46 protein-coding genes, 1 tRNA gene, 2 pseudogenes and 1 riboswitch (1 of these 50 running past the window's edge) are annotated in these 57,254 nt (G+C 65.3%); of the genes and pseudogenes, 18 read left to right on the top strand and 31 right to left on the bottom strand.

Annotated features, from left to right (window positions below):
• Positions 1-637: the 3' portion of a uracil-DNA glycosylase gene (locus J7I89_RS04220; protein WP_251044923.1), read on the top strand. 107 nt of this gene lie to the left of the window's left edge; 637 of the gene's 744 nt are visible here — the last part of the coding sequence; its start codon lies beyond the left edge, outside the window; its stop codon occupies positions 635-637.
• Here the strand turns inward: J7I89_RS04220 and J7I89_RS04215 are convergent.
• Positions 609-6,674: an Ig-like domain-containing protein gene (locus J7I89_RS04215; protein WP_214967572.1), complete on the bottom strand. Its 6,066-nt coding sequence runs from the start codon at positions 6,672-6,674 to the stop codon at positions 609-611. The genes J7I89_RS04220 and J7I89_RS04215 overlap by 29 nt on opposite strands.
• 123 nt (positions 6,675-6,797) lie before the next feature.
• Here J7I89_RS04215 and J7I89_RS04210 point away from each other — a divergent pair, with 123 nt between their 5' ends.
• Positions 6,798-7,637, top strand: a complete 840-nt coding sequence (locus tag J7I89_RS04210; RefSeq protein ID WP_214967570.1) for a siderophore-interacting protein — start codon at positions 6,798-6,800, stop codon at positions 7,635-7,637.
• Between the two features lie 8 nt (positions 7,638-7,645).
• Here J7I89_RS04210 and J7I89_RS04205 read toward each other — a convergent pair whose 3' ends face one another.
• From J7I89_RS04205 to J7I89_RS04195, 3 genes are all read right to left on the bottom strand, one after another.
• A complete protein-coding gene (locus J7I89_RS04205) occupies positions 7,646-9,142 on the bottom strand; it encodes a threonine/serine exporter ThrE family protein (RefSeq protein ID WP_214967569.1) in 1,497 nt (498 codons plus the stop codon).
• A gap of 48 nt (positions 9,143-9,190) precedes the next feature.
• Positions 9,191-10,264 (bottom strand): peptidoglycan bridge formation glycyltransferase FemA/FemB family protein, encoded by a 1,074-nt coding sequence (locus tag J7I89_RS04200; RefSeq protein WP_214967567.1) that lies wholly within the window; start codon positions 10,262-10,264, stop codon positions 9,191-9,193.
• 107 nt (positions 10,265-10,371) lie between these two features.
• Positions 10,372-11,205, bottom strand: a complete 834-nt coding sequence (locus J7I89_RS04195) for a DNA/RNA non-specific endonuclease (RefSeq protein WP_214967565.1) — start codon at positions 11,203-11,205, stop codon at positions 10,372-10,374.
• A 118-nt stretch (positions 11,206-11,323) separates the two neighbouring features.
• On the opposite strand from J7I89_RS04195, the gene J7I89_RS04190 reads away from it, so the two are divergent.
• Positions 11,324-11,839, top strand: coding sequence for a TspO/MBR family protein (locus tag J7I89_RS04190; protein WP_214967564.1), 516 nt, complete (start codon positions 11,324-11,326; stop codon positions 11,837-11,839).
• Between the two features lie 30 nt (positions 11,840-11,869).
• Here J7I89_RS04190 and J7I89_RS04185 read toward each other — a convergent pair whose 3' ends face one another.
• The 5 genes from J7I89_RS04185 to J7I89_RS04165 form a co-directional block, all read right to left on the bottom strand.
• On the bottom strand, positions 11,870-13,297 hold the full coding sequence (locus J7I89_RS04185; protein ID WP_214967562.1) for an L-serine ammonia-lyase: 1,428 nt from the start codon (positions 13,295-13,297) through the stop codon (positions 11,870-11,872).
• A 183-nt stretch (positions 13,298-13,480) separates the two neighbouring features.
• Positions 13,481-13,864, bottom strand: coding sequence for a glycine cleavage system protein GcvH (gcvH, locus tag J7I89_RS04180; protein ID WP_214967560.1), 384 nt, complete (start codon positions 13,862-13,864; stop codon positions 13,481-13,483).
• A gap of 205 nt (positions 13,865-14,069) precedes the next feature.
• Positions 14,070-15,218 carry a glycine cleavage system aminomethyltransferase GcvT gene (gene gcvT, locus J7I89_RS04175; RefSeq protein WP_214967558.1) on the bottom strand — a complete coding sequence of 383 codons (1,149 nt, stop codon included), beginning with the start codon at positions 15,216-15,218 and terminating at the stop codon, positions 14,070-14,072.
• Positions 15,219-15,229: 11 nt separating this feature from the next.
• A complete protein-coding gene (gene gcvP, locus J7I89_RS04170) occupies positions 15,230-18,088 on the bottom strand; it encodes an aminomethyl-transferring glycine dehydrogenase (protein ID WP_374101993.1) in 2,859 nt (952 codons plus the stop codon).
• A 191-nt stretch (positions 18,089-18,279) separates the two neighbouring features.
• Positions 18,280-18,378, bottom strand: a riboswitch (glycine riboswitch).
• Positions 18,379-18,482: 104 nt separating this feature from the next.
• Positions 18,483-19,022 (bottom strand): TetR/AcrR family transcriptional regulator, encoded by a 540-nt coding sequence (locus J7I89_RS04165; RefSeq protein ID WP_214967553.1) that lies wholly within the window; start codon positions 19,020-19,022, stop codon positions 18,483-18,485.
• A gap of 68 nt (positions 19,023-19,090) precedes the next feature.
• Here J7I89_RS04165 and J7I89_RS04160 point away from each other — a divergent pair, with 68 nt between their 5' ends.
• Positions 19,091-20,665, top strand: coding sequence for an MFS transporter (locus J7I89_RS04160; RefSeq protein WP_214967551.1), 1,575 nt, complete (start codon positions 19,091-19,093; stop codon positions 20,663-20,665).
• 100 nt (positions 20,666-20,765) lie between these two features.
• On the opposite strand, the gene J7I89_RS04155 is transcribed toward J7I89_RS04160, so the two are convergent.
• From J7I89_RS04155 to J7I89_RS04145, 3 genes are all read right to left on the bottom strand, one after another.
• A complete protein-coding gene (locus J7I89_RS04155; RefSeq protein ID WP_214967550.1) occupies positions 20,766-21,224 on the bottom strand; it encodes an SRPBCC family protein in 459 nt (152 codons plus the stop codon).
• Positions 21,221-21,589 (bottom strand): helix-turn-helix transcriptional regulator, encoded by a 369-nt coding sequence (locus J7I89_RS04150; protein ID WP_214967548.1) that lies wholly within the window; start codon positions 21,587-21,589, stop codon positions 21,221-21,223. Before J7I89_RS04150 ends, J7I89_RS04155 begins: the two co-directional genes overlap by 4 nt.
• Positions 21,590-21,723: 134 nt before the next feature.
• The gene (locus J7I89_RS04145; protein WP_214967546.1) at positions 21,724-22,203 is read right to left on the bottom strand and encodes a Dps family protein; all 480 of its coding nucleotides are present in this window, start codon (positions 22,201-22,203) and stop codon (positions 21,724-21,726) included.
• A 208-nt stretch (positions 22,204-22,411) separates the two neighbouring features.
• On the opposite strand from J7I89_RS04145, the gene J7I89_RS04140 reads away from it, so the two are divergent.
• From J7I89_RS04140 to J7I89_RS04130, 3 genes are read left to right on the top strand one after another with little or no spacing between them, the layout of a single operon-like run.
• Positions 22,412-23,476, top strand: a complete 1,065-nt coding sequence (locus J7I89_RS04140; protein WP_214967544.1) for a nitrilase-related carbon-nitrogen hydrolase — start codon at positions 22,412-22,414, stop codon at positions 23,474-23,476.
• On the top strand, positions 23,473-24,498 hold the full coding sequence (locus J7I89_RS04135; protein WP_214967542.1) for an agmatine/peptidylarginine deiminase: 1,026 nt from the start codon (positions 23,473-23,475) through the stop codon (positions 24,496-24,498). Before J7I89_RS04140 ends, J7I89_RS04135 begins: the two co-directional genes overlap by 4 nt.
• 29 nt (positions 24,499-24,527) lie before the next feature.
• The gene (locus J7I89_RS04130) at positions 24,528-26,069 is read left to right on the top strand and encodes an APC family permease (RefSeq protein WP_214967540.1); all 1,542 of its coding nucleotides are present in this window, start codon (positions 24,528-24,530) and stop codon (positions 26,067-26,069) included.
• A 135-nt stretch (positions 26,070-26,204) separates the two neighbouring features.
• Here the strand turns inward: J7I89_RS04130 and J7I89_RS04125 are convergent, their stop codons facing one another.
• The 3 genes from J7I89_RS04125 to J7I89_RS04115 all read right to left on the bottom strand — a co-directional run bounded on the left by J7I89_RS04125 (position 26,205) and on the right by J7I89_RS04115 (position 27,743).
• The gene (locus J7I89_RS04125) at positions 26,205-26,753 is read right to left on the bottom strand and encodes a hypothetical protein (RefSeq protein WP_214967538.1); all 549 of its coding nucleotides are present in this window, start codon (positions 26,751-26,753) and stop codon (positions 26,205-26,207) included.
• Between the two features lie 340 nt (positions 26,754-27,093).
• Complete coding sequence (locus J7I89_RS04120; RefSeq protein WP_214967537.1) at positions 27,094-27,396, bottom strand: DUF4193 domain-containing protein; 303 nt, start codon at positions 27,394-27,396, stop codon at positions 27,094-27,096.
• A gap of 122 nt (positions 27,397-27,518) precedes the next feature.
• The gene (locus J7I89_RS04115) at positions 27,519-27,743 is read right to left on the bottom strand and encodes a hypothetical protein (protein WP_251044907.1); all 225 of its coding nucleotides are present in this window, start codon (positions 27,741-27,743) and stop codon (positions 27,519-27,521) included.
• Positions 27,744-27,920: 177 nt separating this feature from the next.
• Between J7I89_RS04115 and J7I89_RS04110 the strand changes: the two genes are divergently transcribed.
• Complete coding sequence (locus J7I89_RS04110; RefSeq protein WP_214967535.1) at positions 27,921-28,268, top strand: hypothetical protein; 348 nt, start codon at positions 27,921-27,923, stop codon at positions 28,266-28,268.
• Positions 28,269-28,293: 25 nt separating this feature from the next.
• Here J7I89_RS04110 and J7I89_RS04105 read toward each other — a convergent pair.
• A tRNA-Thr gene (locus J7I89_RS04105) sits at positions 28,294-28,370 on the bottom strand.
• Between the two features lie 138 nt (positions 28,371-28,508).
• A complete protein-coding gene (locus J7I89_RS04100; protein WP_214967533.1) occupies positions 28,509-29,399 on the bottom strand; it encodes a DsbA family protein in 891 nt (296 codons plus the stop codon).
• Between the two features lie 213 nt (positions 29,400-29,612).
• On the opposite strand from J7I89_RS04100, the gene J7I89_RS04095 reads away from it, so the two are divergent.
• The 4 genes from J7I89_RS04095 to J7I89_RS04080 all read left to right on the top strand — a co-directional run bounded on the left by J7I89_RS04095 (position 29,613) and on the right by J7I89_RS04080 (position 34,831).
• The gene (locus J7I89_RS04095; RefSeq protein WP_214967531.1) at positions 29,613-31,082 is read left to right on the top strand and encodes a trehalose-6-phosphate synthase; all 1,470 of its coding nucleotides are present in this window, start codon (positions 29,613-29,615) and stop codon (positions 31,080-31,082) included.
• A complete protein-coding gene (gene otsB / locus J7I89_RS04090; protein WP_214967530.1) occupies positions 31,072-31,899 on the top strand; it encodes a trehalose-phosphatase in 828 nt (275 codons plus the stop codon). Before J7I89_RS04095 ends, otsB begins: the two co-directional genes overlap by 11 nt.
• A 249-nt stretch (positions 31,900-32,148) precedes the next feature.
• Positions 32,149-33,231, top strand: coding sequence for an ABC transporter ATP-binding protein (locus J7I89_RS04085; RefSeq protein ID WP_214967528.1), 1,083 nt, complete (start codon positions 32,149-32,151; stop codon positions 33,229-33,231).
• Between the two features lie 181 nt (positions 33,232-33,412).
• A complete protein-coding gene (locus J7I89_RS04080) occupies positions 33,413-34,831 on the top strand; it encodes a DUF4032 domain-containing protein (protein WP_214967526.1) in 1,419 nt (472 codons plus the stop codon).
• Between the two features lie 10 nt (positions 34,832-34,841).
• Here J7I89_RS04080 and J7I89_RS04075 read toward each other — a convergent pair whose 3' ends face one another.
• Positions 34,842-35,513 (bottom strand): GntR family transcriptional regulator, encoded by a 672-nt coding sequence (locus J7I89_RS04075; protein WP_251044906.1) that lies wholly within the window; start codon positions 35,511-35,513, stop codon positions 34,842-34,844.
• Positions 35,514-35,577: 64 nt separating this feature from the next.
• Positions 35,578-36,582 carry an amidohydrolase family protein gene (locus J7I89_RS04070; RefSeq protein WP_308159801.1) on the bottom strand — a complete coding sequence of 335 codons (1,005 nt, stop codon included), beginning with the start codon at positions 36,580-36,582 and terminating at the stop codon, positions 35,578-35,580.
• Positions 36,583-36,675: 93 nt separating this feature from the next.
• Here J7I89_RS04070 and istA point away from each other — a divergent pair.
• Both istA and istB read left to right on the top strand, forming a co-directional pair.
• Positions 36,676-38,339, top strand: a pseudogene (istA, locus tag J7I89_RS04065) (IS21 family transposase).
• Positions 38,336-39,166, top strand: a complete 831-nt coding sequence (gene istB, locus J7I89_RS04060; RefSeq protein WP_214967522.1) for an IS21-like element helper ATPase IstB — start codon at positions 38,336-38,338, stop codon at positions 39,164-39,166. The pseudogene istA and the gene istB overlap by 4 nt, the downstream one beginning before the upstream one ends.
• Before the next feature lie 287 nt (positions 39,167-39,453).
• Here istB and J7I89_RS04055 read toward each other — a convergent pair.
• From J7I89_RS04055 to chvE, 9 genes and pseudogenes are all read right to left on the bottom strand, one after another.
• Positions 39,454-40,096, bottom strand: a pseudogene (locus J7I89_RS04055) (transposase); the annotation flags it as partial.
• A gap of 375 nt (positions 40,097-40,471) precedes the next feature.
• Positions 40,472-40,690, bottom strand: a complete 219-nt coding sequence (locus tag J7I89_RS04050) for a hypothetical protein (RefSeq protein ID WP_214967520.1) — start codon at positions 40,688-40,690, stop codon at positions 40,472-40,474.
• Between the two features lie 38 nt (positions 40,691-40,728).
• Positions 40,729-40,986 carry a hypothetical protein gene (locus J7I89_RS04045; RefSeq protein ID WP_214967518.1) on the bottom strand — a complete coding sequence of 86 codons (258 nt, stop codon included), beginning with the start codon at positions 40,984-40,986 and terminating at the stop codon, positions 40,729-40,731.
• Between the two features lie 199 nt (positions 40,987-41,185).
• The gene (locus J7I89_RS04040; RefSeq protein WP_251044905.1) at positions 41,186-41,401 is read right to left on the bottom strand and encodes a hypothetical protein; all 216 of its coding nucleotides are present in this window, start codon (positions 41,399-41,401) and stop codon (positions 41,186-41,188) included.
• A gap of 165 nt (positions 41,402-41,566) precedes the next feature.
• Positions 41,567-42,514: an aldose 1-epimerase family protein gene (locus tag J7I89_RS04035; protein WP_214967517.1), complete on the bottom strand. Its 948-nt coding sequence runs from the start codon at positions 42,512-42,514 to the stop codon at positions 41,567-41,569.
• A 172-nt stretch (positions 42,515-42,686) separates the two neighbouring features.
• On the bottom strand, positions 42,687-43,901 hold the full coding sequence (locus J7I89_RS04030) for an ROK family transcriptional regulator (protein ID WP_214967515.1): 1,215 nt from the start codon (positions 43,899-43,901) through the stop codon (positions 42,687-42,689).
• 33 nt (positions 43,902-43,934) lie between these two features.
• Positions 43,935-45,137, bottom strand: coding sequence for a multiple monosaccharide ABC transporter permease (mmsB, locus tag J7I89_RS04025; protein ID WP_214967513.1), 1,203 nt, complete (start codon positions 45,135-45,137; stop codon positions 43,935-43,937).
• A gap of 2 nt (positions 45,138-45,139) precedes the next feature.
• Positions 45,140-46,648 (bottom strand): multiple monosaccharide ABC transporter ATP-binding protein, encoded by a 1,509-nt coding sequence (gene mmsA, locus J7I89_RS04020; protein ID WP_251044918.1) that lies wholly within the window; start codon positions 46,646-46,648, stop codon positions 45,140-45,142.
• 111 nt (positions 46,649-46,759) lie between these two features.
• Entirely contained in the window at positions 46,760-47,860 is a 1,101-nt protein-coding gene (chvE, locus tag J7I89_RS04015; protein ID WP_214967709.1) for a multiple monosaccharide ABC transporter substrate-binding protein, read from the bottom strand.
• 308 nt (positions 47,861-48,168) lie between these two features.
• Between chvE and xylA the strand changes: the two genes are divergently transcribed.
• On the top strand, positions 48,169-49,356 hold the full coding sequence (gene xylA, locus J7I89_RS04010) for a xylose isomerase (protein ID WP_214967508.1): 1,188 nt from the start codon (positions 48,169-48,171) through the stop codon (positions 49,354-49,356).
• A 79-nt stretch (positions 49,357-49,435) separates the two neighbouring features.
• Positions 49,436-50,887, top strand: coding sequence for a xylulokinase (xylB, locus tag J7I89_RS04005; RefSeq protein WP_214967507.1), 1,452 nt, complete (start codon positions 49,436-49,438; stop codon positions 50,885-50,887).
• Positions 50,888-51,270: 383 nt separating this feature from the next.
• On the opposite strand, the gene J7I89_RS04000 is transcribed toward xylB, so the two are convergent.
• Both J7I89_RS04000 and J7I89_RS03995 read right to left on the bottom strand, forming a co-directional pair.
• The gene (locus J7I89_RS04000; RefSeq protein ID WP_214967505.1) at positions 51,271-51,435 is read right to left on the bottom strand and encodes a hypothetical protein; all 165 of its coding nucleotides are present in this window, start codon (positions 51,433-51,435) and stop codon (positions 51,271-51,273) included.
• A gap of 247 nt (positions 51,436-51,682) precedes the next feature.
• Positions 51,683-53,053: an FAD-binding oxidoreductase gene (locus J7I89_RS03995; RefSeq protein ID WP_214967503.1), complete on the bottom strand. Its 1,371-nt coding sequence runs from the start codon at positions 53,051-53,053 to the stop codon at positions 51,683-51,685.
• Positions 53,054-53,275: 222 nt separating this feature from the next.
• Here J7I89_RS03995 and J7I89_RS03990 point away from each other — a divergent pair, with 222 nt between their 5' ends.
• Together J7I89_RS03990 and J7I89_RS03985 are read left to right on the top strand one after the other, a co-directional pair.
• A complete protein-coding gene (locus J7I89_RS03990) occupies positions 53,276-55,024 on the top strand; it encodes a glycoside hydrolase family 13 protein (protein ID WP_214967501.1) in 1,749 nt (582 codons plus the stop codon).
• A 4-nt stretch (positions 55,025-55,028) separates the two neighbouring features.
• The gene (locus tag J7I89_RS03985) at positions 55,029-56,042 is read left to right on the top strand and encodes a LacI family DNA-binding transcriptional regulator (protein ID WP_214967499.1); all 1,014 of its coding nucleotides are present in this window, start codon (positions 55,029-55,031) and stop codon (positions 56,040-56,042) included.
• Here the strand turns inward: J7I89_RS03985 and J7I89_RS03980 are convergent.
• Positions 56,039-56,533 (bottom strand): hypothetical protein, encoded by a 495-nt coding sequence (locus J7I89_RS03980; RefSeq protein ID WP_214967496.1) that lies wholly within the window; start codon positions 56,531-56,533, stop codon positions 56,039-56,041. The two genes, J7I89_RS03985 and J7I89_RS03980, sit on opposite strands and share 4 nt — an antisense overlap.
• Positions 56,534-57,254 lie beyond the last annotated feature (721 nt).

The raw sequence follows: 57,254 nt of genomic DNA, 5'->3' as shown, positions 1-57,254 counted from the left end.
GGCGGAGGGGCACAGGGTGCTGCCGTCGCCGTCGAACGTCCTCCGCGCGTTCCGCCAGCCGCTGGCGGACGTGCGGGTACTGATCGTCGGCCAGGATCCGTACCCCACACCGGGACATGCCGTCGGGCTGGCTTTTTCGGTGGACGGCCGCACGCATCCCATCCCGCGCAGCCTGGCCAACATTTACAAGGAGCTAGAGGCCGACCTCGGGCTCCCGGCGCGCGTCCACGGCGACCTGGGCGCGTGGGCCGGGCAGGGCGTCCTGCTGCTCAACAGGGTCCTGAGCGTCCGCGAGGGCGCCGCCGGCTCCCACCGCGGAAAGGGCTGGGAAACCATCACGACGGCGGCGGTTGCCGCCGTCGCAGGCCGCCGCTCCGCCGAGGGCGGAAGGCTCCCCCTCGTCGCCGTCCTGTGGGGCAAGGACGCGGAGGGAATGCGGCCGCTGCTGGGCGACACGCCCGTCGTGGCCAGCGTCCACCCAAGCCCGTTGTCGGCGTCCCGCGGTTTCTTCGGCTCCCGGCCGTTCAGCCGCGCCAACGCCCTGCTGACGGAGCAGGGCGCCGGCGCGGTGGACTGGGAGCTTCCGGCCCTGTCACGGGCAGGGCGGCCTACTGGCAGGTCAGCGGCTGGGCACTGAGTGACTGGCCGGCTATGCGTACGTACCTGGCCGCGGCATACCCGCTCTTGACGGCCCACTGGTTTGCCGAAGAGCCCCGGAATGTGTACGTCGCGTTGGTGCCCGCACAGTTGATCGGCCGCACCTCGCCGTTGGCCATCCACTCGCCGCCGTCCGCGAGGCAGTTCACCTGGTTGTCAGCGCCGCTGGCCTGGTAGCTGGTCCAGGCGCACAGGCCACCGAACTCACCGTTGACCGTGAAGCTGACGTTTTGGTAGGTCCGGCCGCCGGCCTGCAGCACGTCGCTCCGGTTGCCGTCGCTGTCCACCGTGGTGATGAATACCTGGACGTTCTGATCGGGTTTGTCGCCGGCGAAGATTTCACCGCCGCCGGCGGGAAGCACGCCGGAAGGCCCGGTCCTGCCGTCGTCGGGATACCGGCTGCTCCATTCGAACCTCGCCACCGGCCTGCCGTTCGCCGCCGGCGGGGCCACGGTGGTTCTCACCTGGGTGTTGCCGTAGTGAAAGCCGTCCGTGATGGCCTGGAACGGTTTCCCGAAGGGAGCCACCGGATTGGCGTCTGTGAAGGGACCCGGGTAGGACTGTCCGTCGACCACGTTCGTGGCACGGACGCCGATCGTATAGGTGCCGTTGTTGGCCAGGCCGGTAATCACCTTGTTGGCCGGCACGGCCGCCACCTGGCCGCCGTTCACCCGATATTCATACACGGTTTCTCCGGCCGCCGCCCCGCCCATGGCGGAAGGCGCGCTGAACGTCAGCTGGGCGCTGTTGTCCAGCGGATCCGCCCGGAGGCCGTTGACCTGGCCGGGGGCCCCCACGGCCCTGCGCGGGTCCGACGCGGCGCTGGCGGCCGAATATCCGGCCTTGTTCCGCGCGGCAACGGTGAAGGTGTAGCCGGCGTCCGAATTGCCCACGGTGAAGAGCGCGCTGGTCCGGCCGCCTGGCACAACCTGCGAGGCGTCGGGCGAACCGGGATGGGAGGACACCACGGTGTACTCGGTTACGGCGTCACCGTTGCCGTCCGGCGCCGCCCAGCTGACCTGGATGACCGAGCTGTTGGCCCCCGACGTCGCGAGCGTGGTGCTCGGCTTGCCGGGGACGGCGGGCACCCCGGCCGGGATCTCCGCGGCCGAGAAGGGGCTCCACTCCGAGGGCGTGGGCGCCTTGTTCTTGGCCCTGATCTGGACCCGGTACGACGTGCCGTTCGCCAGCCCGGTCCACGTGTAGCTCAGCCCGGGCCCGGCCGACCGCACGGCGGAGCCCCCCGGAGGAGCCGGCGAAAGCTGAAGCTCGTAGTCAGTGATCGCCGATCCGGTGGTTTTGGCAGCCGGCCAGCTGACGGCCAGCTGCTTGTCCCCGAAGGACAGCGACGGCGCCTGGGGCACCTCCGGGCGCTGGTCCGGGCGGGCCGGAGCGGAACGTTCCGAGGCCGGGGATTCACCGATACCGTTCACCGCAACCACGCTGAACGTGTATTCGACATCGTTGGTGAGTGATCCGATGGTGCACGTGTTGGCGGGGCACAGCTGCGAAACTCCGTTGGTCCCCGTGACCCGGTAGCCGGTGATGGCCGAGCCGTTGGCGGCAGGCGGCGTCCAGTTCAGCACCACGGTGCTGTCCCGCACCTCGGTGGCCACGGGAGTGCCGGGTTTGTCCGGTTTCGCCTTGACCGTCAGCCTGATCCGCCCGTCCGCCTCACGCCGGGCGTCCCCTGTCTTGTCCTGGATCCGGTACCGCACCACCATGGTGCCCACGAACGATTCCGCGGGACGGACGTCCACTGCGTCCCCGGACACGGCTGCGGTGCCGTCGCCGGTTTCCACCACGGCACTGACAACCGTCAGGGGTGTGTCGGCGAACGGGTTGACGTCATTGGCGAGCACCTGGACTCGCCGGTTTTCGCCGGCCCTGGCCTCCGCCACTTCGTCGTCGTTGGCCACGGGCAGCGGACGAAGCGAAGGCGTCAGGCTCACTTCCACGGTCCCCTGTGCCGAGAGTCCGCGCGGGTCCGTGACGGTCAGCGGCAGGGTGCCTCCCGGCTCCGGCGCATCCGCTGTGGCCCTGATCTTCAGGGTGGTCCCGTCCACGCTGGCGCTGATGCCGGGAGGAAGCTGGCTGCCCAGCGTCACCTTGAGCTTGCCGCTGTCAGCCTGGTCCGGGTCCGATATGAGCGTGTCCAGCTGCACCTCCGTTTCCTCGCCCTTGACCACGCTGGCGCGGGTGGAGGAAATGGCCGGCGGGTGGTTCCGGTTCGGATCGGGCAGCACGTTGATGCTGATGGTCAGCACGGACGTGAGCGTATCCGGCGCTTCAACGGGGCCGTCGGCCACTTCGAAGGTCAGGGACGCCGGCCCCGCGTAATCGTCGGCGGACGTGAAGACCAGGGAGGCGGCATCCTTGACCAGCGGCTTGCCGTTGGCCGCCACCGCCGACACGCGCGAATCAACGGTGAGCCGCGGGCTGCGGCCTTGACGGACCACCACGGCATCGTTCAGGTCGACAGCCAGTTCCCCGCCGCTGACCACTTCCAAGGGGGCCGGGCTCTTCAGCGCCGGGCGCTGCTCCGACGTCCCGGGCACGTGGATGAACGCCGTGGAGGCCAGGCCGTCCAGGTCCGTGGCCGTGTAGGGAATGATGCGGGGGCCGGGCAGCAGGGTGACATTGACAGTGCCGTCGCCGCGGACCGCCGCGTCGGTGGTTCCGGCGCCCAGGATGACCTTCAGGTCGGAGGTCACGCCGTCGGGGTCCTCGTCGTTCTTGAGCACGGGAACGTCCACGGCGGACTTCCCCAGCGTTTCCGCGAAGGACACCCGGTCGTCCCGGGTGATCGGCGCCTTCCGGGGGGCGGAGGGCGTGACGTCGACTTTCAGGGTGCCCGTCGCCTGGCCTCCCCTTCCGTCGGAAATCCGGTAACGGATGACGACGGCGCCAGCGGAGTCCGGCGTCGTAAACCGCACCTTTCCGTCCTCTATCGACGCGTTCAGCGCGGCATCCGCTTCGACTCCACCGCGCACGAGGGCCAGGGGGTCGCCGTCCGGGTCCGCATCGTTGTGCAGCACGTCCACGGCCACGTGTCTGTTGGGCTGGGCGGTGACCGCGTCATCGCCCGCCACCGGCTGCTGGTTGGCCGCGGTTGCGGCGCCGATGCCCACCGCCACGGTGGCTGTGCTGCGGACGCCGAACGTGTCCTGCACGACGTAGCTGAAGGCATCCTGCCCGGCGGCCTTCGCCGACGCAGTGTACTCCAGGTAAGTGGCGCCGACGGTGACGGTCCCCTGGGCCGGGGCCTTGTCCAGGCCGACCAGCGATACGGAATCGCCGTCGGGGTCTATGCCGTCCAGCGGAACCTGGATGCGGGTGGCGCGCCCGGCGATGGTGCGGGCGGTCAGGTTCTTCGGTTCAGGCCGGGAATTCTGGTCGGCGCCGCCGCCCTTGATGCGGATGGTGACCTGCGCGGAGGATTCCTGGCCGTCCGGACCCTGGACGACGTAGATGGCGTGCACCGTCTTCGCCGTCGGGCCGGCCTTGAACCGCAGGACGTCGCCGGAAACGCCCAGCAGCCCGTCGGCGGTTTCAACTGTCTGGGCAAGCTGCGGCTTCAGCGCCAGTGTTGCCCCGTCCGGGTGGCTGTCATTGGCCAGCACATTCACGGTGGCGACGTCGTTGGCGCGCACCGTGATTTCGTCCGGCACCGCACGGGGCGGCCGCAGCCGTGCCGGTGCAGGCACCGGCTGAACGGTTACTTCGCCGACCGAACTCTCAAGGCCGTTCGACACCGTGTACGTGAACGTTGCCGGTGCGGCCAAACCGTGCGCATCGCTGATCTTGAGCACGCTGTGGTCAAGGACGGCCACGGACAGGGGTGATCCGGAAGGAACGCTGACGGATTGAATGACGAGCACGCCGCCGGCGGGGTCGATGTCGTTGGCCAGCGCATCCACCAGGGTGTGGCCGCCCTGCGGGAGCCGCGCGACATCCCGGACGGCCACCGGGGCGCCGCTGGTTCCGCCGTTGGTGACATCGATCCTGACAAGCCCCAACTGGCTCGCAGGCCCGTTGGTCACCTGGTAGGTCACGTAATAAGTGCCGGCAGCCGGAGCATTGAAAACGAAGGTGCCGGAGTCAAAATGGGGGGACACCCTGGCGGCCGGAGGACCCTCCACCCGGGCCAGCCGCAGCGTGGCGCCGGCGGGGTCGAAATCGTTCTCCAGTGGAGAAACCACCGCGTCCCGGCCCGCTACAACGCTCAGGTGATCGGGGTTTGCCATCGGCGGCAGGCTCCCGCGGGGACGCATCTCGACGGTGATCTTGCCCTCGCTCTCGGTCCGGCCGTCAGACACCCGGAGGGTGACCTCCTTGCGGCCCAGGGTGGTGCCGACGTCCTGGAACTGCAGCAGGCCGTCCGGGCGCACCTGGACCTGGTCATTGCCGTTGTCGGCCGTTGCGGCTTTCAGGAAGAGGTCGTCGCCGTCCGGGTCGGTCCAGTCCGTCAGCACATTCTGGCTGAAGGACTTTCCCTGTTCGAGGAGGATGACGGTTTTTCGTTTTTGGGTGGGCGGACCGTTCTCCGAGTCGGCCCGCACGGCCACCCTGATCCTGGCCTGCGCGGTCTTGCCCCGGCCGTCGTCCACCTGGTATTCGAAGTCGGACGTTCCCGATGCTTTCTCGGGCACGCTGATCTGCAGGGCGGAGCCGTTGTAGATGGGTTGCGCCGTGCCGTTGCCCGGCCCCGAGCCGAGGACGTTGAGGGTCAGCAGGTCGCCGTCCGGGTCCGAGTCGTTGTCCAGCGGAGTCAGCAGCGTGGTCTTGCCCGGCCTGACGCCGAAGACGTCATCCTGGGCGTTGGGCGGCCGGTTGGCCTTGGTGCGGTCCGGGAGCTGATTGAGCGGGTTCTGGTCGGCGGCGTCTTCCTTCTCCTCCTCCGACCTGTTCGGCGGCGTCTGGAGATCCTGCCAGTTGTTGACAAGCTGCATCGCCTGCTGGACGAGCCACACGTTGCCGCCGTTGGTGTCGTTGAGCACCACAACACTGCGGTTGACCCGGAAGACCAGATCGGACTTGTTGTTGGCGTTCGGGACATCCGTCAGCTTGTCGTGGACGTCGTCGGCGCAGTCCCGAAGGTACAGGTTGCTCTTGTTCCAGGCCGCATGCACGCAGCCGTCCAGCTGCACGGGACTGACCGGATTTCCGTTCCCGCCTGAGGGCTTTGTGGCGGCCCCGGAGCCGTCCAGCGGCTGTTCGATCAGGCCCTCCGGCGTGGCCACGGCGACGAAGCTGCCGGCAGGGCCGGGCTGCTGCAGCCGAGACCCCTCGGCGTCGGGCAGGTCAACCGTCCGGCCCCCGGGCAGGTAAAGCCGGCCCGAATCGGTGTCCAGCAGCACGGCATCTGCTCCCACCGTGGTGAGCTGAAGATTCTTCACGGCAGAGAAATCGCCGTAGGACGCCGTGGCCCTGTCCCCGGCGGTTCCGTCGTCCTCGACGGTCAGCCGGCTGACCTCATGTGCCGCGGGGTTGGCGATGTAGGCGGCCCCGTCCGCTCCGATTACGGCCCGGAGGTTCGCCGCCCCGGAAACCACCGGCTCCGAGGTCTGCCGGTCAAAGCCCCGGACGGTGTCGGTCGAAGCCAGCCAGGCCTCCCCCGTGCCCGGATCGCTGAAGACGTAGGCACCCTGCCCGGAAGCGGCGGTGACGCCCCCGGGCAGCATGACCGGTTCGCCGAGCCGCATGGCTGCCGGGTCCACGGCCGTCAGGGACGAGCCGGCGTCCACCAGTATTTCGCCGTCGTGCTGGAGGATTTCGAAGCCTGCCGCCGCCGGCGTCACGCCACCGTCCAGGGTCTTGGACGGATAGTTGAGCCGGGCGGTCATCCCGACGCTCTTGTTCGTCACCCAGACGCCGCCGTCGTTGAGGTCCACATCGGCTGACTTGACGCCCGGATAGAGAAATGCCGCCGCCGCCAGCAGGGCGGTCACCGCTGAGAAGCCCGTCCCCTGAAGCAACCGCCTGTGGGCGGCGAAGAAGTTCCGTGGCGTTGGCATGACAGTCCCCCGGGTGAGATGCGATGAAGTCCACCCCAATTAGACCAACAAGTGCAGTAATCTAGCGAACCCGCCGGGTAGCAGGACTCCAGCCGGCACCGGACTTAGCCTAGGCTTACCTACATGACTTCTGTTCCCGCCGCTACATCCGCCACGCGGAAATCCCGTCCCCAGATCAACCTGACCGTCCTGCGCCGGGAGCAGCTTTCGGCCCACATGGTGCGCATTGTCGCCGGCGGCGAAGGCTTCGCGGAGTACGTCAACAACGACTTTGTGGACAGGTACGTCAAGATCGCCTTCCCCCAGCCGGGTGTGGACTACCCCGAGCCGCTGGATCTGTGGGCCGTCCGCGAATCGATGCCGCGGGAGCTGTGGCCGCATACCCGGACCTATACGGTGCGCTGGGTGGACTTGGCGGCCGGCGAACTGGCCATCGACTTCGTCATCCACGGGGACGAAGGCCTGGCCGGGCCATGGGCGGCCGCGGCCCGGCCCGGCGATGCCCTCATCTTCACGGGACCGGGCGGAGGCTACAACCCTGATCCTGCTGCCGACTGGTACCTTCTGGCCGGCGACGAAGCCGCCCTGCCGGCGATCGCCGCCGTCATCGAGTCCCTGCCGGCCGGCGCCCGGGGCCTGGCGTTCCTGGAAGTGGACACCGACGCCGATATCCAGCCGATCGCCGCGCCGGCAGCCTTGCAGCTGGTCTGGCTGAAACGCGACGGCGCCCCCGCAGGCGGCAGCGACCTGCTGGTCAACGCCGTCCGAGACGCCGCGTGGCCCGACGGCAGGGTTGATGTCTTTGCCCACGGAGAGCGCGGCTACATGAAGGGCCTGCGCGAGGTGCTGTTCCGCCAGCGCGGCCTCGAGCGCAGCCAGGTGTCGCTGTCCGGCTACTGGGCCATGGGCCGCGTCGAGGATGACTTCCAGGCCGAGAAGAAGCTGCCGATCGGTAAAATCTAGGCCACGATCTAGCGGCGGCGGGCCCGCCGTCGTTCATTGCTCGCAAGGCTCCGGGTGAGCGGCCGCGCGAGCGTGTCGCCGAGCACGATCCCGCCGGCCACGCCGAACACAATGGCCCCGGCGCTCAGCATCCCGCCGGCGCCCAGCAGAATCTCGGATTCCTCAATGGTCAGGACATACATCGAGCGGAAAATGGTGAGGCCGGGCAGCAGAATCAGGCCGGCAGGCACCGCGACCACCAGCTGCGGGGCGCCCATCTTCAACGCCACCACGCGGGCGAGCAGGCCGATCACCACAGCGGCCAGCGCCGGCGAGAAGTTCGGGCCGATGCCGAGCATCTCCGCGCCGATCAGGACCAGGTGGCCGATCACGCCCACGGCCGCCGTCGGAAGCAGCAGCTTCCAGTCCGTCTGTTCTGTGATGCCGATCGCCACCACGGCGATGGCAACCAGAATGACCTGCGCCCACAGCGGGTACGCGGGCGGGAAGGTCTCCGTGACGTCGATCGGCTCCATGCCGGTCCTGTCCCCCACCACAAACGCGACGGCAATCCCGGCGACGACTGCCCCGAACGTCAGCAGAGTGGACAGGAACCTGCCGGCCGCCGTGACGGGGAAGCCGTTGATCGCGTCCTGGACCGAGGACACGAGCCGCCCGGTGGGAAGCAGCAGCAGGATGCCGCCCACCACCACAATGGCGGGGGCTAGCCGGACCCCCACAGGACTGCCGAACCTCCACATGAGCAGCGCGATGACCGTGACGACGAAGGAGCAGGCCGCCGTGATGAAGAAGTCAGGCGTCCGCCACCGGCCCAGCTTCCGGGCCAGCAGGCTGATCAGCAGGTTGGAGGCGAACGCGACCGCCGACGCGCCCAGGCCGCCGCCGATCACGCCCACGAACACCGCCGAAAACACGGCGAACGCGACGGTCACCATCCAGCGCGGGAACGGCTTGGGGCTGCGGACGATCTCGTCCAGGCGCCGGACGGCCTCGTCCCGGCCCACGCCTCCGGCCACGATATCGGTGACCAGCTGGTGGACCTGGGCCAGCCCGGCATAATTGTTCGTCCAGGAACGGACAACGCGCAGGAGCGCGATGGGCGTCTGGTCCTTGGGCGCGTAGTTGATGCCCACGGACTGGTTGGTGATATCCACCTCGATGTTCTTCAGGCCGAAGGCAGCGGTGACGGCGATGATGCTGGTCTCCACTTCCAGGGCACCGGCGCCGTACCGGAACATGGATTCGGCGAGGTGCAGCACGAAGTCCATGGTCTTGCGTGCCGAGGTGTCTATGCCGCTGACCTGGATCATCGGGTTGGCGTAGGGGCTCCCGGCGAGCCGGTCCACGATGCTCAGTGGCGCCGTTGGCGGGTTTTCCCCCTGGACCAGCCGGCGCAGCATGCGCTTGGCCGCCGCGTTCTGGTGCACCTGTGAAGGTGTCAGAGGCTCAGTCTTGGGCAGCCCGTCCGTCTGCGGTCTCTTGACGCCGCGGGGTTGTTTGGTCATTCGGGCCTCCCTCCGTGCCGTGCCTGTGGTTTTACTAGAGCCTGCGGCCTAGTAGAACTGCTGTCCCGTCCGCCGGGTGTACACCTGCCGGGCAACGCGCTCGCCCGCTGCCATCCACGCCTTGTATTTCAGCGGGCTGATGACCTGGTCGTAACACCCAACGAAGTCGGTGACCGTCTTGCTGAAGCTGGTCTTGAAAAGCCCCAGTCCGTGGAACGGGTTGGATGTGTCCTTGAGTTTGTCGCTGGGCGGGGTTCCGCAGAAATCGTATTCGGTGCAGCCGAGTTCCTTGAGCTGGTTGATCGCCGTCCACTGCACCAGGTGCGAGTCGCCGTACTGGCTGCGTTTCTGGAGGGATCCGCCGTCCTTGTACGTGCCCTTGTGCCCATAGTTGATCACGAACGCCCCCACTGACGGTACGCCGTTTTCGTAGACGAACAGAAGCCGGCCCTGGCCGCGCTTGACGAAATTCGTCCAGAACTGGCGGTAGTACTCATACTCACGGACCCGGACCTGGGATTTTGCCTCCACGGTGTTGGTCATAAGCGCATACATGGCCCTGAAGTTTTCCTCGGTGGGATCCACGTTGTGCACGTCGACACCCTCGCGGATGGCGCGCCGGACCGCATTCCTGCCCCGCGAATGCAGGTTCCGGAGCAGCTGGTTCTCGTCCGGGGAAATGTCCAGGAGAGCCGTGGAGTCGTTGGGCTGCAGGTTGTGGGTCTTGACCAGCCCGGCCTTTTCGATGACTTCCCGGGCCGAGTCGCTGTGCACGATGTCAGGCTCGATCTTGATGGCGAACACGCCCAGCCGGGCCCTCTTGACGAAGTCTGCGTTGGCCGCAGCGATGCCCGGAATGTCTTCGATGGCGGCGACATCGGGCCCCTTGATGAGGTACCACAGCTTGCCCAGCACCGGAAAGCTCTTTTCCAGCACCAGGTTGTAGCTCGTGTAGTCAGCCGTTTCATAGACGAGGTGGAGTGTCTTCCACCCGAAGTGCTGTTTGACGTCGGCGAACGCCTCAGACTGAAGCAGGTTTCCGCCGTTCGGGTTCGCGGTGACGTGGGAGTCCCAGTTGGCGACCTCCTCGGCGGAGGCAAAGCGGGCAGTGAATTCTCGCAAGTGTGCCGTGTCCAATCTTCGCGTACGTTTCTTCAGCAGGTGCCCGGAGAGGCAGCCTCAAGTCTATCTGCCCTGCCTTGCCGGTGGCTGGACGCATGCCACGCTGCTCACAGGCGTATCTGGCTGAGGTCGGTGAGGATCACCGCCTTGCCTTCCCCGCCGGGCCCTGTGCCGCCTGGGGTTGTACCGGCGGAAATGCGGTCGGCCTCCGCCAGCGTGGTGAGCGGTATTCCGGTCAGCCCCGCTATCTGCGGCACCGGGACCTGGAAGGCGCGGAACGGACCAAGGGGCGGCGGCTCGTCCGCCAGCAGCCGCTCCCGGATGGCCTGCGCCAGTTCCTCCTTCCCCAGCTGCGGAGACTGGTCCAGCAGGAAACCCGCGGCAGCCAGCGTTCCCTCCATGGTCCAGGCCGCTATTTTCCAGAACTTCCGCGGTATCTGGACTCCCCGGTACGGCACGTCGTCGTCGGCCAGGACGGGCCCGGTGAAGACGCTGATCCGCGCATCGTGCTCACCGGCATGGTTCAGCACATGGTCTTCCAGCCCGAGCCACAGTTCCTTGCCCTGGTTGAAGTCCGATGCCTGCGGGGCGGCGTTGGGATAGGCGAACGTGTCCTGGTTGGCGGTCCGTGCCGTGGCGTCATCACCCCATACGGGGTCAAGGCGCCGGACCAGGTGGCCGCGGTCCAGGCCGTTGTGGCGGTAGACCTCGGGCCCGGCCTGCACGCTCCGGGGCACCCTGGAGTCGAAGTGCCAGACTCCAATCCGGTCAAGCGGCACCAGCTCACGGCCGTTGATGTTGACGCCCACCAGGGCGGCCAGCCTGCGCGCAGGCACCAGCCGGACGGAGAAGTGGGTGTAGTCGAGGAGGACGGTGGGGCGGTCCGGACAGGGCAGCTCAACGGCCACCCGCAGGAAGCCGGGATCGTATCCTCTGCCCATGGGTCCATGGTCGCACCGGCGTCGGACAGTTCACAGGGCGGGCCCGATCTGTCCGCCTCCGGGCGTGCCACCAGCGCTGCGGCTTGACTCTCCGTCCTCCCGTGGCAACTGTTGAACCATGGAACCCAACGACCACGGCCGCGGCGGACCGGCCGTCCAGGCGGCAGCCCTCCTTGGGTTCCTGGCCGCCTCTGCCGTGGTCGCTTACCTGGGTTCCCAGGTCACCGTGGGCAACGTCAACGGCTGGTATGCAACGGCGGACACGGCTCCCTGGTCCCCGCCCAACTGGGTGTTCGGTGCGGTGTGGACAGCGCTGTACACGGGGATGGCCGTGGCCGCCTGGCTCGTGTGGCGGAGCGACGCCCCCGGACGCAGGACGGCGCTCGCCGTGTACTGCGTGCAGCTGGCCCTGAATCTGGCCTGGACGCCGGTGTTCTTCGGGCTGTATCCGGCGCTGGGGTCGGCTGCCCTCTGGCTGGCGCTCGCCATCATCGTGGCCCTTGCCCTGGCAGTCGCCGCCACGGTGCTCTGCTTTGGGCCGATCAGCCGGACAGCCGGGCTGTTGATGCTGCCCTATCTGTCCTGGGTGGTCTTTGCCGTGAGCCTGAACGTGTGGGCGGCCGCACACAACTAGGCTGCGGCCGGCTCGGTCACCGCTGCGTAATCAGCACTCCACGACGTTGACGGCGAGGCCGCCCATGGCGGTTTCCTTGTATTTGGAGCTCATGTCCTTGCCCGTCTCGCGCATGGTCACGATGACCTCGTCAAGGGAGACCCGGTGCGAGCCGTCGCCCCAGAGGGCCATCTTGGCGGCGTTGATGGCCTTCGCGGCGGCGATGGCGTTGCGTTCGATGCAGGGCACCTGGACCAGCCCGCCGATCGGATCGCAGGTCAGGCCCAGGTTGTGCTCCATCGCGATTTCCGCGGCGTTCTCCACCTGCGCCGGCGTGCCGCCCATCACCTCGGCCAGGCCGGCGGCCGCCATCGACGACGCCGAGCCCACCTCGCCCTGGCACCCGACCTCGGCGCCGGAGATGGAGGCCTGTTCCTTGTAGAGGACCCCGATGGCGCCGGCGGTGAGCAGGAACTTCACCACGACGTCCTCGCGGTCCTGCTGGGTCGCCTTGTCCATGCCGGGAGCGAAGTGCAGCGCGTAGTAGAGCACGGCCGGGATGATGCCCGCGGCGCCGTTCGTGGGGGCCGTGACCACCCTGCCGCCGGAGGCGTTCTCCTCGTTCACGGCCAGGGCGATCAGGTTCACCCATTCCTGCCAGTACTTCGGGTCCCGGTAGTCGGGACCATGGTCCCGGCTCTCCTTCAGCAGCCGTTCGTGCCAGTCCGGCGCACGACGGCGGACCTTCAGCCCGCCGGGCAGCAGGCCTTCACGCTTGAGGCTGGTTTCCACGCAGCCCTCCATCACCGAGTAGATGTGCAGCAGGCCCTCGCGGATCTCCTCCTCGGACCGGGAGGCACGTTCGTTGACGAGCATGACTTCGCCGATGGACAGGCCCTTGGACTGGCAGCGTCCCAGGAGTTCGGCTGCAGTGCGGAACGGCAGGGGCAGTTCCTTCTTGGACTCGTCAAGTTCCTTCAGCGCCGCGTCCTCCTCGCCCTCGCGGACGATGAAGCCGCCGCCCACCGAGAAGAAGGTGGCGCTGTGCAGCACGTCGCCGTCGGCGTCGGAGACGGTGAAGGTCATGCCGTTGGTGTGCCGCGGCAGGACGGTCAGCGGGCGCAGGACCATGTCCTTCACGCCGTAGGGCAAGGGAACACCGTTCCCATCGCCAGCACCGGCGAGCTGCAGCGTTCCGGTCTCGGCGATGGCCGCAAGCCGCTCCTCCACCTCGTCAGGCAGGATCAACTCGGGGTGGAAGCCCTCCAGGCCGAGCATGATGGCCGTCATGGTGCCGTGGCCGTGCCCGGTCGCCGCCAGCGAGCCGTACAGGTCCACCCGCAGCGACGCCACCCGGTCCAGATCGCCGGATGCCTTGAGTTCCTCGGCGAACACCGCGGCAGCCCGCATCGGACCTACCGTGTGTGAACTGGATGGGCCTATTCCGATGGAGAAGAGGTCAAAGACTCCAACAGCCATTGTCGGTTCCTAACTAGGTCTAACTGTGGCCCGGCAGATGGTCCTGCCGGAGGACTGCTTGGCCGCGGGTCGCGGCTGGCAATCGGTCAGTACGACGGCGTGCGGCAGCTTGTGGCGGCCGTCCGCCGTCGTACTGTTTTAATCCACGCTACGCGGTTTTTGCCGCGGCGGGGCCGGCAGAACTTACAGCTCGCCGCCGTTCTTGGAGGCGTAGTCCTGCGCGGAGAGCAGCGGGCCATCGGACTCAGCAGCCACCTTGAACAGCCAGCCGGCGCCGTAAGGATCGCTGTTGATCAGCGCCGGATCCTCGACGACGTCGGGGTTGATTTCCGTGACCTCGCCGGTCACCGGGGAGTACAGGTCCGAAACGGACTTGGTGGACTCCACCTCGCCGCACGTCTCCCCCGCGGTCACGGCCGAGCCGACCTCGGGCAGGTCAACATACACGATGTCGCCGAGGGCGTCCGTGGCAACGGCCGAGATGCCGATGGACACAATGTTCCCGGCTTCCCGGGCAACCCACTCGTGCTCGTCGGAGTACTGCAGTTCAGAGGCAACTTTTGCCATGTGTTTTTCCTAAGTCTCGATGCGGTCGTTGGTGCTAAATCTGTTGTGGCTGGCTTACGCGGCGGGGGTTCGCCATCCTCCGCGTGCTCGCTCGTACACCCCACCGTCCCCCTAACCTCGCAAGCTCGGTCAGGGAAAACCGGGGCCAGCCGGCCCCGGAGCCGGGTACCGCTGAAGCACCCGGCCCGCTGAGGTACTGGCTGGACTACTTGACGCGCTTGTAGAAAGGCAGTGCGACGACTTCGAACGGCTCCGTCTTGCCGCGCAGGTCGATGTCCAGCGCGGTGCCGGGTTCGGTGTATTCGACGTCGACATAAGCCATGGCAACCGGGTAACCCAAGGTGGGGCTGGGCTGGCCGGAGGTGACTTCGCCTACGACGTTGCCGTCCTTGAGGACCGGGTAGTGCCCGCGGCCGGCGCGGCGGCCGAGTCCCTTGAGGCCCACGAGCTTGCGGCCCGACGTGGAGCCGGCGCCTGCTTCCTTCTTGGCGGCCAGGGCGGCCTTGCCCACGAAGTCGCCTTCCTTGGACAGCGCGACGACGGGACCCAGACCGGCGGCGAACGGGTCGCCTTCGAGCGACAGTTCGTTGCCGTAGAGCGGCATGCCGGCTTCGAGGCGGAGCGAATCGCGGGAGGCCAGGCCAGCGGGCGTCAGCTCCCCGTCGTCCGCGATGGCGACGATTGCCTGCCAGAGGGCGGCGGCGTCGTCGTTGTTCACGAAGATCTCGAAGCCGTCCTCGCCGGTGTAGCCGGTCCGGGCGAGCAGCAGTTCCTGGCCGGCGCCCGCCACGAGGAACGGGACCTCGACGGCGGCGTAGTACTTCAGGCCGGTAACGAGCTCGTGCCGGGCCGCGGGAACGAGCCGGAGGAGGATCTCCTCGGCCTTCGGTCCCTGGACGGCGATCAGCGATGTGCCGGCGGATACGTCGTCGACGACAACTTCGAAGCCGGCCGAACGCAGGGCAAGAGCCGCGGCCACCACTTTGGCGTTACCGGCGTTCGGCACCACCAGGAACCGGTTGTGACCCTCCGCGTCTGCCGGCCGGCGGTACACGATGAGGTCGTCGATGATGCCGCCGTCCTCGTTGCAGATCAGCGAGTACTTGGCCTTGCCGACGGCCATCGCCGAAAGCTTGCCCACCAGGGCGTAGTCCAGGAAAGCTGCCGCGTCGGGGCCGGTCACCCAGACTTCGCCCATGTGGGAGAGGTCGAAGATGCCTGCAGCCTTCCGGACCGCGTGGTGTTCGGCCAGTTCGGAGCTGTACTTGAGCGGCATTTGCCAGCCGCCGAAGTCGGTGAAGGACGCACCCAGCTTCTTGTGCTCTTCGTAGAGGGCCGTGTGGTTCTCAGACATGGGGCGGATCCTCAGCTTTCGAAGGCTTCGATGGGCGGGCAGGAGCAGATCAGGTTCCGGTCACCGGCGGCGCCGTCGATCCGTCCCACGGGCGGGAAGTACTTGTCCTGCTTCAGGGAGTGGACGGGGAAGACTGCCTGCTCCCGCGGGTATTCGCGGGCCCAGTCCGAGCTGATGACGGCCGCCGCGGTGTGCGGTGCGTTGCGCAGCGGGCTGTTTTCAACGGTGAAGTCACCGTTTGCCACCTGGTCGATTTCGGCCCGGATGGCGATCATGGCCTTGATGAAGCGGTCGATTTCGCCCAGGTCCTCGGATTCGGTGGGCTCCACCATCAGGGTGCCGGCCACCGGGAACGCCAGCGTGGGCGCGTGGAAGCCGTAGTCGATCAGGCGCTTGGCCACGTCCTCGGCCGTGACGCCGGTCTTGGCCGTGAGGGCGCGCAGGTCCAGGATGCACTCGTGCGCCACGAGTCCGCCTTCGCCGGTGTAGAGCACCGGGAAGAAGTCGTTCAGGCTGGCGGCGGCGTAGTTGGCAGCGAGCAGCGCGGACTTGGTGGCGTCGGTCAGGCCCGCACCACCCATGAGCTTCACGTAGGCCCAGGAGATCGGCAGGACCCCGGCGGAGCCGTAGCGCGAAGCGGAGATCGGCACGTCGTTGCCTTCGGTCCACGTTGCCGCGTTGCCCGGCATGAACGGGGCCAGGTGGGCCTTGGCCGCGACCGGGCCGACGCCCGGGCCGCCGCCGCCGTGCGGGATGCAGAAGGTCTTGTGCAGGTTCAGGTGGGAGACGTCGCCGCCGAACTTCCCGGGCTGGGCGAGTCCGACGAGGGCGTTGAGGTTGGCGCCGTCGATGTAGACCTGGCCGCCGGCGGCGTGGATGGCGTCGCAGACTTCGCGGACGTCGGCGTCGTACACGCCGTGGGTGGACGGGTAGGTGATCATGATCGCGGACAGCGCGTCCTTGTGCAGCTCGATCTTGGCGTTCAGGTCGGCGTGGTTGATCGTGCCGTCGGCGGCGGTGGCCACCACCACCACCTTCATGCCGGCCAGGACGGCGGAGGCAGCGTTGGTGCCGTGGGCCGAGGCCGGGATCAGGCAGACGTTGCGCTGCGCGTCGCCGCGCGAGCGGTGGTAGCCGCGGATGGCCAGCAGGCCGGCAAGCTCGCCCTGGGAGCCGGCGTTCGGCTGGATGGAGACCTGGTCGTAGCCGGTGATCTCGGTCAGCTGTGCCTCGAGGTCGGCGATCAGTTCCCGCCAGCCCTCGGTCTGCGAATCCGGCGCGAACGGGTGGATGGAGGCGAACTCCGGCCAGGAGATGGCTTCCATCTCGGCCGTGGCGTTCAGCTTCATGGTGCAGGAGCCCAGCGGGATCATGGTGCGGTCCAGGGCGAGGTCGCGGTCCGAGAGCTTGCGCACGTAGCGCAGCAGCTGGGTTTCGGAGCGGTGCGTGTTGAACACCGGGTGCTGCAGATACGCGGAAGAACGTTCGACGGCAGTGTCCAGGGAGAAGGCGTCCGTCGCGTCAACGGCCTTGGCACCGAAGGCGCCGAGGACGTCCGCGACGATTGCCGCCGTCGTCGTTTCATCGGTGGAGATGCCCACGGTGTCGGCGTCGATGCTGCGCAGGTTGATCCCCCGGGCCTCGGCCGCGGCGATGATGTCTGCAGCCTTGCCCGGAACGGACACGGTCACGGTGTCGAAGAAGCTGGTGTGCAGGACGCCAAGCCCTGCAGCCTTCAGTGAGGCGGCAATGGTCTTGGCGTGGCCGTGGGCGGTTTCGGCAATCGCCTTCAGGCCTTCGGGGCCGTGGTAAACGGCATACATGGATGCGACGATGGCCAGCAGCGCCTGGGCGGTGCAGATGTTGGACGTGGCCTTTTCACGGCGGATGTGCTGCTCGCGGGTCTGCAGCGCGAGGCGGTAGGCGGGAACGCCGGCCGAGTCCTTGGAGACACCCACGAGACGGCCCGGCATGGACCGCTCAAGGCCCTTTTGGACGGCCATGTAAGCGGCGTGGGGGCCGCCGTAGAAGAGCGGAACGCCAAGGCGCTGCGCGGATCCGACGGCGATGTCGGCGCCCTGTTCGCCCGGAGGCGTGATGAGGGTCAGCGACAGGAGGTCCGCGGCCACGGTTACGAGCGCACCGCGTTCCTTGGCGGCGGCGATGACCTCGGAGTGGTCGAACACGCGCCCTGAGGCGCCGGGCTGCTGCAGGACCACGCCGTTGATGACGCCGTCGGGCAGGCCCTGAGACAGGTCCGCAACCTCGACCTCGAAGCCGAGCGCTCCGGCGCGGCCCTTGACGATCGCGATGGTCTGCGGCAGGCAGTCGGCGTCCAGGACGGTCTTGCCGTCGTGGGCTTCCTTGTTCTTGTTGGCCCTGCGCATCATCAGCACGGCCTCGGCCACGGCGGTCGCTTCGTCCAGCAGCGACGCGTTGGCAATGGGCAGGCCCACGAGGTCCTGCACCATGGTCTGGAAGTTCAGCAGTGCCTCGAGCCGGCCCTGCGAGATTTCCGGCTGGTAGGGGGTGTAAGCCGTGTACCAGGCCGGGGCTTCGAGGATGTTTCGGCGGATCACCGGCGGCGTCACGGTGTCGTAGTAGCCCTGGCCGATCATCTGCACGGCCGTCTTGTTCTTCGCGGCGATCCTGCGCAGCTCGGCGAGGGCTTCTACTTCGCTCAATGCCGGGGCGAGCTGCAGCGGCGAATCCTGCCGGATGTCTTTGGGAACTGCCGTGTCAACCAGCGCATCAACGGTGTCATAGCCGACAGCCTTGAGCATGGCGTCGACGTCGGCTTCGCGGCGCGCGCCGATATGGCGGTCGACGAAGGAAGTGGAGGCTGAATTGACAGTCAAAAGGAACTCCATAACTCAGGCGGCGCAGGGTACGCCACATCGATTCGGGTTCCTCCCCGCACTGTATTGGGGACCTGAGAGTTTCCGCGCAGCCGCGATTTCGCACAGCCCCGCTTGCACCGTCGGTGAGCACAGCATGCCCTGGACACTCCGGGTAGTTACGGAACATTCCAGATGGGCAGCCTGCTGCTTTCCAGAGTTGCCTTGCCGCGGCGGTACATGGGCCTGAGAGATTCCTGGGGAGGTTTTGCTCCTACGGCGCCTGCTTGTACCTACTTGCAGAACTCTCCCGCCGCAGATCAAAGGCATATTCAATTAGCGATGACAACAGTCACAGGGGCTATTCTCCTACGTCCGGAAGGCCGCCGCAAACTGTCTCGCAGGGTGCCGACCGGCGTGGTGGGCGCTAGCCGCGGAGCCGTTCCAGCGCGGCCAGCAGGCTCTCGACGTCGGCGGCCGTCTCCGCGGGAGTTGCCGCCGGCCCGATCGACAGCATGGCATTGAAGTACAGGCCGTCCCCCATGTAGAGCACGGCCTTCGCAAGGCCCGGACCCACGTCTTTGGCGATCTCGTCGAGCCACCGCTGCTGGATGTGGGCGAAACGGCGCCGGGTCTCCTCATGGGCCACTTCGGCGAGGCGGGTGGCTGCCACGATGACGCGGTCCAGCGGAGTGTCCGCCCACACCGACGACTTGATGAAGTAGGCCGCGGCACCTTCCTGCGCCTTGGCCATGGCCTGGGCGTCCGCCTCCGCGTATTCGTCCAGCCGGTCCAGCAGGACGCCGATCAGGGCTTCCTTGTTCGGGAAGTGGTACAGCAGCCCGCCCTTGGAGACGCCGGCGCGCCCGGCCACGGCGTCCAGGGTGGCGGCACGCTCCCCTACCTCAATCAGGAGGGATTCAAACGCATCAAGGACGGCGCCGCGGGCAACTGGTTTTCTGGCCATGGCTCCCATCATGCCTGCTCGGGCCCTCGATTTTATAACTGTACCGTCTGGACGGTATAGTTACGTTCATGACCACTGCTCCAGCCCTCCAGCAGTCCCAGTACACCTCCGGGGATACCAGGCAGCCCACACCCGCCAACGGCGGCGTGCGCGACTGGATGGCCCTTGGACTGCTCATGTTCCCGGTCCTCCTGGTGGCCGTGGACAACACGGCGCTGACCTTTGCCTTGCCGGCCATCGCCCGCAGCCTGGACCCGTCGGGAGTGCAGCTGCTGTGGATCGTGGATGCCTACGCCCTGGTGCTGGCAGGCCTCCTGGTGGCCATGGGCAGCCTGGGCGACAGGATCGGTCGCCGCCGGCTGCTCCTCATCGGCACCACTGGCTTTGCCGCGGTGTCGGCCGCCACCGCGTTTGCTCCGAGCGCCGAATGGCTGATCGCTGGGCGCTCTGCACTCGGCCTGTTCGGCGCGATGCTCATGCCATCCACGCTGTCCCTGATCCGCAACATTTTTCCGGATCCGGGCAGGCGGCGGCTGGCCGTTGCGGTGTGGGCGGCCGGCTTCTCCGGCGGCGCTGCGCTCGGCCCGATTTTCGGCGGCTGGCTCGTGGAACAGTTCTGGTGGGGCGCGGTGCTGCTCGTGGCGGTGCCCATCATGCTGCCGCTGCTTGTCCTCGGCCCCTCCTTCATTCCGGAGTCCAGGGACCCCAGCCCCGGCCGGGTGGACCTGCCGAGCATTGTCCTGTCGCTGCTGACCATGGTGCCGGCGGTCTACGGCATCAAGGAACTGGCCACGGAGGGCCCGGGGATGCGGCCGCTGGCCGTCATCGCGTTCGGCGCTGCCATGGGGCTCCTCTTCGTCCGGCGCCAGCACCGGCTGGCATCGCCACTTCTGGACATGTCCCTGTTCAAGAACCGCGTGTTCAGCACGGCAATCACGGCAAACGTGCTCGCACTGTTCTCCTTCAACGGCTTCATCCTGTTCCTCGCACAGCACCTGCAGCTGCTCGAAGGGATGTCACCGTCGGCGTCGGGGACCGCGATGCTCCCCGCCCTGACCGCCACGGTGCTGGCGGGCCTTCTTGTGGTGCCGCTCGTGCGGAAGGTCCGGCCCGGCTTCGTGGTGGCCGGCGGACTGTCGTTAAGCGCGGCCGGCTACAGCATCGTGGCCTTCGGCAATCATTCGGCCGGACCGGCCCTGCTGCTGGGAGCCCTGCTCGTCCTTGCCCTAGGGGTGGGAGCCGCCGAAACCATCTCCAACGACATGATCCTGGGCGCCGTCCCGCCGGAGAAGTCCGGGGCGGCCGCTGCGATTTCCGAGACCGGCTATGAAATGGGATCCCTCCTGGGAACCGCTGTCCTGGGATCGATCCTGACGGCGTCGTACCAGCGGCACCTGTTGCTGCCCGACGCCGTTACGCACGCATCCCCGGCCGATTCCGCGGATCGGGCCCGGGAAACGCTCGCTGGCGCAATGGAGCTGGCGGGAACGCTGCCCGCGCCGCTGTCCGAGTCCCTGGCGGCAGCGGCCCGCGCGGCGTTCGACTCCGGCGTCCACATCACGGCGGCCATCGCGCTGGTGCTCATGGCCGGAGCGGCAGCCCTTGCCGCCGTCGTGCTGCGCAAAGTGCCGAAGGCCAAGTAGGCGTGCCGAAGGCCAAGTAGGGGTGCCGACGGCGGGAGACCGGCCGACGGCGGCCCGTCACCGCGGCTGCGGTGGCGGACCGCTGCAGCCAACTGGGTTCTCAGCTGCCTTCAACGAAGGCCTGCAGGGCGTCGAGCAGCCCCTCGGTCCCCTCCTTGCGTCCGGCCACCTGATCTTCCTCGGTGAAGTAGGCGCCCTGTTCCGTCAGTGTCAGCAGGGTTCCGTCGCCGTCGGCCTGGAGCTCCACCGTGCTGAGCGAAACAGACGTCCGCTTGCCGTCCAGCAGCATCTCGTAGGTGTAAACAATCCGTTCGTTCTCAGCGATGTCGTAGTAGCTGGCGTGCATCGTGGAAACGAAGCCGCCCTCTGGACCTCCGACGTCCGTTTCGCTGCCGCCTTCCCTGAAGTCCAGGCTTGATTCGCCCTGGCTCCATTCCGGCGGCCCGGCAAACCACTTCTTCTTGCTGGCAGGGTCCGAGAACGCTTCAAAAACGCGCGACGGCGGGGCATTGAGTTTGCGGGTCAAGGTAAAGCTGGCATGGGTGATAGGGGTGATCATGACGTACTCCTCGTGCTGTTTGTGGGTGGATCGTCTGAATCAAGGAACGACTCCAGCCGGTCGAGCCGGCGCTCTGCTGCGGTCCGGCGGGCACCGAGCCAACCTTCCGCGAAGCGGACAGTGGCCGGTTCGATGCTGCAGCTGCGTACCCTGCCGATCTTTTCTGTGCGCACCAGGCCGCTGCCCTCCAGGACCTGAAGGTGCTGCACAATTCCGGGCAGGCTCATGGCAAAGGGTCTGGCCAGCTCCGAGACCGACGCCGGCCCCTCGCACAAGCGGACCAGGATCGCCCTCCGCGTGGGGTCGGCGAGCGCCTGGAACACGGAGTCGAGGTCCGCGTCTGCCGTTGATGAATTGTTAAGCACGTACTTAAGTATTCTCCGAACGAGAGAGATGTCAAGGAATCAAGCGGACATGCGGACGGCCCCGGAGATACTCCGGGGCCGTCCGCATCTCGGCCGGCAGCGCTGCCTGCCGCCCGCCGTAGTTGGCTGCCTGGCTACTTGCTGTCAGGCTGCGTGACGCTCGCCGAGGCCTTCATGTTCTCGGCGCCGACCATCCAGGCGTACTGCTCGAGCTTCTCGATGAAGGCATGAAGCAGGTCCGCCGTGGTGGGGTCCTCCTCGTCCACCTCGTCATGAACCTTGCGCATCGTTCCGACGGCGGCTTCCAGCGCGGCCACGATGCGGTCGATCGCGTCCTTCGTATTGATGAGCCCCTGCGGGAACTCGGCAAGGCTCGTGGACTTCGCCACAGTCTCGCTCCGGCCGTCGGGCAGGGCGTGCAACGCCCGCATGCGCTCCGCCGTGTCATCCGCGAAGGCCCTTGCGGCGTCGACGATCTCGTCCAACTGGAGGTGGAGGTCCCTGAAGTTGGTTCCCACGATGTTCCAGTGCGCCTGCTTGCCCTGGATGTGCAGCTCGATCAGATCGGCCAGCACGGCCTGCATGTTGTTGGTCAGTGTCGGTGAAGCCTTCATGAATCCTCCTCGATTGGTCCAGTGGTTTCGACGCTACCGCAGGGGCACCACGCGCGGGGAGGACGCGTTGCAAATTTCACCATCAGCTTACTTAGTATCCGGACATAAATGAACGGTATTCACATAATCCTTGCCACGCGCCTCCTCGCCGTGCATACTAAATGAACGTCATTCATTTAGTGACGGTCGTCTCACTGGAGTAGTCATCATGATTGAAATCACCTGCCTCGATTCGCCCGCCTCGCCCGCCCGGACAACGCCGTCCACGCGCCCGGCCCTGCGGGTCGGCGTTGTGCAGCACCGCTGGCACAGCAACGCCGACGCCCTGCGCGCCGAACTCAACGACGGCATCGACCGTGCGGCCCGGCTCGGCGCCGCCGCGGTCTTCCTGCCGGAGCTCACCCTGTCCCGTTATCCGGCGGACCAGGTTCCGGACAATGACCTGAACAGGTCCGGACAAACCCGGCCGCGTCCCTCGGACAATGCCGAAGACTTGCTGACCGGCCCCACCTTCCGTTTCGCCGCCGAGGCTGCCCGCCGGAACGGCATCAGCGTCCATGCTTCGCTCTACCAGCGGGCCGGGAACCCGGACGGCACGGACGACGGCCTTGGCCTGAACACATCCATTCTGGTCTCCCCGGGCGGCGAGCTTCTGGCCCGGACGCACAAGCTCCACATCCCCGTGACTGCCGGCTACTACGAGGACCGGTTCTTCCGGCAAGGCCCGGCCGCCGAGGACGCCTACGAGGTCCACTCCCCCGTTGAACTCGGCGGCGCGCGGCTCGGCATGCCCACCTGCTGGGACGAGTGGTTCCCGGAGCTGGCCAGGATGTACTCGCTGGGCGGCGCCGAACTGCTCGTGTATCCGACGGCGATCGGTTCCGAGCCGCTCTTCCCGGACTTCGATACGCAGCCCCTGTGGCAGCAGGTCATCGTGGGCAACGGCATCGCAAACGGGCTGTTCATGGTGGTCCCCAACCGCTGGGGCCACGAGGGTGGCCTGAACTTCTACGGGTCCTCCTTCATCTCCGATCCCTACGGCCGGATTTTGGCCCAGGCGCCGCGCGATGAATCGGCAGTCCTCGTCGCAGACCTTGACCTGGACCAGCGGCGTGACTGGCTCACGCTGTTCCCCTTCCTGACCACCCGCCGTCCCGACACCTACGCCCGGCTCACTGAACCGGTCCGCCACGATGCACCGTTCGGGACTTCGCTCCCCAGCCGCTCGCTAACCTCAATCACCGGCAGCGAACCTGCGGAGGTGACGGCATGAGCAACTGGCGCATGCCCGCCGAGACGGCACGCCAGGAACGGCTCTGGATGGCGTTCCCCGCCGGCGGCTACACACTGGGCGACACAGCGGAAGAGGCCCACGCGGCGCGTTCGGTCTGGGCCACCGTCGCCAATGCCGCCGTCGAATTTGAGCCGGTCACCGTGGTGGTGGACCCGGCCGACGTCGGGACCGCCGCGCGCTACCTGGATCCGGCCGTTGAGGTGCTCACCGCCGAACTGAACGACGCCTGGATGCGCGACATCGGCCCCACTTTTGTGCTCGACGGCAGCGGCCGGCTGGGCGCCGTGGACTGGGTCTTCAACGGCTGGGGCGCGCAGGACTGGGCCCGGTGGGACAAGGACGCCCTCATCGCCGCCGAAGTGGCCGGCAGGTCGGGCGCCCGCCACCTCGTATCCAGACTGGTCAACGAAGGCGGCGGGATCCAGGTGGACGGCGAGGGAACCGTGCTGGTCACCGAAACCGTGCAGCTGGATCCGGGCCGTAACCCCGGCCTCGGCAAGGCCGAGATCGAAGCCGAGCTGGCCAGGACCATCGGCGCCACGCACGTGATCTGGGTTCCCCGCGGCCTGACGCGTGATTCGGAGCGGTTCGGCACACGAGGCCACGTGGACATCGTGGCCGCCATCCCGTCGCCCGGCACCCTGCTGGTCCATTCGCAACAGAATCCGGCCCATCCCGACTTCGCGGTCAGCCGCGAAATCATCAGTTTCCTGTCCTCCACCAGGGACGCCGCCGGGCGGGAGTGGAACATCATCGAAGTTCCGGCCCCGGAAACGCTCACGGATCCGGAAGGCTTCGTGGACTACAGCTACATCAACCATGTGGCGGTCAACGGCGGGGTCATCGCCTGCACCTTCGCCGACCCCAACGACGAGAAGGCCCTCCGCATCCTCGCGGACGCCTATCCCGGACGCCGCGTCGTGGGAATCGACGCCCGCGAGCTCTTCGCCCGCGGCGGCGGCATCCACTGCATCACCCAGCAGCAGCCCGCTGCCTCCTAGAACCAGCTGTATCCCAGAAAGGGTCAGTCATGAGCCAAACCACCCGCGCCGCCGCACCGGCCGGCGCCAGCACCTCGCACGGCATTACCGGAAAGGGACTGAAGGGCGGGCAGCTGGGCCTCCTCGCCGTCGTCGTCCTGGGCATTTCGACCATCGCGCCGGCCTACACGCTGACCAGCGCCCTAGGCCCCACCGTCAACGAGGCCGGGCTTCAGCTGCCGGTCATTTTCCTCATCGGCTTCATCCCCATGATCCTGGTATCCCTGGCCTACCGCGAGCTGAACGCGGACTCCCCGGACAGCGGCACCACGTTCACCTGGGTCACCAAGGCCTTCGGTCCGTGGGTCGGTTGGATGGGCGGCTGGGGGCTCCTGGCGGCCAACATCATTGTGCTGTCCAACCTCGCCGGCGTGGCCGTGGACTTCTTCTACCTTTTCCTCGCGCAGCTGACCGGGTCCCCCGAGCTGGCGGACCTAGCGGCGAACAAGCCGCTGAATGTTCTCACGTGCTTCGTCTTCGTCGCCCTGGCCGTGTGGGTCAGCTACCGGGGGCTGCACACCACCAAACTGGTGCAGTACGGGCTGGTGGGCTTCCAGCTGCTGGTCCTGGGCCTCTTCGTTGGCCTGGCCTTCGCCAACTGGTCCACGTCAGAGACCGCCATCCCGTTCAGCTGGGAGTGGTTCAACGTCACCAAGATCGAGACCTTCGGCCAGATCGCGGCCGGGATCTCGCTGTCCATCTTCGTCTACTGGGGCTGGGACGTGTGCCTGACCGTCAACGAGGAAACCGCCAACGGCAAGAAAACCGCAGGGCTGGCAGGGACGCTGACCGCCGTCGTCGTCCTCGGCATTTATCTGCTGGTGACCATCGCCACCATGATGTTCGCCGGCGTGGGCACCGAGGGCGTCGGGCTGAACAACGAGGAGAACCATGCGAACATCTTCACCGCGCTGGCCTCCCCTATCATGGGCCCGTTTGCCATCCTGATGTCCCTGGCCGTCCTGTCCAGCTCGGCAGCGTCGCTGCAGTCCACGTTCACCTCGCCGTCCCGCAGCCTTCTGGCCATGGCGCACTACGGTGCCCTGCCGAAGCCCTTCAGCCACATGAGCAAGAAGTTTGCGACGCCGGGCTTCGCCACCATCGTAGCGGGCGTCCTCTCAGCGGGGTTCTACGCGGTCATGCACGTGGTCAGCGAAAACGTCCTCAATGACACCATCCTCGCCCTCGGCCTGATGATCTGCTTCTACTACGGGCTGACGGCGTTCGCCTGCGCCTGGTACTTCCGCAACAGCGTCTTCAGCAACGCCCGCAATTTCACGCTGCGCCTGCTGTGCCCGTTGCTCGGCGGCGTCGGCCTGTTCGTCGTCTTCCTGCAGACCGCCGTGGACAGCTGGGCCCCGGAGTTCGGCAGCGGTTCGGAGATCTTCGGCGTGGGCCTCGTGTTCGTGCTCGGCATCGGCATCCTCGCCCTGGGAATCGTCTTCATGCTGGTCATGGCACGGCTGCGGCCCGGCTTCTTCCGCGGGGACACCATCCGCAAGGACACTCCGGCGCTGGTGGTTCCGGAATAGCAGCCGGTCCAGCAAGGCAGCGGTTCAGAAACCAGCACAGCGATGCCCCGCTTCCCGGTCTGCCGGGGGCGGGGCATTCGCTGTGCTAATCAGTGCGCCGGTCCAGGGACGCCTTTGTCTCGCGATGCCGGCATGTCACCAGTGGTGGGCAACGTCGATGACCAGACGGGAGCCTGAGCCCGGTCCGTCCAGGGTGAATACCTGGAACGGAAGCCGCGCGCGGACACCGAGCCCCAGGCTGGTGTAGCCCTCAAAGCTCCCTGCCCAGGCAACCTGCCGGAAGGTCTGGTAACCGGAAACGTTGGTCACCTCGGACCGGTTGGCCGGAATGAAGGTGGCCTTGCCGGTGGCATTGTCATACGCCGGTGAGTTGGCGGTGACCTGCAGGAACGCGCCGCCCCTCATTTTGATGGGCAGGCCGGAGCCGTCCTGGACCACCTTGGAGACGTAGCGGACGTTGTAGCCCTGGGCTTTTCCCTTGAGATCGATTACCAGCCGGTCGAAGCAGTAGTGCTGCCCCGTCCGTACATTGGATACGGATGCGGTGCTCATGGTCTGGTTGGACTCCGCCAACGAGCCCCAGACGAGTCCACAGTAAGAGGCTGCGGAGGCGGACCCCGGAGCCAGAAGGCCTAGTCCGACAGCCATAAGGATAGCTGTCAGCCAAGCATGAATCTTTTTCATTTTGGCCACCCCCTCGAGTGATTGGATAGCTCAAGCGTAGGAGCGCAGAACCCCCGAAACGAGGGATGTATCCGGTTCGGGGCGCAACCGTTAATCTCGCCCTAAGCCGATCACAGGACCGTGATTCCCGGGCTCTCTTTGGGGGCATCGAGAGTCGTTTGTGGCCATTCCTCCATTTGGCCGTTATCCCTCATAACGGCCGTTATCCGGCCGGAGACGCAACAGCCTTCTGGGTACCTAAAAAGGGCACAAAAAAGCGAGGCGCCAGCTATCCCTGATAGGACCGCCGGCGTCTCGCGGTAGCTTGCTGTAAAAGAAGGGTGCGCGCCTGGTGGCAGTATTAGCCTTCGCAGTCGCGGCAGTACTTCATGCCGTTCTTTTCGAGTGCCACCTGGGACCGGTGACGGACCAGGAAGCAGGAGGAGCAGGTGAATTCATCGGACTGCTCGGGAACAACAATGACCGTCAGTTCCTCGCCGGAAAGATCAGCGCCCGGAAGGTCGATGCCCTCGGCGGTGTCGTTCTCGTCGACGTCGATAACTGCGGTCTGTGCGCCGCCGCCACGGGACGCCTGGAGGGCCTCCAGGGATTCGGAAGGAGACTCTTCTTCTGTCTTGCGTGGGGCGTCGTAATCGGTAGCCATAGCGTGGTTCACTTTCGTTGCTGCGCAGCGCCATTTCAGGCACCTCAGTGAAGCAGTTTAGGTCATTAAGCAGCAGGTTGAGGAATAGTGTGTGCAACGAGACATTTGCCGGCGTGTCCGGGCTATTCCGCTCCCCCGCCGGCGGCGGTGTCGTGAGCCTTTCGCGCGTGGTCTCCCGCGACTGCAATCCCGCTCAGGGCAGGCAGCCAGGCCCAGCGTGTGACCTCCGAAAGGGCGTCTGTGGCCTGTTCCTCGGTGGCCGGAAGACGGGCGAGGAACAAGGCGTCTGCGACGCTGCCGCGCAGCCTCGCCAGCAGTGCTTTGGCCGGGGTCAATGTCGTGGTCATGGAGCAAAGGTAGGCGCCCCGTGTTGTGGCCACGTTTCGGCGGCGTCTCCGCCCGGTAAAACCGGCCGGGCTGGCGGGCCGCCGTCGCCGGTTCTAGCCTAGAATCTGCCGGTCACGTACATGGAACCGTCCACCGAACCGGATCAACCACCACTTCAAACAGTGCGGAGGCACCTGATGGCCACGAAGCTGAACCGCAAGGCATTGGAACACGCGCGCGACCTCGTCAAGAAAGGGAAGGTCGAGCGGGATGTCCGTGATGACTGGAGCGAGCACGCCCCCTCGACGGAGGACGAAAACTCGTTCATCGACAAGCACGGGTTTGCCGAGTTTTCGAAGTGGCACCTCGGGATCGACCGCGAGCAGTCAGACGGCACCAAGGGAAGCGTGAGCTTCCCGTTCGGCGACTTCAAGAAAGTGCACCGCTGCGCCGTCATTTCCTTGGAGAGCCGGGCAGCGCAGCACGATCACGAGGACATCCGCAAGGCGGCCAAGGATTTGCTGGAGGAGATTGACGCGGACTAGCGCTGCAGGCAGGTCCCGGCCGCTGTGGAGCCCCCTGTCGGATTCGAACCGACGACCCCCGCTTTACAAGAGCGGTGCTCTGGCCAACTGAGCTAAGGAGGCGCGCCCGTTAGGGCTGGCGCCGCGAAGGCGCTAGATAAGGTTAGCCCAAGGACGGCCTGCTGGTAAAAACGGCGATGGCCCGGTTCCCGGAAGAATCCGGGACCCGGGCCATCAGCCCAATCGGCAGGCCGCCGGCGGTTAGGCCTTGGCCTTGATTGCCGCCTCGACGAAGGCCGGGAATTCGGTCTGCGCGCTGTCGCCCTTGCCCCACTGCTTGCCGTCCACCATGACGGTCGGTGTACCGGTCACGCCAATGATGGACGCTTCCTGCGTGGCGTACTTTACCCACGGACGGTAGGTCTTCTCGTCGATGCACGTGTCGATGCTCTTGGCGCCGACTTCCGTGGCCATCTTCTTCAGCTCGTCGTCGGACAGGCCCGCGCCGCCTTCAGCCGGCTGTTTGTCAAACAGTGCGTTCACGAAATCCGCGTACTTCTCCGGGGACTCATTCACGACACACGCCGCGGCGTTGGCTGCACGGGAGGAGTAGTTGGTGGTGGAGCGGCTGTCCAGGAAGCCCAGGGGCCGGTATTCCACGGTGATCTTGCCCTCGTTGCGGAGCGTCGTCAGGGTCTCGTTGTACTGGGCTTCGAAGTTCTTGCACACGGGACAGATGAAGTCGACGTACAGCACCACCTTCACCGGTTTGCCGGCTTCGGCATCCGCGCCAGGAGCCTTCACCGTGGCGGGAGGAGTTGCAGGCGCCTCCGGAAGGTCGGCGATGTTCACCGTGGCGGGATCGGACTTTGCTACCTCTGAGCCCTTCAGCAGGGTGACGCCGCCATGGACGTTGGCGCTGGCAGGAGTCGGGCCCTGGTCCGCCACGGGAGCGTTGTTCTTGAGGCTGGTGCTGACCACGAGTGCCACGACGGCGAGGATGGCAACCACTGCAACGACGATGCCCCAGCCGATCAGCAGCTTGTTCCGCTTGTCCTTCTTCAGCTGCTCCTCGCGGATCTGGCGGGCTTTCTCGCGGGCCTCTGCCGTGCGTTCTGCTTTGGACTTGCGGGGTTCGTTTGCGGGGCTCATTAGTTCCTCGTGTCGATCGGACAGGTGCGGACCACCCAGGGGCAACTCTCCCATTTTAGGGGGAAGCCCCAGAGCTTGCGCTTTCAAGTATTCCTTCAGCGTGCCCAACGGACGAATAGCACGGAAGATTCCAGCCCGTTAGGGTTGATTGAGAGTCACAAGCAACCCCAGGGGGCCGCAATGCAACGACCTGACCACGATTATTCCGACACTATGACGGAAAACGGGGCGGCGTCGGGCGAACACTCCGACGCTGCGAAATACGATTTCATGGTGGTGTCCAACCGCCTGCCCGTGGACCGCTGCGCAGCGGGCGAACCGGGCGACGACGGGTCCGGCTGGCGCCGGTCACCCGGCGGCCTGGTGACCGCCCTTGCGCCGATGATGACCAAGACCGACGGCGCCTGGGTCGGCTGGCACGGCGCTCCGGACGAGACGGTCGAGCCGTTCAGCCACGGCAGCATGGACCTTGTCCCCGTGCAGCTCAGCACGGATGACGTTGAGCTGTATTACGAAGGATTCTCCAACGCCACCCTGTGGCCGCTGTACCACGACGTCATTGCGCCGCCGGAGTTTCACCGGACCTGGTGGGAGGCCTACCGCAGTGTCAACAGGAGGTTCGCCGACGCCGTCGTCCGCCACGCCGACCACGGCGCCACGGTCTGGGTCCAGGACTACCAGCTCCAGCTGGTGCCCCGGATGCTGCGGGAAGCGCGTCCGGACCTGCGGATCGGTTTCTTCAACCACATCCCCTTCCCCCCGCCGGAGATCTTCGCCCAGCTCCCGTGGCGCCACGCCATCATCGACGGACTGCTGGGTGCAGACCTGGTGGGATTCCAGCGCAGCAGCGACGCCGGCAACTTCATGCGCTCGGCCAGGCGTTTCCTCGGCGCCAGCGTCAAGCAGCAGCAGGTCCACGTCAAGGGCGCCAACGGCGACATCACGCATATCGCCCGCGCCCAGGCCTTCCCCATCTCCATCGACGTCCAGCAGATCAGCGAACTGGCCCGGAAACCGGAGATCATTGAACGGGCACGCCAGATCCGGCAGGACCTCGGCAATCCCAAGACCATCCTGCTGGGCGTGGACCGGCTCGACTACACCAAGGGAATCCGCCACCGCCTCAAGGCCTACGAAGAGCTCCTCAACGAGGGCAAACTCAAGGTCGGCGACGCCACCCTGATCCAGGTCGCCAGCCCCAGCCGCGAGCGCGTCGAACAGTACCGCCTGCTGCGCGAGGAAGTGGAAGGCACGGTAGGCCACATCAACGGCACGTACGACACCATTCAGAACACCGCGGTCCGCTACCTTCACCACAGCTACCCCATCGAAGAAATGGTGGCGCTGTACCTGGCCGCGGACGTCATGCTGGTCACCGCCCTCCGCGACGGGATGAACCTCGTGGCAAAGGAATACGTCACCGCCAGGACCAACAACGACGGCGCCCTGGTCCTCAGCGAATTCGCCGGTGCGGCGGATCAGCTCAAGCAGGCGCTGCTGATGAATCCGCACGACATCGACGGCCTCAAGGACACTGTCATGCGGGCCGTCAGAATGTCCGCCAAGGAGTCGGCACGCCGCATGCGCTCCATGCGCAAGCAGATCCTGGACCACGACGTCGACTACTGGTCCGCCGAGTTCCTGCACGCCCTCAACGAAAAGGTGGTCCGCGATGACTCATGAGGCAAACCGCTCCGGCACGGGCGAAACCTGGCTTTCGCTTCCACCCGAACTGTTGGACGCCGTGCGGCGCATCGCTGGCACCGAACATCTGCTGGTCGCCATGGACTTCGACGGCACCATCTCACCCCTCGTGGACCACGCCGGGGACGCGCGCCCTCTTCCGCGTTCCGCGGCAGCTTTTGCCGAGCTCGCGACCCTTCCGAGGACGACGACGGCACTCATCTCCGGCAGGGCGCTCGACAGCCTTCGCGCGGTCGCCTCGCCCCCGGAAGAGACGCTGCTGATCGGCAGCCACGGGGCCGAAGCCTGGCTGGGCCCCGGCTCGGCCCCGCTCACGCTCGACGTCGATCAGCGGGAACTCCTGGCCGAGGTCCGCAGCGTCCTGGCAGAGATCGCCGACCTCGCCCCGGGCACGGTCCTGGAAGACAAGCCCGCGGGCGTCGTCCTCCACACGCGGCTTGCGCAGGACGACGTGGCAGAGGACGCCGTCTCCGCGGCGCGGGCCGCGCTGCAGGACCGCAAGGGGGTCTTCCTCAAGAACGGCAAGAGAGTCCTTGAAACCTCCGTGGTCCACGCGTCCAAGGGGGAGGGCGTTGACTTCCTCCGGCAGGCCACGGGGGCCACGGGCGTCCTCTTCGCCGGCGACGACACCACTGACGAGGACGCCCTGGCCCGCCTGGGCCGGCACGACGTCGGGGTCAAAGTGGGGCTCGACTTCACTCAGGCGGAGTTCCGCGTGGAGGCACCCGTGCACGTCGCCGAACTGCTGGAGGCCCTGCTGCGGGAACGCCGGAAGGCCGTGGAACCGGCGTCCTGATACGCCGCGCCGCCGCCCCTGCCGGGCGGGCCTGTGGGGGATCTCATATGTGACTCCCGTAACATTTGCACCGATTCAAGATAAATCTGACATACTCTAGGTGTGATGTGGCGCACAGGAACCGTGCGGCGTCACTCGATACTCCTCGGCTTCGGCCGGGGAGTACATAAAGCAGTACATAACTGAATTACATGAACCATTCATAACGGATCGTCCGGCACGTACCTGCCGGTGAAGGGATTGATAACTGTGGCAACAGTTACTTTTGATAACGCTACGCGTCTGTACCCGGGCACAGAAAAGCCCGCTGTTGACAAGCTCAACATCGAAATCGCCGACGGCGAATTCTTGGTCCTCGTAGGACCCTCCGGTTGCGGTAAGTCCACTTCCCTGCGCATGCTCGCAGGCCTGGAAGATGTGAACGCCGGCCGTATCCTCATTGGCGACCGCGATGTCACCGACGTTCCGCCGAAGGACCGCGACATCGCCATGGTTTTCCAGAACTACGCCCTGTACCCCCACATGACCGTGGCGGACAACATGGGCTTCGCCCTGAAGATCGCAGGCGTCAGCAAGGAAGAGCGCGCCGAGCGAGTCCGTGAAGCTGCCAAGCTCCTGGACCTCGAGCCGTACCTGGACCGCAAGCCGAAGGCACTCTCCGGCGGTCAGCGCCAGCGTGTTGCCATGGGCCGTGCAATCGTGCGTAACCCGCAGGTCTTCCTCATGGATGAGCCGCTCTCCAACCTGGACGCCAAGCTCCGTGTCCAGACCCGCACGCAGATTGCCTCCCTGACGCGCCGTCTGGGTGTCACCACCGTGTACGTGACCCACGACCAGGTCGAAGCAATGACCATGGGTGACCGCGTTGCAGTGCTCAAGGACGGCCTCCTGATGCAGGTGGACACCCCCCGCAACCTGTACGACCGCCCGAAGAACGTCTTCGTTGCCGGCTTCATCGGCTCCCCCGCCATGAACCTGCTCGAACTTCCGGTCGTCGACGGCGGCGTCCAGTTCGGCGGCACCGTCTACCCGGTGCCGCGCAACGTCCTCGAAGAGGCCCACGGTAAGACCGTCACCCTTGGCTCACGCCCCGAGGACCTGGAAACAGCTCCCCAGGGAGAGGGCCTGCAGGTTGAGGTCGACGTCGTCGAAGAGCTGGGCGCCGACGCCTACGTCTACGGCCACACCACGCTTGACGGCAAGACCCACGACATCGTGGCACGCGTCGACGGCCGCCGTCCCCCGATGAAGGGCGAGTCCATCTGGGTCCGTCCGCAGTCCGGCCACGTACACCTGTTCGACAGCAAGACCGGCTTGCGCCTGGGCGACTAGTCCCCACCGGCTCCCTACCCTCGCTCCGCTTCGGCCAGGGAACCCTGCCGGCGTGGGCCCACCCACCGGCTCCGCAACCGACGGCGGCCCTTCTCAACCGGAAGGGCCGCCGCCGGCCGTTAAGCACCGGCTGCCTGCCTCCTTTTAGGCACGCCGCCCCAACGTACGGAAGAATTGACCCATGACCGAGGAATACAGCGCCCAGTGGCATGACGAACCCACCGATTACGGGCAGATCGGCAAACTGCCGCGGTTCGAACCCGCCAGCGCCAATGACGAAAAAGCGTCCTCGGTCGCCAGTTCCCTGAACATCACGGCCGCCGCCGCCGATCCGGAACTGCTCGATCTTCCGTGGCACATCGCGCTCGAAGACTGGCCAGCGGAGAACCTCGCCGCGCTCCCCCGCGGCATCTCGAGGCACATCGTCCGCTTCGCACACCTCGGCGGGTCCGTCATCGCCATCAAGGAAACGTCCGAACACGTGGCCCGCCACGAGTACCACATGCTCCGCAAGCTGGCCCGGCTGGACGTTCCCTGCGTAGAGCCCGTGGCCGTCATCACCGGGCGCACCACGCCCGACGGCCGGCCGCTGAACCCGGTGCTGGTCACGCGCCACCTGAAGTTCTCCATGCCGTACCGTGCACTCTTCTCCCAGATGCTGCGCAAGGACACCCTGACCAGGCTCATCGACGCCCAGGCGCTGCTGATGGTGCGGCTGCACCTGATCGGCTTCTACTGGGGCGACGTCTCGCTGTCCAACACGCTGTTCCGCCGCGATGCCGGCGCCTTCGCCGCCTACCTCGTGGATGCCGAAACCGGCGAACTCTATCCCGACCTCTCCACCGGCCAGCGCGAATACGACCTCGAGATTGCCCGCGTCAACATCGCCGGCGAGCTCATGGACCTCCTGGACGGCGGCCTGATCGAGGAGAAGGTGGACCCGGTGGCCACCAGCGAACTCATCATGGAAAGCTACCGCCGCCTCTGGACGGAACTGACCGAGAAGGAATCGTTCGAGCTCGGCGAACGCTGGCGCGTGGGTGCCCGTATCCGGCGCCTCAACGAGCTGGGCTTCGACGTCGAGGAATACGCCATCAAGACCACCCAGAACGGCACCACCATCCAGCTCCAGCCGAAGGTCGTGGACGCGGGCCACCACATGCGGCGCCTGCTGCGACTGACCGGCCTGGATGCCCAGGAGAACCAGGCCCGCCGCCTGCTCAATGACATGGACTCGTTCCGCGCGGACAACAATCCCGAGATGGACGAGGAGTACAGCGCGCACCTCTGGGTGAGCCAGATCTTCGAACCGATCGTCCGCTCGATCCCCCGCGACCTGTCCGGCAAGCTCGAACCCGCCGAGGCGGTGCACGAGGTGCTCGAACACCGCTGGTACATGTCCGAAAAACAGGAACGCCACATCCCGCTGGCGGAAGCCGTCCAGTCCTACATCGATTCCATCCTGCGCCACCGCCGCGACGAGGCCGCCATCATGCTGAACCCGGACACCGGGCTGCTGAAGATCCTGGAAGTGGAAACCGAGGAATCACGGTACGGCGCCGACGAATCCATCGACGAGTACCCCGACTCCGACGACTGAGGCACCGCCCTCAGGGCTCCAGCGACGCCGCCAGTCCGGCGAGCACCGGCTCGCGGCCGAGTTCGATGTGTGAGTAGGCGAGCGAATAGGCCAGATCGGCCTTTCCGCCGAGGATGGCCTTGCACAGTTCCATGTGCTCGTCGCGCTGGAGCTCGTTGCTGCGGTTATGGGCCAGGCCGAAGATCCAGCGCATGCGGCCGAACAGCGGTTTGACTGAGTCAATGAGCAGCCGGTTGCCCGAGAGCTGGACGATCTCGGCATGGAATTCCGCACTGAGGCGAACCACGTCGTCGGTACGGTCGTCGTCGATCGCCTGCCGGGTTTCGTCCAGGAGTTCCTGCAGGCGGCCGCCCGGCTGGCCCGCGGAAACGCGGATGGCGGCCATGCGGGCCGCGAAGGTTTCCAGGCACAGCCGGACGTCGAAGAGTTCATTGACGTCGGTGAGGGTCAGCTGCCGTACGACGGCACCCCTCCGGGGGAACGTCTCCACGAACCCGTCCTGCTCGAGGCGCTGGATGGCCTCCCGCACGGGGATCCTCGAAACGTTGTAAACCTCGGACAGCTCACGTTCGCGCAGCCGCATGCCCTGCGCGTATTTTCCGGCCACGATCCCCTCGAGGACCAGCTGGTAGACCTGTTCGGCGCGGGCTTCGTCATCGCGGCCGTTCAGCGTCTCAGGCATCGGCTTGGCCACTCTCCCATTCCCATCTGTGCAGTCGCCCCAGGAGCCGGGCGGGCCTTGCCGCTCAGCGTTCCTCCCGAGCATACACGGGCGGAAACAGCTCACCGGAAGTCCGGCGGGACGCGTCCCGCAGCGAGTAGGCGGAGCGCATTTTGTCAAAGAGTTCCTGGCCCCTGCTGCGCCAGAAGCCGAGGTTCACGCCGTCGATCTTCCCGTCCTGCATGATGGTCCTCCCGGCCACCACTGACAGCACCGCCTGGCGGGCCGTGCCGTTCAGCAGGAGGGTGCGGAAGGGATCATCACGGACGCCGTCCCGGACATCGTCGAGCGAAAAAGCCACCATGTCCGCCTGCGCGCCGGGCTCAAGCCGTCCCAGGTCCGGACGCCGCAGCGCCCGGGCTCCTCCCAGCGTGGCGGCATCGAAGTATCCGGCAACGTCCCCGGCGCCGGTGTCCCCGGCCAGGATCTTGGCCAGTTGCACTCCGGCGTCGATGCCGCGGATCAGGTCCGGCGGAAAGGAATCCGTGCCCAGGGCGATGTTGACGCCGGCGGCCTTGTAGGCCGCGAATGAGTCCAGCGTGCTGCCGTAGCGCATGGAGGTCAGCGGGCAGTGGACGATGCTGGCTCCGGAGTCCGCCAGCCGGGCGAGGTCGCCGCGGTCCTCGCCATGGACTGCAGGGTTCCGGTCCGTGTACGTGGCGTGCGGAATGAGGAGCCGCCCGTTGAGCAGGCCCACCTGGTCGATGAGCTCCAACGGGGTGACGCCGTGCCCGTCCATGATGAGCCGACGCTCCAACAGGCCCTGCAGGGAATGCAGCCGGACCAGGACATTCCGCTCCACCGAGACTTGTGCGGTGGCTTTGAGCAGCTCCAGCCCAAGGGTCTCGATCCGGCAGGGAAGGAGGACACCTTCCACCAAGGGGTCGGCAAGCCCGCGGACGTGGTCCAGGAACGCCACGGCGCCGGCGAATCCGGCGGCTCCCTTGCCGTCGTCGAACAGGCCTGAGCGTTCGCCGTTGAGTATGGCAGTTTGAGTTGGTACCGCTTTCGCAGTCTGTTTGGGACCCACCTGACGGCTCGCCGGAAGATGAATCGCAGTTTGAGCTGAGCCCACCCCACCGTTGATTTCATCAAAGTGTTTTTCCGACGATGGAAGGCAGTGATGGGGTTGCGAGTGGAGTTATTCGCACGGATACGTCGGGACGCCCGGGTCAAAGGATGGTCGATCCGCTCGCTTGCCAGGGAGCACCGTGTCTCACGCAGGACGGTTCGGCAGGCCCTGGCAGCGGCTGAACCCCCTGCACGGAGGGTTTCCGCCCGCTCTTCCCCGAAGTTGGATCGGTACAGGTCTCTGATCGATCAGATGCTTACGGTTGATCTTGATGCTCCGCGGAAGCAGCGTCACACTGCCCAACGTGTCTTTGACCGATTGGTTGACGAACACCAGGCGGTGATCTCATATTCGACGGTGCGCCAGTATGTGAAGGCCCGCCGGGTGGAGATCGCATTCGAGGCCGGGAGAGCGCCCTTGGAGGTCTTTGTCCCCCAGGAACACGCCCCCGGCGCGGAGGCCGAGGTTGATTTCGGTGATGTCTGGACCGACATCGACGGGGTCCGGACCCGCTGCTACATGTTCGCCCTCCGGCTATCCCACTCCGGGAAGTCCGTACACCGAGTCTTTCCCAGCTGCGGGCAGGAGGCATTCCTGGAAGGCCATATCGAGGCTTTTGAGGCACTCGGTGTGTCCCGGTGAAGCATATCCGTTATGACAACCTCACCAGTGCGGTCACGAAAGTCATCTATGGCGCCGGCCGCCAGAGGGTGGAGAACGAGCGGTGGGTCCTGTTCGGCTCGCACTATGGTTTCGATGCCTTCTATTGCGAACCGGGAATCAAAGGCGCCCACGAGAAGGGCGGAGTGGAAGGGGAAGTGGGCCGATTCCGCCGGAACTTCCTGACCCCGGTGCCGGCGGTAGCGTCCCTGCTGGAGCTCAACGAGAAGCTCCGGGTCTGGGACGAGGCCGAAGACCGGCGCCGGATCTCTCAACGCATCCGCACCATTGGCCAGGACTTCGCCGTCGAACAGCCCTTGCTGTCTCGCTTGCCGGCCGAGGACTTCGATCCCGGCCTGATCCTCACACCCAGGGTGGACAGATCATCCCTGGTTACCATCCGGTCCACGAAGTATTCCGTCCCGGTACGGTTCATCAACCGCAAAGTCCGGGTCTCCCTGCGCGCTACCGAGGTGCGGATCTTCGATGGCAGGACCCTGATCGCCTCACACCCTAGGAGCGTGGCCAGAGGCGGGCAATGCGTGCAGCTCGACCACTATCTGGAAGTGCTCAGGATAAAACCCGGCGCCTTGCCCGGGTCCACCGCCCTTGCCCAGGCCCGGGAATCGGGTGAGTTCACACCCGCCCACGACGCCTTCTGGGCCGCAGCGAGAAGGACAGACGGCGACGCCGACGCCACCCGGCAACTCATCGACGTGCTCCTGCTGCACCGGACGATGGATGCCCGGGACGTTATCGACGGGATCGGCGCGGCCCTGGGGATCGGTGCCGTCAGCGCTGATGTCGTTGCGGTCGAAGCCAGGCGGGTCGCCGCCGAAAGGTCCGCCCCGGGGTGGGTCCGGCCCGATTGCCATCCCGGCGCAAAAGCCGATGTCCTCGAGCACCGCGTTCTCAGTCTCACCGACCCCGCAGCCGTCATCGCCGGCCTCCCGCCGGACAAACGCCCCCTGCCCTCGGTGGCCGGCTACGACGAGTTGCTTAAACACCGTGCCAAGTCATCACCCACCGCGCCAGTCAAGGAGCAGGTTTCATGAGTCCCACCGCACCCGTTGTTGTATCCCAGACCCTTCGACGCCGACGCGGTCTGACCGAACAAGCCGCCGTGGCGGCCGTTGATCAGGCCTGCCGGCGGCTGCGCCTGCCCACCATCAGGGCCGTCCTGGACGAAGCCCTGGCCGTGGCAGGGAAAGAACAACTCTCCTACCAGGGATTCCTCGCCGAAATACTGCTCGCAGAGTGTGATGACCGGGACCGGCGGTCCTCGCTCCGACGCGTGAAATCAGCGAACTTCCCTCGGGACAAATGGCTCGGCGACTTCGACTACGACGCGAACCCGAACATCAACCAAGCAACCATCAACACCCTCGCCACCGGAGACTGGATCCGCAAAGGCCAGCCCCTCTGCCTCATCGGGGACTCCGGAACCGGCAAATCCCACCTGCTCATCGGCCTCGGAACAGCTGCCGCGGAGAAAGGCTTCCGGGTCCGCTATATTCTCGCCACCCGCCTCGTGAACGAACTCGTCGAAGCAGAGGACGAGAAAGTCCTTGCAAAGACCATCGCCCGCTACGGCCGGGTCGACCTGCTGTGCATCGATGAGCTCGGCTACATGGAACTGGACAAACGGGGCGCTGAACTCCTCTTCCAGGTCCTCACCGAACGGGAAGAAAAAGCTTCGGTCGCGATCGCCACCAACGAATCATTCTCCGGCTGGACGAAGACCTTCACCGACCCCCGCCTCTGCGCAGCGATCGTGGACAGGCTCACCTTCAAAGGCACCATCATCGAAACCGGTACCGACTCCTACTACCAACAACACACCGACGGCATCGCCCTGTCCGGAGCAGGCACTAACAAATAGCCAGCCAAAGGCGAAGGAAGCGCTTACCTGTCGGCGAGCTTTTGTAGGACCTTGACGGGGGGCTTGGGCGTGGGGCGACGCAGATCTACTTACACGCCGATCTGGAACTAAAGGAGAAGGCGCTGGCCAGAACCAAACCGCCCAACGGGCGAGCAGGCCGATACCAGCCCCCCGACAGCCTCATCGCCTGGCTCGAAGCGCTCTGATTATGCCGACCTCGCCAGCACGAGACCCCTGCACCGCAAAGGATCCCGCGGCCACATCGGCATAATCCGAAGGTCGGCATAATGGATGATGCACGTCTGCACCGTTGTGAGCGGCCAGACATTCGTCACGACTTCGGGCAGGCCCTTGAGCCCGTCGCAGACCAGGAAGAACGTGTCTTTGACGCCGCGGTTCTTGATGTCGGTGAGCACGCTCATCCAGAACTTCGCGCCCTCCCCACCGGTCCCGGCCCAGAGTCCGAGGATGTCCTTCTCGCCCTCCAGGGTGACACCGATCGCGGCGTAAATCGGGCGGTTGGCGACCTGCCCGTCCCGGACCTTGACGACAATGGCGTCGATGAAGATCGCCGCGTAGACCTCATCCAGGGGCCGGTTCTGCCACGCCGCCATCTCCTCGAGCACCCGGTCGGTGATCCGCGAGACCGTCTCCGTGGAGACGGAGGCACCATAGATCTCGGCGAAGTGCGCGCTGATTTCCCCGGTCGTCAGGCCCTTCGCATAGAGCGAGAGGACCATCTCATCAACCCCTGAGCGCGGTCTCGATCACGGTCTTGGTCAGCTGCTTGAGCAGACCGTCAGGACCGGTCAGGGACAGGCCCTGCTCCTTGGCCATTCGGACCAGTTCGCGGGCAGCGTCGGCCTCGGTTATTTCTGTCTTCTTTTCAGCGGTTTTCGTACTCGGCACAGCCTCAAGTGTTGCGGCCATATCGGGCTCCTCCCCGCCAGGCTTACCGCCCGGCGTGTCGAGCCGGATACACCGTTATTTCCACAGTCCCGAATCCTCGGCTGCGGTGCTCCCAGAACGGACCCGCACCCGCCCCACTGTGGGGCGAAGGGTGGACGTGCTGTGGGGTGTTCACCGGCTCCGTCAGTGCGGCGCTGCAGGTTTCATCCCGGATGTAGGTGAATTGGTGGCGGTCCAGTTGGGCGTAGGTGACGCCGGTGAGGGACTCTCCGTTTTGCCAGGTTGTTCACGGGTCGATGAATGCGGTTTCTACTCCGGCGGGGTTGCAAAAGTCGGCCTTTGCGTCGGCGGTGAATTCGGCGCGTTGTCGCACCGCGGATATATTCCGGTTCGTTTCTATGGTTCCGAGCGTCTTTTTTCGTGGATCGTTCCGCAGGGGACGCAAGGGTCTACCTCGAGGGTGTAATTGGCGGTGTCGTGTTGGGTGACGAGTATTCCGTGCCTGCGTTCCAGGGCAGCGGGTATCAGTTGGTTGACGGCGTCGGCGAGCTGGTCGTCTCTGCTGTGGGTCTCGCTGACGGCGATGTCGAGGCGGGACGGTGCGGTTTCGTGCATGGGGGTGTCCTGTCTGGGGCGGGCTTCGCAACTGCGGGTCAGATCTGCGGGGACCGTGTTGACGTGTTGGTGCGGAAGGCGAGGATGCCGCCTTGGTTGGTGAACATGGACCGGCCCTTTCCGCCGAATTGGATCAGCCAGAGCGTCTTGCCGTCGTGGGTGACGCCGTCGGCGAGTCCGCGGGCGATTTCCTGGCTGTCCTTGCTGAGCTTGATCTCGTCGCGGGTCCGGATCCTTGTCCAGTCGCGGACGTATTCGTCGGTTGTCACGGTCCTCTTCTCCGTTAGGTAGCGCATGGTGCGGGGTTCCTTTTTGCGCAGCGGCGTTGCGGCAGCAGGGCAGGCCCAGTCCACGACACGAGTACGGAAATGCCAACTCAAGTGAGACGGCTGGCCCCGGATCCGTCTCAATTCACCTGGCAAAACCCCAGGTCGGCGTTGCCAACTTAACTGAGACCGGACAGCGAGGCCTGGGTCTGACGGCCCATCGATGGCGCTACTTGAGTCGGCTGGCTTGATCGAGTTCTTGAATCTGCCCGAATGGCACGGCAGGGGTGAGCGACACGGTGAAGCGGGCATAGTCCTGTCGGGTGACCAGGATGCCGTAGGGAAGGTCTTGGAGTTCCTGTTGGGCCGCTGCCACGGCATGGTCGAGCTGGGCGTCCCTGTCTACGCGGCTATTAACGAAGAGGTCAGCGATGATTTTTTGCACAGTGTCTCCTTGTTTGGCAGTGGATTAGTGGACGCGGAGTCTGCCGCCAGCGGCTACGGCACACGTCTGGGTCTTTCCTCTGGCGGGGACGTTCCCTGCCGGGTCGTGTGGAGTCGATCTATCCTCCCGTCAGCCGCCAGATCTCTGCCCCTTCGAGGCGCGCCTTCATCCGGGCTGTCCGTATCCCCTGCGGACCGGTGGTAGATCGCAGCGGCTCAGGGCGGAGATTGACCAGCTTGCTTCATGCGACTCCGCCGGGCCCATCCGGATCAGGTCAACGCCGCTGTTAAAAGCATTCGGTGGGCATGACATTGGTTCGACGGCCAGGCCGATCCGGCTGGGGTCGTGGGGTTTGTCGGCCGTGTGCACCTGTAACCATGGCCATTGGCTGTCCCACGAGAGTTCGACTCCGGAGCCGGAGGGATCGAACAGTTGCACCCTGGCGCGATCGTCCTCATCCCGGGAGATCCCGGTATAGGCGTGGTCGAGCTGTATGTCCCCTAGCTCCCGCTCGCACCGAAAATCATACGGTTGTCCTTCCACCGGTACTACCTCTCCCGGAATCATCCGTTCGCTGCTCACCAGCATGACCTCGGCGGCGGGGATGCGCACCGACCACTCGTCAAGCGGCGCATCTCCTGCCACTAGATAAGGGTGCGGACAGACACCGTAGGGGGCCGTGCCGGTACCCTGGTTTGTTGATCGCACCGTACCGTGAAGTCCTCCTTCATCAACCCTGTAATGGACTTCGATATAGAGGTTGAAGGGGTAGGCATCACTATGTTTGACCTCGTAGCCCATGGATAAGGAATCCTCCGTCACCTCAAGGGTTTTCCAGTTCTTATTGAAAACCAGGCCGTGCAGGGCGGCGCCGTTGGCGAGATCATTTAGGGGCAGGCGCAGCTGGCGTCCCTCAGCGCTGTACTTTCCCTCGACAACCCTGTTGGGCCAGGGAGCACAGATTACTCCACGAAAGTCGGGGATCTCACCGTTCTCGCCGAATGGCACGACGAGGTTCCTCCCTCGATGCCGCAACTGCCGGAGAGCCCCTCCCCGGGTCGTGACGAGGGCCTCGTACTGGCCCCATCGGATTTCGAAGTCCGTATCGGACACATCTCTCCCAATGACAAATTAGTAGTGTAAAAGTGCCAGTGTTTCCGGCAGGCCTTGCCCCGTTACCCGCGCGGCCATGCGTCGGTATCACTGCCGATGAGTTCTCGCCTTCGTGACAGGATGCTCGATCGGCAACCATTGACCTGTTGACCCTGGCTTCTCGAGGGAAGGTTTAGGCAGTCCCGGCGGGGTCAGCGAGAAGCTGGGCAAATGCCAGCTCGGCGGCGCCAACCAGTAGCAGTTCGGACCCGAGGACCGCCCTTTTGATCTTGACGTCCGCTCCGAGTCCCCCAATCGTCTCTTCGGCCACGGCCGAGATAAGGCGCTTGGGGTCCAGGGAGAAGATAGATCCCAGAAACCCGCCGAGCACGATCATTTGGGGGTTGAAAATGTTGACAAAATTCGTCAGCGCCACCGCAAGGAGGTCGATCTGCCGTTCAACTTCCTCTTGTAGCTCCCGGGACGGACGCTCGGCAATGGCCCGTTCAAGCTCGTCCTGGTCCGCCCGGGCACGGCCGAGCGGGGCGAGGAGCCGTTCGAGGCGGACTTCGGCATCCAAACACCCGGATCTTCCGCAATGGCACTTTTCCCCGTTGGTTCGCACCAGGGTGTGTCCAAGTTCGCCGGCAAATCCTGCAGAACCCCGCAAAGGCCTGCCTCCGGAAATGACGCCACCGCCGATGCCGCTGGCGCTTCCGTTCAGATACACCACGTCCGATACCCCCACGGCGGCCCCGTAAATACTTTCGGCGAGCGAACCCAGAGTGGCATCATTCCCGGCACGCACCGGACGGGCCAGGGCTTGCTCAAGGGAGGCCGCTAGTGGCTCGTCGGCCCACTGGAGGTGCGGTGCCAGGAGTATCTGTCCGTCGGACGATCTGACGAGTCCAGGAACGGCAAGCCCAACGCCTGTAATCCGGTCCATGGCGTCCAGGTCGGCCTGCATTCCTTCTACAATCGCCCGGCTAATGTTCACTGTGTCCGTCACGGAAGGCTGTGTAGCGGCCTCATACCGGATCCTGCGATGAACGTGACCGCCGAGGCCGACCAGCCCGACGGTCACGGCATCTACATCTGGATTGATGGCCAGGGCCGCGACCTTTTCGTTGGGATGAACGAGGGGGCTTGGCCGTCCGACGCGCCCTATGGCGGGCGGTTCTGTTTCATAGGCAAGTCCCAGGTCGTCGAGCTCGGCGACCAGAGCGCTAATGGTTGAGCGGTTCAACCCCGTCTGCTTCGTCAGGTGGGCACGCGACAGCGGTCCTCCTCGGTGGAGCAGGCCCAAAATCAACGACAGGTTGTTGCGCCGGATCGTGTCCGTGCCCTGGAGCGGCTTCGCGCTGGTTCTTTGCGCACCGTCCAGCTTGGTCAGGTGTGAAGCCGTCACCCTATGCCTCTCGAAATTAGTTGTAGTCGCTGCTCATCTTCCTCCGGAGCGGCGCTTGTTGAAAATATCGAAAGCGACGGCCAGGAGAAGCACGAGACCTTTGATGGCCATTTGCCAGGCGGCATCGACGGAGAGAATCGATAGGCCCATATTGAGCACGCCCATAACGAGGCCTCCGATGACCGCCCCGATGATCGTGCCTATTCCGCCCTGGACCGCCGCACCTCCAATGAATACGGCTGCGATGGCATCCAACTCATAGTTCTGCCCGGCAGAGGCGACAGCGCCGCCCGCTCTGGCCGTGCTGACAACACCTGCCAGTCCCGAGAGTACTCCGATGTTGACGAAGATCAGGAAGTTGACCCATTTTGTCTTGACCCCTGACATCTCGGCGGCAAAAAGGTTACCGCCCATTGCGTAGATGTGGCGGCCGAACACTGTGCGGTTCAAGACGAACGTGTACACCAGGATGAGGGCTGCCAGAATGATCAGGATGATCGGCGTGCCGTTGTAGCCGGCGAGCAGCCACGCCAGTGCCATGATGCCGATGACGGCGCCCGCCGCCTTAATGCTGAATGACGTGACGGGCTCTCTGGGCAGGTCAAGGCGTTTGAGCGTCTTCCGGGTACGGATAAGCTGGAGCACGAGAGCCGCAGAGGCGACAATCCCGATCAGGAGCGTGAGACTGTCCTTCTTTGCGACCTCGCCAAAGACTGGAGGCAGCCAGCCGGCGCCGATGGCGGTAAACGGCGCGGGCAGTCCGGCGATGGTTCCCCCGGTCAGCAGGACAAGGGTTAGCCCACGGAAAAGCAGCATTCCCGCCAGGGTGACAATAAATGCCGGTATCTCCACGAAGGCTATCCAGAACCCCTGCCACGCGCCGATCACTGCCCCCAGAAGCAGACCGAGAATCACCGCAGCCCACCAGGGTAGCCCCCAGTTGTTCATGGCAATGGCGGTCACGGCCCCGACCATTGCCACCACTGAGCCAACTGATAGATCGATGTGTCCGGCGACGATAACGATCACCATTCCGATGGCCAGGATCAGAACGTAGGCATTTTGTTGAATGAGATTGTTCACGTTGCCCGGCATGAGGAGCCGGCCGTTGGTGAGGAACTGGAACAAGGCGACGATGATGACCAGCGCGGCCAGGAGTCCGTACTGGCGTAGGTTGATCGCGGCTTTTCGGGGGGCGGCCTTGGGCGTGGGCCTGAGGGTGGTGTCGGTACTCATGGTTAGTCCTTTCCAGCAGTCATGTAGTGCATCAACACTTCCTGGTCCGCTTCTTCGCGTGGAACTTCGCCGGTGATGCGGCCTTCAGAGATCGCGTATATCCGGTCCGAAAGTCCCAATAGTTCCGGGAGTTCCGAGGAGATGACGATGACAGCTTTTCCTTGTGCTGCGAGTTCGTTGATGATGCCGTAGATTTCGTATTTCGCACCGACGTCGATGCCACGGGTGGGCTCATCGAGAATGAGGATGTCGGGCCCGGAGAAGATCCATTTGCTTAGGACAACTTTTTGCTGGTTCCCGCCGGACAGTTTCCCGGTTATGGTGTCGACGCCGGGGGCTTTGATATTCATGCGTTCCCGGTATGACTCGGCGACCTTGTATTCCCGGTGGCGATCGATGACCCCCCACCGTGCCAACTTGGACAAGGCGGCAGCTGAGACGTTCACGGTGATGTTTCCGATCAGATTCAAGCCGTACCGCTTTCGATCCTCTGTGGCGTAGGCGAGGCCGTTGGCTATTGCCGCTTCCACGGTGCGGACGTCTATGGGCTTCCCGTGCTTGAAAACCGTTCCGGAAATGTTTCTTCCGTACAGCCGCCCAAAGATACTCATCGCCAGCTCCGTTCGGCCGGCCCCCATCAGCCCGGCGAAGCCGACGATTTCTCCTGCCCGGACGTAAAAGGATGCGTCGTCCACGACACGTCGCGTGTGATCGATGGGGTGGTAAACGGTCCAGTTTTCGACCCGGAATATCTCTTCGCCGATTTCGGCCTTCCTCGGAGGGAACATGCTGGTCAGTTCCCGGCCCACCATTGACCGGATGATGCGGCCTTCGGTGGCATCAGGGCCGTGCATGTCGATCGTCTCGATCGACTTTCCGTCCCGGATGACGGTGACCCGGTCAGCAATGCTGAGTATTTCTTTGAGCTTGTGGGAAATGATGATGCTGGTCACTCCCTGTTCACGCAGGTGTTCCAGGAGGTTGAGCAGATGTTCGGAGTCTTCGTCATTCAAGGCCGCGGTCGGTTCGTCGAGGATGAGCAGTTTCACTCTCTTGGACAGTGCTTTGGCGATCTCCACAAGCTGCTGTTTCCCGACCCCCAGTTGAAGCACCGGGGTGGCAGGGCTTTCCCTAAGCCCTACGCGGGCAAGGAGAGCGGACGCTTCCAGGTTCGTTCTGTTCCAGTCCACGATGCCGATTCGCGCGCGTTCATTGCCCAGGAAGATGTTCTCGGCGATTGACAGGTAGGGGCTGAGCGCCAGTTCCTGATGGATGATCACGATTCCCCTGGCCTCGCTGTCATTGATCGATTTGAAGCTGGCCTCTTCCGCTTCAAACTCGATGACGCCGCCGTAGGTTCCGTGTCCGTAGACGCCGGATAGAACCTTCATCAACGTCGACTTGCCCGCGCCGTTTTCTCCACAGATCGCATGGACTTCACCCCGGGCAACCTCGAGCGAAACCCCGTCCAGCGCCCTTACCCCACTGAAGTCTTTGGTGATGTCCAGCATCCTCAGGATGGGCACATTCACGGTTACTCCCCTTCGTTGTGGTCTCAATATTCCGGATGCCAGGGTGCCCTGACCGAGACACGGCCGGGGCACCCTGGAATGGTTTTTAGGTCAGAGACCCACGTCGGACGATTTGAGGAAGCCTGAATCAATAAGCTTCGACTTGACCGTGTCCTTGGTAACCACCTCGGGTACCAGCAGGTAGGAGGGAACGATTTTCTTACCGTTGTCGTAGGACTTCGTGTCGTTCACCTCGGGCTTCTGCCCGTCGGCGATTGACTTCACCATTTTGAAGACCTGCTCGCCCAGGGCGCGGGTGTCCTTCCATACGGTCATCGACTGCTCACCTGCAAGGGTGGCCTTCACATTGGCTTTATCAGCGTCCTGGCCGGTGATAATCGGGTAATCCGCACCCGGTTTGTAACCTGCCGATTTCAGGGATGCCTCAATTCCAATGGCAAGGCTGTCGTTCGGGGAGAGGACGACATCCACTTTCTTGCCTCCGCCATAGAAGGAAGACAGGCGGTTGTCCATTTCCGCCTGGGCCTTGTCACTGGCCCAGCCCTGAATACCGATGGACGCCCATTCGGCAGCGGATTTCGGCGCCTTGCCCGACGGAACCGTCAGCTGGCCCTTCTGGATGTAGGGAGAAAGTACATCCCAGGCACCGGCAAAGAAGAACTTCGCGTTGTTGTCATCGGGACTGCCGGCAAACGCTTCAAGGTTGAAAGGCCCCTTGCCGTCCTTGAGTTTCAGGGTGTCCTCAATGTACTGGCCCTGCAGCTGGCCCACTTTGTAGTTGTCAAAGGTCGCATAGTAGTCAACGTCCTCGGTGCCGTTGATCAGACGGTCGTAGGCGATGACAGTAGCATCCTGCTTTTTGGCCTCAGCGAGGACGGGGGCCAGGGCAGCGCCGTCGATGGCGGCGACGACCAATATCTTTGACCCGCCGGCCACCTGGTTCTGGATTTGGCTGATCTGCTGGTCGGTCTTGTTGTCGGCGTACTGGAGATCGACGGTGCAACCGGCGGCTGCGAGCTTCGACCGCAGGCCCTCACCGTCGTTGATCCAGCGCTCGAGACTCCGGGTGGGCATGGAGATTCCCACGTTGCATCCGGCTGCCTGGGGGGCTGAACTTCCGCCGCACGCGGCGAGCGAAAGACTCAGGGCCGCTACTGTACCGACGGCGGCCAACGATTTGGATAGTGACATGTTGTTGTTTCTTTCTTCTCTGAACAGGACAACAATTTGAATTTTGGGTCGCCGCACACACTTCGCCCCTTCATAAGCGGAGGAAGCTGGTCAGCCGATACGCAGGTTTCATGCGAAACCTTTTTTGAAATGTTGCTGACCACAACTTAGCCGCAATTTTCACGTGATGCAAGTCTCATTTTCGTGAGGGGGGGCGTCGTCTTGCATTGGTGCTGCTCGTCCTTGAGCTGCGTACCAGAAGTATCTTGACAACAATCTGAGCCTGGGAATAGGTTGTCCACGACAACTAACCCATTTCTGGAGGACACATGACATCGACGCCTACGCCTCAGGACCAATTCACTTTCGGACTTTGGACAGTCGGGTGGACCGGGGCAGATCCTTTTGGCCAAGCCACTCGAACCGCTCTGGACCCCGTGGAAGCCGTTCACAAGCTCAGCGAACTTGGCGCCTACGGCATCACTTTCCACGACAACGACCTGATTCCCTTCGATGCCAGCGCAGCCGAGCGGGACCTGATCCTGAAGAACTTCACGGCAGCCCTCGCCGAGACCGGGCTGAAGGTCCCGATGGTCACCACTAACCTGTTCAGCCACCCGGTCTTCAAGGACGGCGGATTCACCTCCAACGACCGCTCCATCCGGCGTTTCGCGCTTAGCAAGGTCCTGAAGAACATCGACCTCGCCGCCGAGCTCGGTGCAGACACCTTCGTCATGTGGGGCGGCCGCGAAGGCAGCGAATACGACGGCTCCAAGGATCTCTCCGCTGCTCTGGACCGCATGAAGGAAGGCGTCGACACGGCGGCCGCCTACATCAAGGAGAAGGGCTACAGCCTGCGCATCGCTCTGGAGCCCAAGCCCAACGAACCCCGCGGCGACATCTTCCTGCCTACCGTGGGCCACGGCTTGGCTTTCATCGCCCAGCTTGAGCACGGCGACATCGTCGGCCTCAACCCGGAAACCGGCCACGAGCAGATGGCCGGCCTGAACTTCACCCATGGCATCGCCCAGGCATTGTGGGCGGGCAAGCTGTTCCACATCGACCTTAACGGCCAGCGCGGCATCAAATTCGATCAGGACCTTGTCTTCGGCCACGGCGACCTCACCAGCGCCTTCTTCACCGTAGATCTCCTGGAGAACGGCTTCCCCAACGGCGGCCCGAAGTATGACGGTCCCCGGCACTTCGACTACAAGCCCTCCCGCACAGACGGTTACGACGGCGTCTGGAACTCCGCCAAAGCGAACATGTCCATGTACCTGATGCTGAAGGAACGCGCCCTGGCGTTCCGTGCCGACCCCGAAGTCCAGGCCGCGCTGGCCGCCTCCGGTGTCTTCGAACTGGGCGAACCGACGCTCAGCGCCGGCGAGACCACCGCCGATCTGCTGGCGGACGGCACCGCGTTTGCGGAGTTTGACGCCGACAAGGCTGCAGAGCGCTCTTTCGCGTTCGTCCAGCTCAACCAGCTGGCGATCGAGCACCTGCTCGGCGCCCGCTAAGCCGAAACCCAACCGAGTCGTCGTTCCGCTGCCGCCGGGTCCCCGATCCGGCGGCAGCTTTTTCAGAAAGAATCCGTCCATGCCGTTGGTAGCAGGAATCGACAGTTCCACCCAGTCATGCAAAGTGGTGATCCGTGACGCATTCACCGGTGACCTGGTCCGACAGGGCCGCGCCGCTCACCCCGCGGGCACTGAGGTCCACCCCGAGCACTGGTGGACTGCCCTTCAGGAGGCGGTAGCTCTGGCAGGCGGTCTCGACGACGTCGCCGCCGTCTCTATCGGCGGCCAGCAGCACGGCATGGTTTGCTTGGATTCGTCCGGCTACGTGGTTCGCCCGGCTCTCTTGTGGAACGACACGCGTTCTTCTGAGGACGCGCTCCAACTCATCGCTGAGGCCGGAAACGGAGACCTCGACGCCGGCTCCGTATTCTGGGCGCAAGCCACGGGCACCGTACCGGTGGCCTCCCTGACGATCACCAAGCTGCGGTGGCTTGCACGCAATGAACCTGACAATGCCCGCCGGGTGGCAGCCATCTGCCTTCCCCACGACTGGCTCAGCTGGCGTCTGGCCGGCCACGGCCCTGGATCAGGTCCGTCATCGCTTCAGTTACTGACGACGGATCGCTCAGATGCTTCGGGCACCGGCTACTATTCCGCCGCGCGCGGAGCATATCTGACGGACCTCGTAGGCAAAGCGCTTGGCCACGTACCGGTGCTGCCCGCAGTGATCGGCCCGCTGGAATCAGCTGGCAAGACACCGTCCGGGACACTGATCGGACCCGGCGCCGGAGACAACGCCGCGGCTGCACTAGGAGTTCACGCTCGGCCCGGCGATGTAGTCGTGTCACTCGGGACATCCGGGACTGTTTTTGCTGTCTCGCCGACGCCGGCTGCCGATCCTTCCGGCCTAGTGGCCGGCTTCGCCGACGCCTCAGGAAACTTCCTGCCGCTGGCCTGCACACTGAACGCCACCCGGATCTTCGACGCGACCGCTCGGGTGCTCGGCGTCAGCCTAGAAGGGCTCACAGAATTGGCACTTAGCGCTCCGGCGGGGGCGGACGGCCTGACCTTGATCCCCTATTTCGAGGGTGAGCGCACGCCCAACCTTCCCCAGGCCAGGGGCTCCGTACACGGGCTCACTCTAGCCAATTACACGCCTGTCAACATGGCTAGGGCCGCAATCGAAGGGGTGGTCTGCTCCCTCGCCGACGGCCTCGCGGCGCTCGAGGCCCAGGGCGTCGTTGCCGCCCGGATCATCTTGGTGGGCGGCGGGGCGCAGTCCCGGGCAGTCCAGCAGGTCGCCGCGGCAGTCTTCGGGCTGCCGGTGGTGGTACCCGAACCCGGCGAATATGTCGCAGACGGCGCCGCGCGCCAGGCAGCGGGCATCCTCGGGGGAGCATGGCCCTACTGGACCCCCAGCATCAGTGAAGTCCCCGCCACAGTCAGCGCGCCGCAAGTCCTCACCCAGTATCGGAACTACGCAAAGGCGTATGTCAATCACTTACGGCAAGGAGACTCTCCTAACCAATAAATCGTAAGCTCGGCCACACCTTACCCACGGTCCGGTCCGTTGGAGCGGCCCGCGATAGATCCCGAAGGTGCCGGCACCTGCCCACAACGACCCCGACCATAGAACCGGTGGCCAGAAACGGAAAGAGGCCGAACTCACGGAGAAGACGAACTGGCCGCATACAAGCCGAAATCCTCCGACGCTGCCAGAGACATCGCACAACGAGCGTATCGACGCACGTCAGCGGCTCTGATTCGCAAAGAAGGCCTCGCATGCGGGCCGGCCGCGGTCCGCAACCTCACTGCGGACCCTCCTGCATCTCACACATGGATGGAACCAACAACGCCCCCGGACACAAGGTGGTCCCGAATCAGGCTGCGATTCAACGCCAAAGTGGGCTCAAATCAGTTTGACATTCTCACGCCGTTCTCCCGCACCACGTTGACCCCGGCGCGGTAGGCCGGCCCGAGGTAGCCGCGCAACCCCAGCCGGCTGCTGGTCTCGGCCATCCCCGCGAGCTCGTCGAATGTTTCCGCCCATTCGGAATGGACCTCGGAGGCGATCGGCATGTACGTGGTGATGCCGTGCAGGACCAGTTGGATCAGGGCATATTCGCGGATCTGCTGGCGTTCCCCGGCCGTGAAAACATTCGCGCGGCGGTTGCGGAAGTACTCCTCTGACCACTGGTAGCCCTTGCCGAGTTCCGGACCCGCCCAGCTGTCCAGGAGCAGGTGGAATTCCCGGCCCTCGCCTCGCGCTCCAACACCGCGCCCGTCCCGAAGAGCAAGGACACGGCGTATTTTGGAATACCAGAATCTAGATGGCCTTGCCCGGGTTGAATAGTCCCGCAGGGTCGAAGAGCTCCTTGATCCGGTGCTGCAGCTCGCGGATGGGCTCGGGCTGCTCCAGGCCGAGCCAGCGCAGCTTGTACTGCCCCACGCCGTGCTCGCCCGTAATGGTGCCGCCCATGCCCAGTGCCACCGCGATTGACGCGTCGAGGGTCTTGTTCAGTCGCCGCATGGCGTCCGCGTCCACCTGGTCGTTCACGCGGTCCACCCAGAAGGTGGGGTGCAGGTTTCCGTCGCCCGCATGCGCCACCACCTTCAGCTTCACGTCGTGGACCTCCGCCAGTGATTCAAGGGCGGCCACATAGTCCACCAGCCGGGAGCGCGGGACGGCGACGTCCTCGCCCACCCGGTACTGGTCATCGACTTCGACTCCCCTGCTGTTGCGCCGCAGCTCCACCAGCTGCTCGGCTTCCGCGCTGGCTTCGGTGGTGACCACGGCACCACCCGCGGCAAGAACTTCGCGCACGACGTCGGCCTCCGCCGCCGCGCCGAAGCCGTCAGTCTGGATCAGGAGCAGCGAGGCGCCCCGGGAGGCCAGGTCCGAGCCGTGGATCTCGTCCAGCTGGGCGAGGGACCCGCCGTCGAGCAGTTCCATGATGGCGGGCTGTACGCGGGACTTGCCCACGGCGAGCACCCCGGCGGCGGCCTGCCGGAAGTCCGGGTAGAACGCGGCAATGGTGTGCACCTCGCGTGACAGGTACTTGAGCCGCACCGTCACGCCCACCACAATTCCCAGCGTCCCCTCGGAACCGACGAACAGCCCCGTGAGGTCGTAGCCAGCCACGCCCTTGAAGGTCTGGTGGCCGGTGTGGATCAGGCTGCCGTCAGCGAGCACCACGTCCAGCGCCAGCACCGAATCCCGGGTCACCCCGTACTTGGCGCACCGCAGCCCGCCGGCATTGGTGGCAACATTTCCGCCGATCGTTGACGTCCGGAAACTGGCCGGGTCCGGAGCGAACATGAGCCCGTGCCGCGCAGCGGCGTCGTTAAGGTCGGCGTTGACCACACCCGGTTCAACCACAGCGGTCTCATCGTCCGGATTCAGGTCCAGGATCCGGTTCATCCGTTCCAGGCTGAGAACAACCGATCCCTCGCTGGCGTGCGCGCCGCCCGAGACCCCCGTGCCGGCCCCGCGCGGCACAATCGGCACGTTGCGGGCTGCACACGTCCTGACAGTCGCCTGGACGTCAGCCACCGAGCCGGCAAACACGACGGCAAGCGGCAGCTGGTAGTCCAGCACCGGCGCCTGGTCCACCGCGTAGGCAGCCAGGGCAGACTCGTCGTGGACTACCTTGCCTGGCCCCAGGACTGAAGTGAGTTCGTCAGCAATGCTGCCCATTGGCTCTCCCGTTCCGATCACATGTGGATTCCAGTCTAGATGTCGGGGTGGCGTAGTTTTGCGGGCATCCCGGCGCCGGGGCGCCCTCCCGCCTCGCCTGCAAACGCTTCCAGTTTGGTGTGGCCATAAGTGGCATCCGGTAGGTGCCTTTACGGAAACTGTCATGGCGCTGTGGACTGGAAACGCTTTCATTTCGCCATTGCGCCCCTCTAAGCTGGCCAAATGTCTGTTGACTCATTGCTACACACTGCCAGCCCCCTTGCCGGCTCCCTGACACCGGTTCACGCAGCCGACCACGCCCACGGATGGTGGCGCTCTGCCGTCATCTACCAGGTGTACCCCCGGTCGTTCCGCGACCTGAACGGAGACGGCATCGGCGATCTGGCCGGCATCACGGCGGAGCTCCAGCAACTGGCGGAACTGGACATCGACGCGATGTGGCTCTCCCCCTTCTACCGTTCGCCACAGCGCGATGCCGGCTACGACGTCAGCGACTATTGCGACGTCGACCCCCTGTTCGGCAAGCTGGGCGACTTCGACGGACTGGTCGCGGAGGCCAACCGGCTGGGCGTGAGGGTGATCGTGGACCTTGTCCCCAACCACTGCTCCGACCAACACCGCGATTTCCAGGCCGCCCTCGCCGCAGGAGCGGGCAGCCCGGAACGGGACATGTTCATCTTCCGCGACGGCGCCGGCCCCACGGGCGAGGAGCCGCCCAACAACTGGCAATCACACTTCGGCGGCTCGGCCTGGACCCGCATCACCGAACCCGACGGCGAGCCGGGTCAGTGGTACCTGCACCTGTTCGATTCCTCGCAGCCGGACTTCAACTGGGACAACCGTGCCGTCCATGACGAGTTTGAGCGCGTCCTGCGCTTCTGGCTTGACCGGGGAGTCTCCGGGTTCCGGGTGGATGTGGCGCACGCCCTGGTCAAAGCGCCGGGCCTGCCGGCATGGGACGGGCGCGCGGACGGCAGCAGCTCAGACGGCTTTCCCGGCCATGAAGCCCCGATGTTCGGCCAGCCTGCGCTGCACGACATCTACCGGGTTTGGCGGCGGATTCTTGAGGAGTACGGGCCCGATCGCATCCTCTGCGCGGAAGCCAACGTTGACCCGCTTCCCCGGCTGGCCGACTGGGTCCGGCCGGACGAAATGCACCAGGCGTTCAACTTCCCGTACCTGCATGCCGGACTGGACCTCCAACGGCTACGCACCACTGTCACGGAGTCTCTGACGTCGCTGGATGCCGTCGGCGCCCCCAGCACCTGGGTGCTCTCCAACCACGACGTCGTCCGGCACGCCACCCGCTTTGGCTACGACTGGTCGGGGCCGCGCGAAGGGGACGGGATCGGGCCGGAGGACCCCCAGCCGGATCACGCGCTGGGCAGGTCCCGGGCCGCGGCCGCGTCCTTGTTCACGCTGGGCCTGCCGGGCGGCGCCTACCTCTATCAGGGCGAGGAACTCGGCCTCCCTGACGGCATCGACATCCCTGGCCACCAGCGGCAGGACCCGACGTTTAAACGGACGGGCGGCGCCCGGCTGGGCCGCGACGGTTGCCGCGTACCGCTGCCGTGGCGTGCCTCGGAGCGGCACAACGGCTTCGGCGACGGCGAGCACCCCTGGCTTCCGCAGCCGGAGAGCTTTACGGAGCTGGCCCGGGATGCCCAGGCCGCGGATCCGTCGTCGCACCTGAATCTCTACCGGCGCATGCTGGCGGCCCGCCGCGAGCTCGGCCTCGGGCGTGGTTCCCTGTCGTGGGCCGAGGAATGGTGCACGGGCTCTTCGCTGGCGTTCCTCAACGGCGACGTCCTGGTGGTCATGAATATGGGCAACGAGTCCATCGAACTTCCAGCCGGCGAAGTGCTGCTCCGCAGCTCCTCCGCGGACCATGAATTGGCCGACGGCTGGCATGGAATAAGCTCTGGAGAGACCGTTTGGTTGCGGATTTCAGCAGAGGACTCGGAAAGCTAGGTACATGGCCGGCATCAAGGACGTCGCGGAACGTGCCGGGCTCTCCGTGGCCACCGTTTCGCGTGCCTTGAGCGGCAGGGGCCACGTGTCGCCTAAGAGCCGTGCGCGTGCCCAGGCGGCAGCTGCGGACCTCGGCTTCGTGCCGTCGTACCAGGCGTCAAGCCTCGCCTCCGGCCGGAACTACAACATCGGCCTCGTGGTGCCCTCCGTCCACCGCTGGTACTTTGCCTCGGTGGTGGAGGGGGTCTCGGCGGCGCTGCTGGATGCCGGCTACGACCTGACCCTGTACAACATCACCGAGCGCTCCGCGCGCCGGCAGAGTGTCCTCAACGACTTTCTCCTGCGCAAGCGCGTTGACGCTGTCATTGCGGTTGCACTCGCCCTCACAGAATCCGAGATTGCGCAGATGCTGGCGATCCACCGCCCCATCGTGGGAATCGGCGGGCCGTTGCCGGGGGCCTCCACCATCCGTATCGACGATCATGGCCTCGCCGAGGCAGCAGTGAATCATCTGATACGGCTGGGCCACACTCGGATCGCGCACCTGACCGGGGACTCCACGTACGAGCAGGACTTCAAGATCCCCCGCACCCGCCTTGCCGGCTATGAAAAGGCAATGCTGGCCGCCGGGCTCAGTGTGCGGCCGGAGTGGACCGTTACGGCGGACTTCACGGTCCAGGGTGCCTACGCTGCAGCCCGCTCGCTACTGGGTGGGGTTACAGAGCGGCCGACGGCCGTCTTCGCCGCCTCCGATGAGATGGCAATCGGCACCATCCTCGCCGCCCGCGATTTCGGGCTCCGGGTTCCGGATGACCTGTCGGTCATCGGAATGGACGGGCACGAACTGGGCGCGCTGTTCGGCCTGACCACCATCGACCAGGATCCGCGTGGCCAGGGCGCGCTGGCGGTTCGCCTGCTGCTGGACGGGCTCGACGGCGGATCGGACCAGGAGGTGCTCGACACCGAGTATCCGACGAAGTTCGTCATCCGGTCGAGTACGGCTGTGCCGCCGGCCTAGGCTTCCGCGCCGCCCATGAACCGCACGAACCGTTCCAGGACGTCGGGCCACGCCTTCTCGTAGCTGGCACGCGTGCCCGCCGGGTCCTCGGCGCCTTCCCAGCCATCATGCACCACACGGACCTCGGTGCCGTCATCGACCGCCCGGAACGCAATCCTCAGTTCCGTCGACCACAGTGCCGTGGTGCCGGGGTACCAGGAGGCGTGGAAGGACAGCGGAGGCTGCCAGTCATCGATCGTTCCCCAAGTGGTGCTCCTGCCGTCGTCGGCAGTCTCAAGGATCAGGTTCTCCTCAAACTCCACGTAGGAACCCGGGCCGTACACGCTGTTGGTCTCCATCGGCCACCACAAGTGCGTGTGATCGGTGAAGCCCATGAAGGCACGCGACACCAGTCCGGGTACTACCACGGTGCAGATCACCGGGTCCAGGCTTTCGGCCGGGATGGGCTCATTGGAGCCGGGGCCGGCGGCGTGGCTGAAGAGGTTTTCCATGGGCACCAACTCTACCGGTACACGTAAGGCTCATGGTGTCGAACATACCCCCAGCTACCAGGCGTAGCCGCAGCCGGTATTCGGCGCCTGGATCTTCGCCGCCTGAATCTCGAGAAGCCCGATCAGCGGCGGCCCGTTGGTTGAGCCCGGTCGAAACCCCCTCTCACCTCCCGCACTCCCTACGGCGACGCTCTCTCACTTCCTGCCCAGTAATCGCGGACGCTCTCTCACTTCCTGCCGGATCGTCGCGGACGCTCTCTCACTTCCTGCGGGCTAATCACGGACGCTCTCTCACTCCCTGCGGGATGATCGCGGTCGCTCTCTCGGTTTGGCCGGTGACGACGGCGGCGCGTTGGCGTGGGTGCCCGGCCGGCGTTAGGGGTGATGAGAGAGCGTGCGGTCCTACGCGGCGGGTAGTGAGAGAGCGTCCCCCGGAAAGGTGCAGGATGTGAGAGAGCGTCACGTAAAAAGTTGCGGGTGGTGAGAGAGCGTCCGGTCCTGCGCCACGGGTAGTGAGAGAGCGTCCGGTCCTGCGCCACGGGTAGTGAGAGAGCGTCCGGTCCTGCGCCACGGGTAGTGAGAGAGCGTCCAGCGTCTGGCCTGGTTGTGGGTGTCGGAAACAGCCGAGTGCGTTTGATCGAGGTGTCGTTAAAAGGATCAGGCCCCGACATACGTTGTCGGGGCCTGAGCCATAAATAGTGTCCGGCGGTGACCTACTCTC

The organism is Arthrobacter sp. ISL-5, assembly GCF_018613835.1.
GTDB lineage: Bacteria > Actinomycetota > Actinomycetes > Actinomycetales > Micrococcaceae > Arthrobacter.
This window is presented reverse-complemented; position numbering and strand designations above follow the sequence as displayed.

Excerpts from the sequence above, each read along its gene's own strand:
- J7I89_RS04215 (WP_214967572.1), bottom strand. The coding sequence starts at position 6,674 with ATGCCAACGCCACGGAACTTCTTCGCCGCCCACAGGCGGTTGCTTCAG.
- J7I89_RS04210 (WP_214967570.1), top strand. The coding sequence starts at position 6,798 with ATGACTTCTGTTCCCGCCGCTACATCCGCCACGCGGAAATCCCGTCCC.
- J7I89_RS04205 (WP_214967569.1), bottom strand. The coding sequence starts at position 9,142 with ATGACCAAACAACCCCGCGGCGTCAAGAGACCGCAGACGGACGGGCTG.
- J7I89_RS04195 (WP_214967565.1), bottom strand. The coding sequence starts at position 11,205 with ATGGGCAGAGGATACGATCCCGGCTTCCTGCGGGTGGCCGTTGAGCTG.
- J7I89_RS04190 (WP_214967564.1), top strand. The coding sequence starts at position 11,324 with ATGGAACCCAACGACCACGGCCGCGGCGGACCGGCCGTCCAGGCGGCA.
- J7I89_RS04185 (WP_214967562.1), bottom strand. The coding sequence starts at position 13,297 with ATGGCTGTTGGAGTCTTTGACCTCTTCTCCATCGGAATAGGCCCATCC.
- gcvH (WP_214967560.1), bottom strand. The coding sequence starts at position 13,864 with ATGGCAAAAGTTGCCTCTGAACTGCAGTACTCCGACGAGCACGAGTGG.
- gcvT (WP_214967558.1), bottom strand. The coding sequence starts at position 15,218 with ATGTCTGAGAACCACACGGCCCTCTACGAAGAGCACAAGAAGCTGGGT.
- gcvP (WP_374101993.1), bottom strand. The coding sequence starts at position 18,088 with ATGGAGTTCCTTTTGACTGTCAATTCAGCCTCCACTTCCTTCGTCGAC.
- J7I89_RS04165 (WP_214967553.1), bottom strand. The coding sequence starts at position 19,022 with ATGGCCAGAAAACCAGTTGCCCGCGGCGCCGTCCTTGATGCGTTTGAA.
- J7I89_RS04160 (WP_214967551.1), top strand. The coding sequence starts at position 19,091 with ATGACCACTGCTCCAGCCCTCCAGCAGTCCCAGTACACCTCCGGGGAT.
- J7I89_RS04155 (WP_214967550.1), bottom strand. The coding sequence starts at position 21,224 with ATGATCACCCCTATCACCCATGCCAGCTTTACCTTGACCCGCAAACTC.
- J7I89_RS04145 (WP_214967546.1), bottom strand. The coding sequence starts at position 22,203 with ATGAAGGCTTCACCGACACTGACCAACAACATGCAGGCCGTGCTGGCC.
- J7I89_RS04140 (WP_214967544.1), top strand. The coding sequence starts at position 22,412 with ATGATTGAAATCACCTGCCTCGATTCGCCCGCCTCGCCCGCCCGGACA.
- J7I89_RS04135 (WP_214967542.1), top strand. The coding sequence starts at position 23,473 with ATGAGCAACTGGCGCATGCCCGCCGAGACGGCACGCCAGGAACGGCTC.
- J7I89_RS04130 (WP_214967540.1), top strand. The coding sequence starts at position 24,528 with ATGAGCCAAACCACCCGCGCCGCCGCACCGGCCGGCGCCAGCACCTCG.
- J7I89_RS04125 (WP_214967538.1), bottom strand. The coding sequence starts at position 26,753 with ATGAAAAAGATTCATGCTTGGCTGACAGCTATCCTTATGGCTGTCGGA.
- J7I89_RS04120 (WP_214967537.1), bottom strand. The coding sequence starts at position 27,396 with ATGGCTACCGATTACGACGCCCCACGCAAGACAGAAGAAGAGTCTCCT.
- J7I89_RS04115 (WP_251044907.1), bottom strand. The coding sequence starts at position 27,743 with ATGACCACGACATTGACCCCGGCCAAAGCACTGCTGGCGAGGCTGCGC.
- J7I89_RS04110 (WP_214967535.1), top strand. The coding sequence starts at position 27,921 with ATGGCCACGAAGCTGAACCGCAAGGCATTGGAACACGCGCGCGACCTC.
- J7I89_RS04100 (WP_214967533.1), bottom strand. The coding sequence starts at position 29,399 with ATGAGCCCCGCAAACGAACCCCGCAAGTCCAAAGCAGAACGCACGGCA.
- J7I89_RS04095 (WP_214967531.1), top strand. The coding sequence starts at position 29,613 with ATGACGGAAAACGGGGCGGCGTCGGGCGAACACTCCGACGCTGCGAAA.
- otsB (WP_214967530.1), top strand. The coding sequence starts at position 31,072 with ATGACTCATGAGGCAAACCGCTCCGGCACGGGCGAAACCTGGCTTTCG.
- J7I89_RS04080 (WP_214967526.1), top strand. The coding sequence starts at position 33,413 with ATGACCGAGGAATACAGCGCCCAGTGGCATGACGAACCCACCGATTAC.
- J7I89_RS04075 (WP_251044906.1), bottom strand. The coding sequence starts at position 35,513 with ATGCCTGAGACGCTGAACGGCCGCGATGACGAAGCCCGCGCCGAACAG.
- istB (WP_214967522.1), top strand. The coding sequence starts at position 38,336 with ATGAGTCCCACCGCACCCGTTGTTGTATCCCAGACCCTTCGACGCCGA.
- J7I89_RS04050 (WP_214967520.1), bottom strand. The coding sequence starts at position 40,690 with ATGCACGAAACCGCACCGTCCCGCCTCGACATCGCCGTCAGCGAGACC.
- J7I89_RS04045 (WP_214967518.1), bottom strand. The coding sequence starts at position 40,986 with ATGCGCTACCTAACGGAGAAGAGGACCGTGACAACCGACGAATACGTC.
- mmsB (WP_214967513.1), bottom strand. The coding sequence starts at position 45,137 with ATGAGTACCGACACCACCCTCAGGCCCACGCCCAAGGCCGCCCCCCGA.
- mmsA (WP_251044918.1), bottom strand. The coding sequence starts at position 46,648 with ATGCTGGACATCACCAAAGACTTCAGTGGGGTAAGGGCGCTGGACGGG.
- chvE (WP_214967709.1), bottom strand. The coding sequence starts at position 47,860 with ATGTCACTATCCAAATCGTTGGCCGCCGTCGGTACAGTAGCGGCCCTG.
- xylA (WP_214967508.1), top strand. The coding sequence starts at position 48,169 with ATGACATCGACGCCTACGCCTCAGGACCAATTCACTTTCGGACTTTGG.
- xylB (WP_214967507.1), top strand. The coding sequence starts at position 49,436 with ATGCCGTTGGTAGCAGGAATCGACAGTTCCACCCAGTCATGCAAAGTG.
- J7I89_RS04000 (WP_214967505.1), bottom strand. The coding sequence starts at position 51,435 with ATGCCGATCGCCTCCGAGGTCCATTCCGAATGGGCGGAAACATTCGAC.
- J7I89_RS03995 (WP_214967503.1), bottom strand. The coding sequence starts at position 53,053 with ATGGGCAGCATTGCTGACGAACTCACTTCAGTCCTGGGGCCAGGCAAG.
- J7I89_RS03990 (WP_214967501.1), top strand. The coding sequence starts at position 53,276 with ATGTCTGTTGACTCATTGCTACACACTGCCAGCCCCCTTGCCGGCTCC.
- J7I89_RS03985 (WP_214967499.1), top strand. The coding sequence starts at position 55,029 with ATGGCCGGCATCAAGGACGTCGCGGAACGTGCCGGGCTCTCCGTGGCC.
- J7I89_RS03980 (WP_214967496.1), bottom strand. The coding sequence starts at position 56,533 with ATGGAAAACCTCTTCAGCCACGCCGCCGGCCCCGGCTCCAATGAGCCC.